The organism is Streptomyces sp. NPDC002133, from assembly GCF_040296405.1.
GTDB lineage: Bacteria > Actinomycetota > Actinomycetes > Streptomycetales > Streptomycetaceae > Streptomyces.
Genome location: NZ_JBEOXF010000012.1, coordinates 26,017 through 83,215 on the forward strand (window position 1 = coordinate 26,017; position 57,199 = coordinate 83,215).

49 protein-coding genes and 2 pseudogenes (1 of these 51 cut by a window edge) are annotated in these 57,199 nt (G+C 71.4%); 18 read left to right on the forward strand and 33 right to left on the reverse strand.

What is annotated here, in order from left to right; genetic code table 11:
* Positions 1-788, reverse strand: a pseudogene (locus ABT078_RS15380) (N-acetylmuramoyl-L-alanine amidase); the annotation flags it as partial.
* Between the two features lie 129 nt (positions 789-917).
* On the opposite strand from ABT078_RS15380, the gene ABT078_RS15385 reads away from it, so the two are divergent.
* From ABT078_RS15385 to ABT078_RS15400, 4 genes are all read left to right on the forward strand, one after another.
* Positions 918-1,670: a TIGR03089 family protein gene (locus ABT078_RS15385; protein WP_351227769.1), complete on the forward strand. Its 753-nt coding sequence runs from the start codon at positions 918-920 to the stop codon at positions 1,668-1,670.
* A 127-nt stretch (positions 1,671-1,797) separates the two neighbouring features.
* Positions 1,798-3,135 carry an LCP family protein gene (locus ABT078_RS15390; protein ID WP_351227771.1) on the forward strand — a complete coding sequence of 446 codons (1,338 nt, stop codon included), beginning with the start codon at positions 1,798-1,800 and terminating at the stop codon, positions 3,133-3,135.
* A 227-nt stretch (positions 3,136-3,362) separates the two neighbouring features.
* Complete coding sequence (locus ABT078_RS15395) at positions 3,363-5,117, forward strand: LCP family protein (RefSeq protein WP_351227773.1); 1,755 nt, start codon at positions 3,363-3,365, stop codon at positions 5,115-5,117.
* A 54-nt stretch (positions 5,118-5,171) separates the two neighbouring features.
* Complete coding sequence (locus ABT078_RS15400; RefSeq protein ID WP_351227775.1) at positions 5,172-6,848, forward strand: LCP family protein; 1,677 nt, start codon at positions 5,172-5,174, stop codon at positions 6,846-6,848.
* A gap of 70 nt (positions 6,849-6,918) precedes the next feature.
* Here the strand turns inward: ABT078_RS15400 and ABT078_RS15405 are convergent, their stop codons facing one another.
* Positions 6,919-7,935, reverse strand: a complete 1,017-nt coding sequence (locus tag ABT078_RS15405; protein WP_351227777.1) for a glycosyltransferase family 2 protein — start codon at positions 7,933-7,935, stop codon at positions 6,919-6,921.
* Between the two features lie 176 nt (positions 7,936-8,111).
* Here ABT078_RS15405 and ABT078_RS15410 point away from each other — a divergent pair, with 176 nt between their 5' ends.
* Positions 8,112-9,599 (forward strand): LCP family protein, encoded by a 1,488-nt coding sequence (locus tag ABT078_RS15410; RefSeq protein ID WP_502981225.1) that lies wholly within the window; start codon positions 8,112-8,114, stop codon positions 9,597-9,599.
* Between the two features lie 78 nt (positions 9,600-9,677).
* On the opposite strand, the gene ABT078_RS15415 is transcribed toward ABT078_RS15410, so the two are convergent.
* Complete coding sequence (locus ABT078_RS15415) at positions 9,678-10,226, reverse strand: acyl-CoA thioesterase (protein WP_351227781.1); 549 nt, start codon at positions 10,224-10,226, stop codon at positions 9,678-9,680.
* A 119-nt stretch (positions 10,227-10,345) separates the two neighbouring features.
* On the opposite strand from ABT078_RS15415, the gene ABT078_RS15420 reads away from it, so the two are divergent.
* Positions 10,346-11,563, forward strand: a complete 1,218-nt coding sequence (locus tag ABT078_RS15420) for an LCP family protein (RefSeq protein ID WP_351227783.1) — start codon at positions 10,346-10,348, stop codon at positions 11,561-11,563.
* A gap of 189 nt (positions 11,564-11,752) precedes the next feature.
* On the opposite strand, the gene ABT078_RS15425 is transcribed toward ABT078_RS15420, so the two are convergent.
* Positions 11,753-12,910 (reverse strand): acyl-CoA dehydrogenase, encoded by a 1,158-nt coding sequence (locus ABT078_RS15425; protein ID WP_351227963.1) that lies wholly within the window; start codon positions 12,908-12,910, stop codon positions 11,753-11,755.
* Positions 12,911-13,092: 182 nt separating this feature from the next.
* Here ABT078_RS15425 and ABT078_RS15430 point away from each other — a divergent pair, with 182 nt between their 5' ends.
* Positions 13,093-14,433 (forward strand): UDP-glucose dehydrogenase family protein, encoded by a 1,341-nt coding sequence (locus ABT078_RS15430; RefSeq protein ID WP_351227785.1) that lies wholly within the window; start codon positions 13,093-13,095, stop codon positions 14,431-14,433.
* Positions 14,434-14,463: 30 nt separating this feature from the next.
* Here the strand turns inward: ABT078_RS15430 and ABT078_RS15435 are convergent, their stop codons facing one another.
* The gene (locus tag ABT078_RS15435; protein ID WP_351227981.1) at positions 14,464-14,703 is read right to left on the reverse strand and encodes a tetratricopeptide repeat protein; all 240 of its coding nucleotides are present in this window, start codon (positions 14,701-14,703) and stop codon (positions 14,464-14,466) included.
* On the opposite strand from ABT078_RS15435, the pseudogene ABT078_RS15440 reads away from it, so the two are divergent.
* Positions 14,606-14,874 (forward strand): annotated as a pseudogene (locus tag ABT078_RS15440) (CGNR zinc finger domain-containing protein); the annotation flags it as partial. The gene ABT078_RS15435 and the pseudogene ABT078_RS15440 sit on opposite strands and share 98 nt — an antisense overlap.
* 550 nt (positions 14,875-15,424) lie before the next feature.
* Here the strand turns inward: ABT078_RS15440 and ABT078_RS15445 are convergent.
* Genes ABT078_RS15445 through ABT078_RS15455 form a run of 3 tightly spaced genes read right to left on the reverse strand, consistent with a single transcriptional unit; the run spans position 15,425 to position 18,293 of the window.
* A complete protein-coding gene (locus ABT078_RS15445) occupies positions 15,425-16,606 on the reverse strand; it encodes a dipeptidase (protein ID WP_351227787.1) in 1,182 nt (393 codons plus the stop codon).
* Between the two features lie 11 nt (positions 16,607-16,617).
* Positions 16,618-17,157 (reverse strand): 5-(carboxyamino)imidazole ribonucleotide mutase, encoded by a 540-nt coding sequence (gene purE, locus ABT078_RS15450; RefSeq protein ID WP_351227789.1) that lies wholly within the window; start codon positions 17,155-17,157, stop codon positions 16,618-16,620.
* Positions 17,154-18,293, reverse strand: coding sequence for a 5-(carboxyamino)imidazole ribonucleotide synthase (locus ABT078_RS15455; RefSeq protein WP_351227791.1), 1,140 nt, complete (start codon positions 18,291-18,293; stop codon positions 17,154-17,156). Before ABT078_RS15455 ends, purE begins: the two co-directional genes overlap by 4 nt.
* Before the next feature lie 170 nt (positions 18,294-18,463).
* Here ABT078_RS15455 and ABT078_RS15460 point away from each other — a divergent pair, with 170 nt between their 5' ends.
* Complete coding sequence (locus ABT078_RS15460) at positions 18,464-18,973, forward strand: GtrA family protein (RefSeq protein ID WP_351227793.1); 510 nt, start codon at positions 18,464-18,466, stop codon at positions 18,971-18,973.
* Positions 18,974-19,067: 94 nt separating this feature from the next.
* On the opposite strand, the gene ABT078_RS15465 is transcribed toward ABT078_RS15460, so the two are convergent.
* Both ABT078_RS15465 and ABT078_RS15470 read right to left on the reverse strand, forming a co-directional pair.
* Positions 19,068-20,345 (reverse strand): sensor histidine kinase, encoded by a 1,278-nt coding sequence (locus ABT078_RS15465; protein ID WP_351227795.1) that lies wholly within the window; start codon positions 20,343-20,345, stop codon positions 19,068-19,070.
* A gap of 481 nt (positions 20,346-20,826) precedes the next feature.
* Positions 20,827-21,504 carry a response regulator transcription factor gene (locus ABT078_RS15470; RefSeq protein WP_351227797.1) on the reverse strand — a complete coding sequence of 226 codons (678 nt, stop codon included), beginning with the start codon at positions 21,502-21,504 and terminating at the stop codon, positions 20,827-20,829.
* A gap of 475 nt (positions 21,505-21,979) precedes the next feature.
* Here ABT078_RS15470 and ABT078_RS15475 point away from each other — a divergent pair, with 475 nt between their 5' ends.
* Positions 21,980-23,476: a peptide MFS transporter gene (locus tag ABT078_RS15475; RefSeq protein WP_351227799.1), complete on the forward strand. Its 1,497-nt coding sequence runs from the start codon at positions 21,980-21,982 to the stop codon at positions 23,474-23,476.
* 74 nt (positions 23,477-23,550) lie between these two features.
* On the opposite strand, the gene ABT078_RS15480 is transcribed toward ABT078_RS15475, so the two are convergent.
* From ABT078_RS15480 to ABT078_RS15510, 7 genes are all read right to left on the reverse strand, one after another.
* Positions 23,551-23,901: a hypothetical protein gene (locus ABT078_RS15480; RefSeq protein ID WP_351227801.1), complete on the reverse strand. Its 351-nt coding sequence runs from the start codon at positions 23,899-23,901 to the stop codon at positions 23,551-23,553.
* Between the two features lie 238 nt (positions 23,902-24,139).
* A complete protein-coding gene (locus ABT078_RS15485; protein WP_351227965.1) occupies positions 24,140-25,522 on the reverse strand; it encodes a hypothetical protein in 1,383 nt (460 codons plus the stop codon).
* Positions 25,523-25,536: 14 nt separating this feature from the next.
* Positions 25,537-26,748 (reverse strand): hypothetical protein, encoded by a 1,212-nt coding sequence (locus ABT078_RS15490; protein WP_502981226.1) that lies wholly within the window; start codon positions 26,746-26,748, stop codon positions 25,537-25,539.
* Positions 26,749-26,876: 128 nt separating this feature from the next.
* Positions 26,877-27,833: a COG1470 family protein gene (locus tag ABT078_RS15495; protein WP_351227805.1), complete on the reverse strand. Its 957-nt coding sequence runs from the start codon at positions 27,831-27,833 to the stop codon at positions 26,877-26,879.
* A 13-nt stretch (positions 27,834-27,846) separates the two neighbouring features.
* Positions 27,847-28,515 carry a peptidase gene (locus tag ABT078_RS15500; RefSeq protein WP_351227807.1) on the reverse strand — a complete coding sequence of 223 codons (669 nt, stop codon included), beginning with the start codon at positions 28,513-28,515 and terminating at the stop codon, positions 27,847-27,849.
* Between the two features lie 166 nt (positions 28,516-28,681).
* Positions 28,682-29,191 carry an ATP-binding protein gene (locus ABT078_RS15505; RefSeq protein WP_351227809.1) on the reverse strand — a complete coding sequence of 170 codons (510 nt, stop codon included), beginning with the start codon at positions 29,189-29,191 and terminating at the stop codon, positions 28,682-28,684.
* A gap of 131 nt (positions 29,192-29,322) precedes the next feature.
* The gene (locus tag ABT078_RS15510; RefSeq protein WP_351227811.1) at positions 29,323-29,691 is read right to left on the reverse strand and encodes an STAS domain-containing protein; all 369 of its coding nucleotides are present in this window, start codon (positions 29,689-29,691) and stop codon (positions 29,323-29,325) included.
* A gap of 243 nt (positions 29,692-29,934) precedes the next feature.
* Between ABT078_RS15510 and ABT078_RS15515 the strand changes: the two genes are divergently transcribed.
* The 3 genes from ABT078_RS15515 (at position 29,935) to ABT078_RS15525 (ending at position 34,412) form a co-directional block, all read left to right on the forward strand.
* Positions 29,935-30,861 (forward strand): RNA polymerase sigma factor SigF, encoded by a 927-nt coding sequence (locus ABT078_RS15515; protein ID WP_351227813.1) that lies wholly within the window; start codon positions 29,935-29,937, stop codon positions 30,859-30,861.
* Positions 30,862-31,030: 169 nt separating this feature from the next.
* Positions 31,031-32,239 (forward strand): DegT/DnrJ/EryC1/StrS family aminotransferase, encoded by a 1,209-nt coding sequence (locus ABT078_RS15520; protein ID WP_502981227.1) that lies wholly within the window; start codon positions 31,031-31,033, stop codon positions 32,237-32,239.
* A complete protein-coding gene (locus ABT078_RS15525; protein WP_351227817.1) occupies positions 32,232-34,412 on the forward strand; it encodes a lipopolysaccharide biosynthesis protein in 2,181 nt (726 codons plus the stop codon). Before ABT078_RS15520 ends, ABT078_RS15525 begins: the two co-directional genes overlap by 8 nt.
* On the opposite strand, the gene ABT078_RS15530 is transcribed toward ABT078_RS15525, so the two are convergent.
* From ABT078_RS15530 to hutU, 16 genes are all read right to left on the reverse strand, one after another.
* Positions 34,387-35,526 (reverse strand): glycoside hydrolase family 26 protein, encoded by a 1,140-nt coding sequence (locus tag ABT078_RS15530; protein ID WP_351227819.1) that lies wholly within the window; start codon positions 35,524-35,526, stop codon positions 34,387-34,389. The two genes, ABT078_RS15525 and ABT078_RS15530, sit on opposite strands and share 26 nt — an antisense overlap.
* The gene (locus ABT078_RS15535) at positions 35,523-35,930 is read right to left on the reverse strand and encodes a hypothetical protein (RefSeq protein ID WP_351227821.1); all 408 of its coding nucleotides are present in this window, start codon (positions 35,928-35,930) and stop codon (positions 35,523-35,525) included. Before ABT078_RS15535 ends, ABT078_RS15530 begins: the two co-directional genes overlap by 4 nt.
* Positions 35,931-36,089: 159 nt before the next feature.
* The gene (locus tag ABT078_RS15540) at positions 36,090-37,979 is read right to left on the reverse strand and encodes a hypothetical protein (RefSeq protein ID WP_351227823.1); all 1,890 of its coding nucleotides are present in this window, start codon (positions 37,977-37,979) and stop codon (positions 36,090-36,092) included.
* A 102-nt stretch (positions 37,980-38,081) separates the two neighbouring features.
* A complete protein-coding gene (locus ABT078_RS15545; protein WP_351227825.1) occupies positions 38,082-38,906 on the reverse strand; it encodes a polysaccharide deacetylase family protein in 825 nt (274 codons plus the stop codon).
* Positions 38,903-40,156, reverse strand: coding sequence for a glycosyltransferase family 2 protein (locus tag ABT078_RS15550; protein ID WP_351227827.1), 1,254 nt, complete (start codon positions 40,154-40,156; stop codon positions 38,903-38,905). The genes ABT078_RS15545 and ABT078_RS15550 overlap by 4 nt, the downstream gene beginning before the upstream one ends.
* A 73-nt stretch (positions 40,157-40,229) precedes the next feature.
* Entirely contained in the window at positions 40,230-41,306 is a 1,077-nt protein-coding gene (locus ABT078_RS15555; RefSeq protein WP_351227967.1) for a GNAT family N-acetyltransferase, read from the reverse strand.
* A gap of 176 nt (positions 41,307-41,482) precedes the next feature.
* A complete protein-coding gene (locus ABT078_RS15560; RefSeq protein WP_351227829.1) occupies positions 41,483-42,175 on the reverse strand; it encodes an aspartate/glutamate racemase family protein in 693 nt (230 codons plus the stop codon).
* Positions 42,176-42,180: 5 nt separating this feature from the next.
* Positions 42,181-42,738 carry a DUF6882 domain-containing protein gene (locus ABT078_RS15565; RefSeq protein ID WP_351227831.1) on the reverse strand — a complete coding sequence of 186 codons (558 nt, stop codon included), beginning with the start codon at positions 42,736-42,738 and terminating at the stop codon, positions 42,181-42,183.
* Between the two features lie 46 nt (positions 42,739-42,784).
* Entirely contained in the window at positions 42,785-43,345 is a 561-nt protein-coding gene (locus ABT078_RS15570) for an SMI1/KNR4 family protein (RefSeq protein ID WP_351227833.1), read from the reverse strand.
* Between the two features lie 165 nt (positions 43,346-43,510).
* Entirely contained in the window at positions 43,511-44,710 is a 1,200-nt protein-coding gene (hutI, locus tag ABT078_RS15575) for an imidazolonepropionase (protein WP_351227835.1), read from the reverse strand.
* A gap of 435 nt (positions 44,711-45,145) precedes the next feature.
* Positions 45,146-46,738, reverse strand: coding sequence for a GMC family oxidoreductase N-terminal domain-containing protein (locus ABT078_RS15580; protein WP_351227837.1), 1,593 nt, complete (start codon positions 46,736-46,738; stop codon positions 45,146-45,148).
* On the reverse strand, positions 46,735-47,394 hold the full coding sequence (locus ABT078_RS15585; protein WP_351227969.1) for a DUF5987 family protein: 660 nt from the start codon (positions 47,392-47,394) through the stop codon (positions 46,735-46,737). Before ABT078_RS15585 ends, ABT078_RS15580 begins: the two co-directional genes overlap by 4 nt.
* A 5-nt stretch (positions 47,395-47,399) precedes the next feature.
* Complete coding sequence (locus tag ABT078_RS15590; protein ID WP_351227839.1) at positions 47,400-48,029, reverse strand: hypothetical protein; 630 nt, start codon at positions 48,027-48,029, stop codon at positions 47,400-47,402.
* Between the two features lie 429 nt (positions 48,030-48,458).
* The gene (locus ABT078_RS15595) at positions 48,459-49,811 is read right to left on the reverse strand and encodes a formimidoylglutamate deiminase (RefSeq protein WP_351227841.1); all 1,353 of its coding nucleotides are present in this window, start codon (positions 49,809-49,811) and stop codon (positions 48,459-48,461) included.
* Positions 49,802-51,016 carry an allantoate amidohydrolase gene (locus ABT078_RS15600; RefSeq protein ID WP_351227971.1) on the reverse strand — a complete coding sequence of 405 codons (1,215 nt, stop codon included), beginning with the start codon at positions 51,014-51,016 and terminating at the stop codon, positions 49,802-49,804. Before ABT078_RS15600 ends, ABT078_RS15595 begins: the two co-directional genes overlap by 10 nt.
* A 257-nt stretch (positions 51,017-51,273) precedes the next feature.
* Entirely contained in the window at positions 51,274-52,950 is a 1,677-nt protein-coding gene (hutU, locus tag ABT078_RS15605) for a urocanate hydratase (RefSeq protein ID WP_351227843.1), read from the reverse strand.
* A 105-nt stretch (positions 52,951-53,055) separates the two neighbouring features.
* On the opposite strand from hutU, the gene ABT078_RS15610 reads away from it, so the two are divergent.
* From ABT078_RS15610 to ABT078_RS15630, 5 genes are all read left to right on the forward strand, one after another.
* Positions 53,056-54,366 carry a type III PLP-dependent enzyme domain-containing protein gene (locus tag ABT078_RS15610; RefSeq protein ID WP_351227845.1) on the forward strand — a complete coding sequence of 437 codons (1,311 nt, stop codon included), beginning with the start codon at positions 53,056-53,058 and terminating at the stop codon, positions 54,364-54,366.
* Between the two features lie 36 nt (positions 54,367-54,402).
* Positions 54,403-54,867, forward strand: a complete 465-nt coding sequence (locus tag ABT078_RS15615; RefSeq protein ID WP_351227847.1) for an SRPBCC family protein — start codon at positions 54,403-54,405, stop codon at positions 54,865-54,867.
* A gap of 57 nt (positions 54,868-54,924) precedes the next feature.
* Positions 54,925-56,292 (forward strand): APC family permease, encoded by a 1,368-nt coding sequence (locus tag ABT078_RS15620; RefSeq protein ID WP_351227849.1) that lies wholly within the window; start codon positions 54,925-54,927, stop codon positions 56,290-56,292.
* Between the two features lie 184 nt (positions 56,293-56,476).
* Positions 56,477-56,881 (forward strand): hypothetical protein, encoded by a 405-nt coding sequence (locus tag ABT078_RS15625; protein ID WP_351227851.1) that lies wholly within the window; start codon positions 56,477-56,479, stop codon positions 56,879-56,881.
* 155 nt (positions 56,882-57,036) lie between these two features.
* A protein-coding gene (locus ABT078_RS15630) for a transcriptional regulator (RefSeq protein ID WP_351227853.1) crosses the window boundary here: on the forward strand, positions 57,037-57,199 show its start. It continues 581 nt past the right edge of the window; 163 of the gene's 744 nt are visible here — the first part of the coding sequence; the start codon lies at positions 57,037-57,039; its stop codon lies off the right edge, out of view.

Here is a 57,199-nt window from a genome sequence, read left to right on the forward strand (position 1 = left end):
GGGTCCGGCACGGACTCCTCCGGCGGTTCGCCCGACGGGTCCGGCACGGACTCCTCCGGCGGTTCGCCCGACGGGTCCGGCACGGACTCCTCCGGCGGTTCGCCCGACGGGTCCGGCACGGACTCCTCCGGCTCCTCTTCCGCCACATTCTCCGAGGCCGGAACCTCCGAGGCCGGAACCTCCGAGGCGGGAACCTGCGAGGCGGGAGTCTCCGATTCCGCGGGCGGGCCCGGGTCGACGAGCTCCAGCCGCAGCCCTCGCGGCAGCGGCGGGCTCAGTCCGCGCAGCGTCCCGGTCCCGGCCGGCTCCGGACGTACGCGCACCTCCACGCCGTCCGACGCGCCGACCCACAGCGGCGCGGTCGAGCCGCGCACCGGGCCGCCCTCGGTCAGCTCGGCCGAGTCCGGGTCGGCCCCGTGCTCGTGGTTGTGGGTCTCCACGTCCTGCCACTCGGACCAGAGACCCGAGTCGGCGGCGCGCGTACGGACCTGGACCGTCCCGTGCAGTTCGACGTCCACCTGGTCCCAGACGACCCCGACCAGCGAGAACGGACGGACGTCGCGTTGCCCGAGCCCTTGCGCGACCCCCTCACCGCCCACTCGCCCGAGCTCCGGGAGGGGGGCCAGCCGCAGGGACTGCGTGGCGCCCGGTACATCCGGCCGGGCCGGCGCCCCACCGGCCATGGACGCCGGGTCCGGACCGGTCGGACCGGCCGACAGCGCAAGTGCAGGAAGGACGAGCGCCATGGTGCACGCGGCGCCGATCGAGGATGCAAGGAAGGCACGCATGTGGATGATCCTGAGGAGCACGGGCCATGGCCGCCCCTCGGAAAAGTGACGGCCCTTCGGTCCGACCGGGGGACCCCGTCACCGGTACGGACGCACCCGCGCAACCCTGTGCGGCGTAACCTTGCGCGGGTGAACGCCAGCGACCGCACCCCTGCCGACCTGCTGCGATCCGCGCTCGCCGCGGACCCGGCCCGCCCCATGGTCACCTTCTACGACGACGCCACCGGCGAGCGCGTCGAATTGTCCGTCGCGACCTTCGCCAATTGGGTGGCCAAGACGGCGAACCTCCTCCAGGACGGGCTGTCCGCCGAGCCGGGCGACCGGCTGGCGCTGCTGCTGCCCTCACACTGGCAGACGGCGGTGTGGCTGCTGGCCTGTGCGTCGACCGGGGTGGTGGCGGACGTCGGCGGCGACCCGGCAGCCGCCGACCTGGTGGTGAGCGGCCCGGACACCCTCGATGCGGCACGCGCCTGCTCCGGGGAGCGGATCGCGCTCGCGCTGCGCCCCCTCGGCGGCCGGTTCCCGCAGCCGCCCGAGGGCTTCGCCGACTACGCCGTGGAGGTCCCGGGCCAGGGCGACCGCTTCTCCCCGTACGCACCGGTCGATCCGGACTCCCCCGCGCTCCGTGTCGACGGTACGGAACTGACGGGCGTCCAGCTCGTGGAACGCGCCCGCGCGGACGCCGAGGCGCTGGGCCTGTCCCCCGGTTCACGGCTGCTGTCGGGGCGTCCGTACGACACCTGGGAAGGACTGTCCTCCGGGCTGTACGCGCCGCTCGCCTCGGGCGGCTCGGTGGTCCTCTGCCGCAACCTGGACCAACTGTCCCCGGAGGGACTGGAGAAGCGCGTCGAGAGCGAGCGGGTCACCGGCACGGCGGTCTGACCAACACCGCGGTACGACAAGCGCTCTGAAGTCCACTCGTACGGCTCACCACGGGCCGAGCCCTCGGGCCCGAGGGTCGGCTGCGGGACATCATCGGCGGTACATACACCGACAAACCGCCCCGAGGATGGACGCAGAAGTGACCGACAGCGCTGGCACGCCCGCCGAACCGGACGAACCGGCCGACGCCCCGGCCGACGCCCCGGCCGCTGACGCCGACGAGGGCGCCGAGGCGGCCGCGGGCGACGGCGACGGCGGTGGCGCCGGTAGCGGTGGCGGTGGCGCCGGTAGCGGTGGCGGTGGCGGTACGGCCGAGGCCCCTGCGGCCGAGGCCGGCAGGGGCGCGGTCAAGCGCAGGCGCCGCTGGTTGCGTTGGACGGCGTTCGGGGTGTCGCTGATCATCCTCGCCGTCGCCGGTGTCAGCTGGTGGCTCTACCGGAAGCTCGACAGCAACATCACCACGGACATCACCACCGCCGAGGAGCTGGAGCGGTACGACAGGGAGCGCCCGCTGCCCGCCGCCCACGGCGCGCGGAACATCCTCCTCATCGGCTCCGACACCCGCGCGGGAGCCGCCAACCGCAAATACGGCCGGGCCAAGGGACAGCGCTCCGACACCACGATCCTGCTGCACATCGCCGCTGACCGGCGCAGCGCGACCGCGGTGTCCGTGCCGCGCGACCTGATGGTGAACATCCCCAGCTGCCGTACGGGCAAAGGCTCCCGCACGCGCGCGCAGTTCACCCAGTTCAACATCGCCTATTCGTACGGCGGCGCGGCCTGCACGATCCGGACGGTCGAGCGGCTCACCGGCGTCCGGATCGACCACCACATGGTGATCGACTTCCATGGCTTCAAGGACATGGTCGACGCCGTGGACGGCGTTCAGGTCTGCCTGAAGAAGCCGATCGACGACAAAGAAGCACATCTCGTACTGAACGCGGGCAAACAGACCCTCAACGGTGAGCAGGCCCTCGGCTTCGTACGCGCCCGCAAGTCGCTGGGCAACGGCAGCGACACGGAACGCATGGACCGGCAGCAGCAGTTCCTCGGCGCACTCTTCAAGAAGGTGCAGAGCAACGGCGTCCTGCTCAATCCGACCAAGCTCTATCCGGTCCTCGACGCGGCGACCAGATCCCTCACCACCGATCCGGGCCTGGACTCCCTGAAGGATCTCTACGACCTGACGCGCTCGATGCGGGGCGTACCGCCGGAGCGCGTGCAGTTCCTCACCGTGCCCCGGCGGCCGTACGCGGCGGACCCGAACCGGGACGCGCTCGTCGAGCCGGCCGCGAGTGAACTCTTCAAGCGGCTGCGCAGGGATGCGCCCGTGATCGTGGTCGCGCCGGACGCGACACCGAGCACCGGGACGACCACGGAGGGAGAGGAGAACGCGGGCTCCTCGAACCCCAGCCCCACACCGACTTTTTCCGGCACGAACGCGGCTTCCGGCGCATGCAGGTAAAGCGAAACCCAAGGCACGGTCGGCAGTCCATGAGGTTTGTGCGGAATGCCCAGTTGTAAGGGGCGTGCAATTTGTCACTGACGTCGCTCGGCGCTGAACTGGGCGGATAGTGTGACGCGATCCGGTACATCCGGCCACGAGGTCGCGTACAACCGGATCGACGAACCGAGCGTCTCACCGGGGGAGGGAGACGCCTCGCGTGGCACCGACGGAGGACTCAAGCAACCGTGGATGCGCAGAGCCGTGGACGGGCGGAGGACATCGACCCCGCCGACCAGTGGGTAATCAACCCGCAGACAGGCGATTACGAACTGCGACTGGACCGCTCCGCAGGGCAGTCGACCGCCTCCCGCTCCACTGGAGCGTCCCCCTCGAGAACGGCCGCCCGCCGAGGCGCCACACGGACAGCGCCACCGAGGACGGACGTCCCCGGGCAGCGCACACGCCGCTCGAACCGGAGTGGGGGCTCACCGGAAGGCACGCGCGACGACCTCACGCCCCCCAATGGTCCCGGTCGCCGCAAGCGTAAGCAGCGCAAGAGCCGCAAGAAGAAGGCACTGCTGTGGATCGGCGGCACGCTCGCGCTGGTGATGGCCGGCACGGCGTCCGCCGGATACCTCTACTACGAGCACCTGAACTCCAACATCAAGTCCTTCTCCGACGACGGCGCCGGCACCGGCGGCTTCAGCACGGACCGGGCGATCAACATCCTGCTGATCGGTACGGACAAGCGCACCGGCAAGGGCAACGAGAGCTACGGCGACAAGAACAGCCCGGGCCACGCGGACACCACGGTGCTGCTGCACGTGTCGAAGGACCGCACGAACGCAACGGCGTTGAGCATCCCCCGCGACCTCATCACGGACATTCCGGACTGTCCGACCACGCAGGAGGACGGCTCCAGCAAGGTCATCTCCGGACAGCAAGGCGTCCGGTTCAACACGAGCCTCGGCCAGTCCGGCCGTACGCCGAGCTGCACGATGCGCACGGTCAAGGAGATGACCGGCATCACGCCGGACCACTTCATGGTGGCCGACTTCAACGCGGTCAAGACACTGACGTCGGCCGTGGGCGGCGTGCCGATCTGCCTGGCGAAGGACATAAAGGACCCGGACTCCAAGCTCGATCTGCCGCAGGGCGAGCACGTGATCGAGGGTGAGCAGGCGCTGGCGTTCGTACGTACCCGGCATGCCGTGGGCTTCGGCGGGGACCTCGACCGGATCAAGATCCAGCAGCAGTTCCTCAGCGCCCTGATGCGCAAGCTGAAGTCGAACGACACGCTCACCAGCCCCACCAAGCTGTTCAAGCTGGCGGAGGCAGGGACGAAGGCGCTGACCGTCGACGACAAGATCAGTGACATCGGCAAGCTCCGGGACCTCGGCCTGGAGCTCGGCAAGTTCGACATGAAGAACCTGACCTTCGCCACGGTGCCCGTCCTGGACAACCCGGCCGAGAAGGTCAAGGCCACGGTCGTCCTCAACGAGCCCAAGTCGGAGGCTCTGTTCTCCATGGTGAAGAACGACATCTCGCTCACCGAGGTCGAGCAGAAGAAGAAGGACGCCCAGCAGGCCGAGAAGGACAAGCAGAACGCGCTCCTCAAGGGCCCGAGGGCCGAGGCGTCCGAAATACGCGTCGACGTCTTCAACGGTGGCGGCCCACGTGGCTCCGCACAGAAGACCCTCGACTGGCTGCAGAACTCCGAGGGAGTCTTCAAGTCCACCAACAAGGGCAACGCCACGGCCGACGTCGCCAGGACACAGCTGGAATACGCGCCCAACCAGGCCGACCAGGCTCGCAAGCTGGCCGACCTGATGGGCCTGCCCGCCACGGCGCTCAAGCCGGGCACCGAGGACGCCGAAGGGCTGCAGGCCATGACCCTGACCCTCGGCGCCGACTTCAGGGGCGCGGGGGTGCCCCTCACCGGTCCGGCGAAGCTGGACGTGGATCAGGTCGAAGCCGACAAACAGGTGTGCGCCAAGTGACCCCGGACGCCCGGGGCACGCGGCGTGCCTGAAAAGACAGCAGGGAGTCCAGGGGTGGGACACAGCAGCGTGCGTGGGGAGGGGACGCGAGAGCGCGTCCGGCACGCCGGTGAACGGGGCTGGGACGACAGCCTGTACGAGGAGGACGCGCTCGCCGGCCGCGGGGACGGGAACGGCACGAACGGCACACCGCCGACCGAGGATTCAGGGCGTCCGCGGGGCAATCCGCCCCGCCGTGGCAAACGACGCGTGTTCCGCTGGGTCGCCTCCGTCCTGTCCCTGCTGATACTCGGCACGGCCGGCGCCGGATACCTCTACGTCCGCCATCTCAACAGCAACATCAAGAAGGACGACCTCAACCTCGGCAAGAAGACGATGGTGGAGCACAAGGCGAACGCCGCCGGCCAGACTCCCCTCAACATCCTGCTGATCGGCTCCGACGCCCGGAACTCCAAGGAGAACCAGGAGCTCGGCGGGGCCAAGGAGACCTTCGACGGGCCGCCGCTCGCGGATGTGCAGATGCTCCTCCATCTCTCCGCGGACCGCAGCAACATCTCCGTGATCAGCATGCCGCGGGACACCGTGCTGAAGATCCCGGAGTGCCAGGACCGCGAGAAGAACAAGACCTACGAGGCGACCGGCTGGACGCTCACGAACGAGTCGCTCAGCCGCGGTGGCCCGGGCTGCACCGTGGCCACCTGGTACGCGCTGACCGGTATCACCATCGACCACTTCATGATGGTCGACTTCGCCGGTGTCGTCTCGATGGCCGACGCGATCGGCGGTGTCCCGGTGTGCGTCAAGGAGAACGTCCACTCGCGCACTTCCGACGGCAAGGGCTCCGGTCTGAAACTGCCTGAGGGCACGCACCCGGTGAAGGGCGAGCAGGCTCTGCAGTGGCTGCGCACGCGCTACGGGTTCGAGGACGGCACCGACCTGGCCCGTACCCATGCGCAGCACATGTACATGAACTCGATGGTCCGGGAGCTGCGGAAGAGCACCCAGCTCACCGACCCGGACAAGCTGCGCAGGCTGGCCGAGGCCGCGACGACGGCGCTCACCGTGGACTCCGGTCTGGACACGGTCACCAAGCTGTACGACCTCGCCGAAGAGCTCAAGCTGGTGCCCACCGACCGCATCACCATGACCACGATGCCGAACTTCTACTCCCAGAAGCCCTACTTCCAGGGCAAGGTCGAGCCCAAGCAGCCGGACGCCGAGCAGCTGTTCCGGATGGTCCGCGAGGACATTCCGCTGGACGGCAAGGCCTCCAAGCGCAAGACGCCGGAGGCCACGAAGGACCCGGCAGCGCCCGCCGCCGAGATAGGCGTGATGGTGCGCAACGGCACGTACACGGCCCAGTTGGGGTCGGCGAGGGGCCGGGCGACGGAGATCGCGGGCGTGCTGGACGGCAAGGGTTTCACCGAGGCGAAGGCAGACGCTCAGCAGACCGATCCGCAGGAGCGGACGGCCGTGTACTACCCGAGCGTCGATCTGGAGGGCGACGCCCAGGCGGTCGCGAAGGCGCTCGGGATTCCGGTCTCCTCGGTGAAGAAGTCCACCGATGTGTCCGGCGTCACACTGATCGTGGGTGCCGACTGGCGCGAGGGCACCGCCTACCCGAAGGCCGCCGTGACGGACGACGGCAAGGCGCCGAAGTCGGCGCGACCGCTCAACGGCGGAGACACCGGGGCCTGTATGGACGTGCAGCCCGGCTTCAGCTGGGGGTGAACCGGCAGCAGCCGAGAGGGCCCCGGGCGCGGTGCGCACCCGGGGCCCTCTCGGTTCACGGCTCTTGCGCTCAGGCCACCGTCCGCACCGCCGGGCGGCGGCTTGCGATGACCTTCCTGGCGAGCGAGCGCGGGCTGGTCAGAAAGCCGAAGCCCCACGACATGTGCATGGTGGCCAGCGCCACGGGGATCTGCAGCCGGGCCTTCAGCGGCAGGCTCCTGCCCGCCGGGACCGAACCCGCGGTGATCGCCGCGAGATAGCCGGCCGGGACGACGAAGCCCAGCGGGGTGACCGCGGCGCCCACGACGATGCCCGCGGCGATCGCGCACACGGCGGTCGGCGGGGCGAGGTAGCGCAGGTTGATCGAGCCCTGGTGGTAGCGGGCGACGACATGGCGCCAGCGGCCGTAGTCCTTGTACTGCTTGGCGAGCGCCTTGACGCTCGGGCGGGGCCGGTACTGCACCCTGAGCTCGGGCGAGAACCAGATCAGCCCGCCCGCCTCGCGGATGCGGAAGTTCAGCTCCCAGTCCTGGGCGCGAATGAACTCCTCGTTGTAGCCGCCCTGCTGTTCCAGTGCCTCACGCCGGAAGACCCCGAGGTACACCGTCTCGGCCGGACCGGCTTCGCCGCCCGTGTGGAAGGCCGCGTTGCCGACGCCGATCTTCGAGGTCATCGCGGCGGCGACGGCGTGCTCCCAGTCGTTCTCGCCCTCGGCGTGCATGATGCCGCCGACGTTCTGCGCGCCGGTCTCCTCGAGGAGACGGACGGCGGTGGCGATGTAGTTCGGCGACAGCATGCCGTGGCCGTCGACCCGCACCACGATCGGGTGCCGGGAGGCCTTGATGGCGGCGTTGAGCGCCGCGGGCGTACGCCCGGTGGGGTTCGGCACGGTGTGGACGCGGGGGTCTTCGCGCACGAGCTCGGCGGCGATCTCGTCGGTGCGGTCCGTGGACGGGCCGAGCGCGATCACCACCTCCATCTCGCCGTCGTACTCCTGCTCCAGGATGTGACGCACCGAGTCGCGCAGATGCCGCTCCTCGTTGAGGACCGGCATGATCACGGAGACGGCGGGGGTGACGACGGGCATGGATTCCTCATGGGGGTCGTGCCCCGGGAGACAGCAGTATCGCCCGCCACGTTACCGCGAACGGGGGACACCGGTGCGCGCCGCCCGGGGCCCCCGCCCGCCCGGGCCTAAAGTTCCCGGGATCGCTTGCCGACTGCCACCGGCCGCCTGCCACACCACCTGCGGAGGTGTCCCTCGTGCCCACACCGCCTCGCTCCCCCCGTCCGAGGCCCGTGGTCCGCTCACAACCGCCGCGGCGCAGACCTCAGGCCAGGGTCGCGGTCCGGCGGCCGCGCTGGGGGATGCGGGTGGCGACGTCGCTGTCGATGCTGGTGCTGGGGGTGGGCGGGGTCGGGCATGCGCTGGTGACAGGGCTCGACAGCGGGATCGGGCGCGTGGACCCCTTCAAGGACATGAAGAACCGGCCGGAGTCCGGGCACGGGACGAACATCCTGCTCGTCGGCACCGACGGCCGGGACCGGATCACCCCGGACGAGCGCCGCAAGTACCGGCTCGGCGGCGCCCCCTGCCGCTGCACCGACACGATCATGCTGGTGCACATCTCGGCGGACCGGGAGCGGGCGAGCGTCGTGAGCCTGCCGCGCGACTCGTACGCGGAGATCCCCGCGCACACGGACGCGGGGACCGGGAAGCGGCACCTGCCCCACCCTGTGAAGCTCAACGCGGCGTACGCGGAGGGCGGGCCCGCGCTGACGGTGCGCACCGTCGAGCACATGACCAAGGTGAAGGTCGACCACTATCTGGAGGTCGACTTCACGAGCTTCATCAAGACGGTGGACGCGGTCGGCGGGGTGCGGATCTGCACGGCCCGGCCGATGAAGGACGCGTACACCGGTCTGGATCTGCCTGCGGGCGCGCACGAGCTGGACGGCGGGAAGGCGCTGCAGTACGTGCGGTCCCGGCATGTCGACGGGGCGGCGGACCTGGGCCGGATGCAGCGCCAGCAGCGGTTCGTCGCGGCGCTCATCCAGCAGACGACGGACAGCGGGGTGCTGCTGAACCCGGTGAAGTTCCGCGAGGTCAGCAACACGGTGCTGAATTCGGTGCGGGCCGACAAGGGGTTCGGGCCCGATCAGATGCTCACGCTCGGGAAGGCGATGCGGGGCGTCACCCTCGCCTCGTCGGAGTTCACGTCCGTGCCGGTGGGGGACGTCAGCCATCCGGTCAGGGGCATCGGGTCCACGGTGAAGTGGGACCCGGTGAAGTCGCAGCAGCTCTTCCGGGCGCTGCGTGAGGACCGGCCGCTGTCGCCGCGGCGCTCGAAGAAGCCTGCGGAGCCGGCGGCGAAGGTCGTCGTCGACGTACCGCCGGGGCAGGTCCGGGTGCAGGTCTACAACGGCACCCGCATCGGCGGCCTCGGGGCCCGGGTCGACGGCGGGCTGCGCGCGACGGGTTTCGCGACGACCCGGGGCCCGCTGAACAGCGACCGCCGTGACCTGCGCCGCACGCTCGTCACGTACGACCCGCGCTGGAACCGCTCGGCGCAGTCGCTGGCGGCGGCCCTCCCCGGCGCCGAGCTCCGCCCGGTCAAGGGCCTGGGCCCGACCCTGCACGTCACGGCCGGCACGGACTTCACCAAGGTCACGCCGGTCCGCGCGGAGACCCAGCCGAAGGGCAGGGGCAGGTTCGAGACGATGGCAGGGGACGAGGTGGCGTGCCCCTGAGGGTGGCGTGCCCGTGGGTGACGCGCCCGTGAGGCCGACCCCGGCGGGGCGCCCTCCAGGCCCGGGGCGCCGAAGGCGTCAGTCCTCGTAGCCCTCGGCCGCGCGCTTCTCCCGGAGCTCCCTGATCGCACGCCGCCGTGCCAGCCGGTGGGTGCGGCGGATCTGCGCCTCCTGGTAGCGGCGCTTGTCGCGTTCCGACTCCGGGATCACCGGGGGCACCACGCGGGGCTTGCCGTCCGCGTCGACCGCCGCGAAGACCAGGTACGCGGAGCCGACCTGCGTCGCGGGCGTCGACTCGTTCCAGCGTTCGGCCAGGACTCGTACGCCGACCTCCATCGACGACCTACCGGTCCAGTTGACCTGCGCCTTCACATGGACCAGGTCCCCGACCCTGACCGGCTCCAGGAAGACCATCTCGTCCATGGAGGCGGTGACGGCCGGGCCGCCCGAGTGCCGTCCCGCGACCGCGCCCGCCGCGTCGTCCACCAGTTTCATGATCACGCCACCGTGCACCGTGCCGAGGAGGTTGGTGTCGTTGACGGTCATGATGTGGCTGAGGGTGGTGCGCGAAGCCTCGGTGGGCTTACCCGGAATGTCGCCCTCCGGGTGCTGGGCCTGATCTGTCATGCCCTCCACCCTATGCGGCGACCTGCGGAGCGCTGCATTGCATCAGGTTGGCAACAGCCCCGACCCGATTCCCCACCCTCTCTGTCAGCGCCCGGACCCCGGCCTGCACACTGTTCCGCATGAATGATTGGCCCGATGGATACGGACGCGGCAGCTACGGCGAGCCCGAGGGCGCTCGCGCCATGCGCCATGTGCAGCGCCGACCGGTCCCGCAGCAGCCGTCGCAGGGGTACGACGACTACGCGCCCCCCTACGACAGCGGCTACAACACGGGCCAGGTCTACGGGGCCCCCTCCGGTGGCGGCGGCCACGGCGGCGGCTACGGCGACGCTCCGCCCGACTACGGCCGCCCCGCGCCCGGCTGGGGCCGCCGCCTCAAGATCGGCACGGTCGTCGTCCTCGTCACCGTGCTCGGCGTCTCCATAGGCACGTACTTCTGGGCCGACTCCAAGATGCGCCGCGAGGTCGACCTGTCCAAGGTCATAGAACGGCCCGAAGAGGGCGACTGCACGACGTATCTGATCGTCGGCTCCGACAGCCGCGAGGGCATGACCGCCGAGGAGAAGAAGAAGCTCCACACCGGCTCTGCCGAGGGCAAGCGGACCGACTCGATGATGATCCTCGCGGCCTGCGGCAGCGGGAACACGATGATCTCGCTCCCCCGCGACTCGGACGTGGAGATACCGACCTTCGTCGGCTCCGAGTCCGGCAAGACCTTCAAGGGCACCGGCCGCCACGTCAAGCTCAACGCGGCGTACGCGGAGGACGGCCCGGAGCTGCTGGTCCGGACCGTCGAGTACAACACCGGCCTGCGCATCGACCACTACGCCGAGATCGGCTTCGCCGGCTTCGCGAACATCGTGGACTCGCTCGGCGGTGTCGAGATGGACATCCCGAAGGCCTTCAAGGACAAGAAGTCCGGGGCCGACTTCCAGGCCGGCAAGCAGACCCTCAACGGCGAGCAGGCCCTCGCCTTCGTCCGCACCCGCTACGCCTTCGCCGGCAGCGACCTGGACCGTACGAAGAACCAGCAGAAGTTCCTCGCGGCCCTCGCCAACCAGGCGGCCACCCCGGGCACGATCCTCAACCCGTTCAAGCTCTACCCGACGCTGGGCGCGGGCCTGGACACCCTCATTGTCGACAAGGACATGTCCCTCTTCGACCTGGGCCAGATGTTCTTCGCGATGAAGGGCATCAGCAGCGGCACGGGCAAGTCCATGAACATCCCGATCTCCGGCAGCCGCGGCGGCAACCTGGTCTGGGACAAGGACAAGGTCAAGCAGCTCGTCCAGGAGATCAAGAACGACGATCCGGTCACGGTCACGTCGAACCGCTGACACCCCGGACACCCGACTCACGCGAAGGGGCCCGCACCGACCACAGGGTGCGGGCCCCTTCCGCGTACAGGGCCCCTCGTCGTGCAGGATGCGGGCCCCTTCCGCGTACAGGATACGGGCCCTTCCCGCCACGCGGACGGCCCCCGGCATCGCGCCGGGGGCCGTCCGTGGCCCTGCGGATGAGTCGCGTTACGGCAGGTTGCGGGCCATCACGATCCGCTGGACCTGGTTCGTGCCCTCGTAGATCTGGGTGATCTTCGCGTCGCGCATCATGCGCTCGACCGGGTAGTCGCGGGTGTACCCGTAGCCGCCGAGCAGCTGGACCGCGTCCGTGGTGACCTCCATGGCGACGTCGGAGGCGAAGCACTTGGCCGCGGCGCCGAAGAAGGTGAGGTCGCCGTCGACGCGCTCGGACTTGGCGGCGGCCGAGTAGGTGAGCTGGCGGGCGGCCTCGAGCTTCATGGCCATGTCCGCGAGCATGAACTGGACGCCCTGGAAGTCGGCGATGGGCTTGCCGAACTGCTTGCGCTCCTGCACGTAGCCCTTGGCGTAGTCGAGGGCGCCCTGGGCGATGCCGAGGGCCTGGGCCGCGATGGTGATGCGGGTGTGGTCCAGGGTCTTCATCGCGGTGGCGAAGCCGGTGCCCTCCGCGCCGATCATGCGGTCGGCAGGGATGCGGACGTTGTCGAGGTAGACCTCGCGGGTCGGGGAGCCCTTGATGCCGAGCTTCTTCTCGGGAGCTCCGAAGGAGACACCCTCGTCGCCCTTCTCGACGACGAAGGCGCTGATGCCCTTGGAGCGCTTCTCCGGGTCGGTGACGGCCATCACGGTGTAGTACTCGGAAACACCGGCGTTGGTGATCCAGCGCTTCACACCGTTGAGGACCCAGAAGTCGCCGTCACGTACGGCCTTGGTCTTCATTCCGGCGGCGTCCGAGCCGGCGTCGGGCTCGGAGAGGCAGTACGAGAACATCGCGTCGCCCTTGGCGAGCGGGCCCAGGTACTTCTTCTTCAGGTCCTCGGAGCCGGAGAGGATCACCGGGAGCGAGCCCAGCTTGTTCACGGCGGGGATCAGCGAGGACGAGGCGCAGACGCGGGCGACCTCCTCGATGACGATGACGGTCGCGAGGGCGTCGGCGCCCGCGCCGCCGTACTCCTCGGGGACGTGCACGGCGTGCAGGTCGGAGGCGACCAGCGCGTCGAGGGCCTCCTGCGGGAAGCGGGCCTCCTCGTCGACTGCCGCGGCGAACGGCGCAATCTTCGCCTCGGCGAGCGAGCGGACCGTCTCACGGAGCATGTCGTGCTCTTCGGACGGGCGGTACAGGTCGAAGTCAGGCACTGTGCAGATCTCCCTTTGGCGCCAAGGTCTCTCGCTCCCCTGAGCGGCCGCTAACTACCGTTAAGTAACACAAATTTTAGAGGGCTGCCCCGGACGGGCATACGTGAGCTTGCTGACAGCGGAAAAATGCCCGCGGCCCCACCCGACTATGCTCGGCCCGGCACTCCCCTCGTACCCCTCAGGAGCACCGCATGGCCCTCAAGATCACCGTGATCGGCACCGGATACCTCGGGGCCACGCACGCAGCGGCCATGGCTGAGCTCGGCTTCGACGTCCTCGGGCTCGATGTCGTGCCCGCGAAGATCGAAATGCTGGCCGCCGGACGGGTCCCGATGTACGAGCCAGGGCTCGAGGAACTGCTGGAGAAGCACGTCGCGGGCATCGCCGGTGCGAGCGGGCGGCTGCGCTTCACGACGTCGTGGGACGAGCTCGAGGAGTTCGCCGGCGACGTCCACTTCGTGTGCGTGAACACCCCGCAGAAGCACGGCGAGTACGCGTGCGACATGTCGTACGTCGACGCCGCCTTCGACTCGCTCGCTCCGCGCGTGAAGAGCGGCGCGCTGGTCGTCGGCAAGTCGACCGTGCCCGTCGGGTCGGCGGACCGGCTCGCCGGGATGCTCGCCGAGCGGTCGCCGGAGGGCGTGGAGCTGGCCTGGAACCCGGAGTTCCTTCGCGAGGGCTTCGCCGTCCAGGACACACTGCACCCGGACCGGATCGTGGTGGGTGTGGCGAGCGAGCGCGCGGAGAAGGTGCTGCGCGAGGTGTACGCGACGCCGGTCGGGGAGGGATCGCCGTTCGTGGTGACGGACTTCCCGACGGCGGAGCTGGTGAAGACCTCCGCGAACTCCTTCCTGGCGACGAAGATCTCGTTCATCAACGCGATGGCCGAGGTGTGCGAGGCCGCGGGTGGCGATGTGGCGAAGCTGGCGGAGGCGATCGGCTACGACGAGCGGATCGGCGCGAAGTTCCTGCGGGCCGGGATCGGCTTCGGCGGCGGCTGTCTGCCGAAGGACATCCGGGCGTTCATGGCGCGCGCCGGTGAGCTGGGCGCGGACCAGGCACTGACGTTCCTGCGCGAGGTCGACTCGATCAACATGCGGCGCCGCGGGCACATGGTGGAGCTGGCGCGGGAGGCCGTGGGCGGTGACTCCTTCCTCGGGAAGCGGGTCGCGGTGCTCGGCGCGACCTTCAAGCCGGACTCGGACGACGTACGCGACTCGCCCGCGCTGAACGTCGCCGGTCAGATCCACCTCCAGGGCGGCCAGGTCACGGTCTACGACCCGAAGGGCATGGACAACGCCCGCCAGGTCTTCCCGACGCTCGGCTACGCGAAGAGCGCGCTGGACGCGGTGCGCGGCGCGGATGTGGTGCTGCACCTGACCGAGTGGCGCGAGTTCCGCGAGCTGGACCCGGCGGAGCTGGGTGAGGTGGCGACCCGCCGCATCATGCTGGACGGGCGGAACGCGCTGGACTCGACATTGTGGCGCGAGGCCGGGTGGACGTACCGGGCGATGGGGCGGCCCCGCGCCTGACGCCCCGCTCCCGTACGACCGCCGCCCCGTCTATGCGGACGGCTCACTCGGTCCGTTCACGCGTTCACGGAAGAGGCCGCGCTCGGCTGCGTTGCGCGTGAGTTCGGCGGCGCGTTCGAATTCGGCGCGCGCCTCGTCGGGACGGCCCAGCCGGGCGAGCAACTCGCCGCGCGCCGGTGCGCCGCTGCTGGTGGGCGTGGACGGGTCGGGAGCGGCGACGCTCCGGCCCGCCGACCCGGCCTCGCTCGTGTCGCGCGTGGCGGCGGCCATCGCGACCGCCGCGGCGGAGGGGACATGGGAGCGGCTGAAGGCGTGTGAGTCCGAGGACTGCCGGTGGGCGTACTACGACCCCGGGGTCCGGCCGGTCGCAGCCGGTGGTGCTCGATGGCGGTGTGCGGCAGCCGAAAGACGCGGGCGTACCGGGCGCGGCGGGGCGGGTAGGGCGACGCCGCGCCGTCAAGGCGGGCGATGTGTCCATCCTCGGACGGCGGACGCCACGTGTTCGCCCTCAGGCGCCGGACGAGGTGGGAAATGCGCCGCATCCCGGGACAGCGGCCCGCCCGTCCGTTCCCAGACGCCGGACGCCACGTGTTCGCCCTCAGGCGCCGGACGAGGTGGGAAATGCGCCGCATCGAAACGGCAGCACGCCTGTCCGTCCCCAGACGCCGGACGGGCCGGAGACGCGCCGCATCCCGAGACAGCGGCTCGCCCGTCCGTCCCCAGACGCCGGACGCCAAGTGTTCGCCCTCAGGCGCCGGACGAGGTGGGAAATGCGCCGCATCCCGAGACAGCGGCCCGCCTGTCCGTCCCCAGACGCCGGACGGGCTGTGAGTGCGACCGGCACCGGCACGGCGGCGTATGCCCGGCCGGACACCCGCGGCGGCCCGCGTGACCGGCCTCAGATGCCGCATGAGCCGTGAATGCACCTCCACCCCGTCACAGCAGCCGCGTGTTCGTCCTCGGGCGGCGGACGGGGTGGTGGGGCGCAGCGTCAGGCCATGGAGGCCGGTGTCGCGTTCGACGGGGCACGGGTCGACCGGAGGTCGGCGGCCACCGATTCCGCGTCGCGCAGCACACGGACCGCGTTCTGCCAGGTCAGCTTGGCCAGGTCCGCCGTCGACCAGCCGCGGCGGAGCAGCTCCGCGATCAGGTTCGGGTAGCCCGCGACATCCTCGAGGCCCGCCGGCGTGAAGGCCGTGCCGTCGAAGTCGCCGCCGATGCCGATGTGGTCGATGCCCGCGACCTCGCGCATGTGGTCGAGGTGGTCCGCGACCGTCGCGGCCGTGGCCATCGGGCGCGGGTGCGCCGCCTCGTAGGCCCGCTGGACCTTCATGCCCGCCCCGGTCGTGTCGAGCGGGTGCAGTCCGTGGGCGCGCATGTTCTCGTCCGCGGCGAGGGTCCAGGCCACCGCCTCGGGCAGGATGAACTTCGGCACGAACGTGGCCATCGCCACGCCCCCGTTCGCCGGGAGCCGCTCCAGCACGTCGTCCGGAATGTTCCGCGGGTGGTCGCAGATCGCCCGCGCGGACGAGTGGGAGAAGATCACCGGCGCCGCCGACGTGTCCAGCGCGTCATGCATCGTCGTCGCGGCGACGTGCGAGAGGTCGACGAGCATGCCGGTCCGGTTCATCTCCCGGACGACCTCGTGGCCGAACGGCGAGAGACCGCCCACGCGCGGCTCGTCGGTCGCCGAGTCCGCCCAGTCGTTGTTGTCGTTGTGCGTGAGCGTCATGTAGCGGACGCCCAGCGCGTGCAGCGCCCGCAGTGTGGCGAGCGAGTTGTTGATGGAGTGGCCGCCCTCCGCGCCCATGAGCGAGGCGATGCGGCCCTCCTTGCGCGCCGCCTCCATGTCGTCCGCGGTCAGGGCGCGCGCCAGGTCCGCCGGGTAGCGGGCGAGGAGCTGGGCGACGGCGTCGATCTGCTCCAGCGTGGCGCTGACGGCCTCGTCACCGGCGTAGTCGCTGCGGACGTACACGGACCAGAACTGCGCGCCGACCCCGCCCGCCCGCAGCCGCGGGATGTCGGTGTGGAGGCTGCCGGTCTGGTCGCCGGCGATGTCGAGACGGTCCAGGTCGTAGCGGACCTGCTCGCGCAGGGCCCACGGAAGATCGTTGTGGCCGTCGACGACGGGGTGGGATGCGAGCAGGGAACGGGCCTCAGCGAGGAAGTCCACCGGTGGCCGCCCTACTTCCCGAAGCCGAAGGCCGCCGCGCCCTCGACCTTCGCACGGAGCCGCTTGCCCTTCTCCGTCGCCTGGTCGTTCAGCTCCTGCTGGAACTCCCGCATCCGGTTCATCAGGTCGGGGTCCTGAGTCGCCAGGATGCGGGCCGCGAGCAGGCCGGCGTTGCGCGCACCGCCGACCGAGACCGTCGCCACGGGCACGCCCGCCGGCATCTGGACGATGGAGAGCAGCGAGTCCATGCCGTCGAGGTACTTCAGCGGGACCGGAACGCCGATGACCGGCAGCGGGCTGACCGAGGCGAGCATCCCCGGGAGGTGGGCGGCGCCGCCCGCGCCCGCGATGATCGCCCTCAGTCCGCGGCCCTCGGCCTCCTCGCCGTACGCGATCATCTCGCGCGGCATGCGGTGGGCGGAGACGACATCGACCTCGTACGGGATCTCGAACTCTTCGAGCGCCTGGGCCGCGGCCTCCATGACGGGCCAGTCGGAGTCCGAGCCCATGACGATGCCGATGCGAGGGCCCGAATCGAGAGGGGAGGTCATTCGGTGATCGTTCCTCTGAGGTAGTCGGCTGCGTGACGCGCGCGCTCCAGCACGTCGTCGAGATCGTCGCCGTAAGTGTTGACGTGCCCCACCTTGCGGCCGGGCTTCACGTCCTTGCCATACATGTGGATCTTGAGCTGCGGATCCCGGGCCATGCAGTGGAGGTACGCGCCATACATATCCGGATAGTCGCCGCCCAGGACATTGCACATCACGGTCCACGTGGCGCGGGGGCGGGGGTCACCGAGCGGCAGGTCCAGCACGGCCCGGACGTGGTTGGCGAACTGGGAGGTCACCGCGCCGTCCTGGGTCCAGTGGCCGGAGTTGTGGGGCCGCATGGCCAGCTCGTTGACGAGGATGCGCCCGTCGGCCGTCTCGAACAGCTCGACCGCGAGATGCCCGACGACGCCGAGCTCCTTGGCGATGCGCAGGGCGAGCTGCTGGGCCTGGCCGGCCAGCTCCCCGTCGAGGTCCGGGGCCGGGGCGATCACGGTGTCGCAGACGCCGTCCACCTGCCGTGACTCCACGACGGGGTACGCGACGGCCTGGCCGTGCGGCGAGCGGACGATGTTCGCCGCCAGCTCGCGACGGAAGTCGACCTTCTCCTCGGCGAGGACCGGGACACCGGCGCGGAACGGCTCCTCGGCGTCCTCGTCGCTTCGTACGAACCAGACGCCCTTGCCGTCGTAGCCGCCGCGCACGGTCTTGAGGATCACGGGATACCCGCCGACCTCGGCCGCGAACACCGCGGCGTCCGCCGGGTCGGCGACGATGCGGTGCCGGGGCGAGGGCGCGCCGATCTCGTCGAGCTTCGCGCGCATCACCCCCTTGTCCTGGGCGTGCACGAGCGCGTCGCGCCCCGGGCGGATGACGATGCCGTCCGCCTCCAGGGCAGCCAGGTGCTCGCTCGGCACATGCTCGTGATCGAAGGTGATCACATCGCAGCCGCGCGCGAAGGCACGCAGCGTGTCCAGGTCGCGATAGTCGCCGATGACGACCTCGCTGACCACCTGGGCCGCCGAGTCCTGGGGGGTGTCACTGAGGAGCTTGAATCTGATGCCGAGGGGGATGCCCGCCTCGTGGGTCATACGGGCGAGCTGACCGCCGCCGACCATGCCGACTACCGGGAACGTCACTCTCTCAGGGTATCCGCCGAGCCGGACCGCTCAGGAATCTGGGCGATGTGACAGCTGTCCGACACCTTTGCGATTGTCCACAGGCAACTCCCCGGGGTGCTGGTTAGAGTGGTCTGGTTGACGTTTCGAGGTTGCCGAACGACGCCGAACGGACGGGGCAAGCGATCACCATGAGCGAACGGGGCGCACTGCGTGTGCGACTGAACCGGCTCGCGCGCGAGGTTGCGAAGTTCGGCGCTGTCGGCGCCATGGGTCTGCTCGTCAATATGGCGGTGTTCAACCTGGTGCGGCACACCACCGAGATCCCGGTGGTGCGTGCGAGTCTCCTGGCGACCTTCATCGCGATCCTCTTCAACTATGTGGGCTTCCGCTACTTCACGTATCGGGACCGCGACAAGAGCGGCCGTACGAAGGAGCTGACGCTGTTCCTGCTGTTCAGCGCGGCCGGAGCGGTCATCGAAAACGGTGTGCTGTACACGGCGACGTACGGCTTCGACTGGGACAGCCCCCTGCAGAGCAACTTCTTCAAGTTCTTCGGGATCGGCGTCGCGACGCTGTTCCGCTTCTGGTCGTACCGCACATGGGTGTTCCGTGCGCTGCCCGCGCGCGAGGCCGTACAGACGGCGGAGTCGTTCCTGGAGCAGCGGCGCGCGGAGCAGCCGGACCGGGTCGGCAGCTGAGCGCTGCGCAGCACTGAGGGGCTGCGGGAAGCTCCGGGGAACACTGCGGGCATGGCCCGCCCACCCGCCGAGTCACGTCGTGATGTACGTCACATCAGCGAATCGGGCGCTCGTGCTCCCTCGGGCGGTCCTTGAGGCGGCGCGCCTCCCGGCTCAGGAACAGCGCGAACACGGGCGGATGCTGCTGGAGGAGTTCCAGCCGGCCCCCGTCGGCCTCCGCCAGATCGCGGGCGACGGCCAGCCCGATGCCCGTCGAGTTCCGGCCGCTGATCGTCCGCTCGAAGATGCGCGCGCCGAGGTCTGCCGGTACGCCGGGGCCCTCGTCGGTCACCTCGATGACCGCCTGGTTGCCGGTGACGCGCGTGCGCAGGGCGACCGTGCCACCGCCGTGCATCAGCGAGTTCTCGATCAGCGCGGCCAGCACCTGGGCCACGGCACCCGGCGTGCCCACGGCCCGCATGCCCTGCTTGCCGGAGCAGACGACGGCGCGGCCCGCGCTGCGGTAGGCGGGGCGCCACTCCTCGATCTGCTGCTTCACGACCTCGTCGACGTCGAAGGCGACGGCAGAGCCGGTGCGGGGGTCGCGCGCATTCGTGAGCAGCCGCTCGACGACGTCGGTGAGCCGCTCCACCTGGGTGAGCGCGACGATCGCCTCCTCCTTCACCGTCTCCGGGTCGTCGGTGGTGGAGATCTCCTCCAGCCGCATGGAGAGCGCGGTCAGGGGCGTACGGAGCTGATGCGAGGCATCGGCCGCGAGCCGGCGCTCGGCGGTGAGCATCCGCGCGATCCGCTCCGCGCTGGAGTCCAGGACGTCCGCGACCCGGTCGAGCTCCGGGACGCCGTATCGCCGGTGGCGCGGGCGGGGATCGCCCGAGCCGAGGCGCTCGGCGGTCTCCGCGAGGTCGGTGAGGGGTGAGGCGAGCCTGTTCGCCTGCCGCAGGGCGAGGAGGACCGCGGCGACGACGGCGAGCAGCGCCACCGCGCCGATGATCATCAACGTGCGGCCGACCTCGCGGGTGACCGTGGAGCGGGACTCCTCGACGGTGACGCTCTCGCCCTGCTCCCCGGGGACGGTGGCGCGGATCACGCTGCCCGAGGGCTGCCGGCCGATCTCGATCGGGGCGGCCCCGGGGATGCGGATCAGGGCGTACCGCTCGGACCCCATCTGCTCGGCGAGCGCGTCCGTGTCGATCGGCTCCCGCTCCAGGACCCTGGCCTCGACGACGCTCACCAGGCGCAGCGCCTCGGAGTCCACGCTCTCCTGCGCGCTGTTGCTGATGGTGCGCGTCTCGACGATGACGAGGGAGACCCCGAACACGGCGATGACGACGAGCACCACGGCGAGCGTGGAACTGATGAGGCGGCGGCGCACGGGGCCCTCCGGGCGGGGTTACGCGATGACGATGCCTTCGAGCGTACGGGGCGGGGCGCCGGTCTCCCCGGTTCCGAGGCGTACGGACCGGGCCCGCCCGGGCAGCAGGGGTGTCCGTCCTCGAAGGAAGGACGGGCTCGAAGCGCGTGCCGGACCGTCACCGCGGCCCGTGTGTCCGTGCTGGAAGGACGGACGGGCCCGGACCCGGGGCGCAAGGGCAGAACGGAGTACGGGCCGGACACGGGGCGCGAGGCAGCGCGAACACGCGGGCCGGATCGTTCCGCCGCCGCGAGACGAGGCGGAAACACGAGCCGGAGCCGGGGCGCCGGAACAGAGCGGAGTACCGCCCCGACCCGCGGCGCCGAACAGAGCGAACACGCAGGCCGGATCGGACCGCCGCCGAGACGAGGCGGAAACGCGGGCCGGAGCCGGGCCCGGGCGCCGAGACGAGGCGCTCCTGCAGGACCCACCCGGGAAGGCGTCAGCTCTTCTCGAAGCGGAAGCCGACGCCGCGGACCGTCGCGATGTAGCGGGGGTTCGCCGCGTCGTCACCGAGCTTCTTGCGCAGCCAGGAGATGTGCATGTCGAGGGTCTTCGTGGACGACCACCACGTGGTGTCCCAGACCTCGCGCATCAGCTGATCCCGGGTCACGACCCGGCCGGCGTCCCGCACCAGGACCCGGAGCAGGTCGAACTCCTTGGCCGTGAGCTGGAGCTCATCGTCGCCCATCCATGCGCGGTGCGACTCGACGTCGATCCGCACGCCGTGCGTCGCGGGTGCGACGGCCGGCTCCGTGGCGCCGCGGCGGAGCAGCGCGCGGACCCGGGCGAGCAGCTCGGCGAGCCGGAAGGGCTTGGTGACGTAGTCGTCGGCGCCGGCGTCCAGGCCGACCACCGTGTCCACCTCGTCGGCGCGGGCGGTCAGCACCAGGATCGGCACGGTGTGCCCGTCGGCACGGAGACGGCGCGCCACCTCGAGGCCGTCCATGCCCGGCAGCCCGAGGTCCAGCACGACCAGGTCGACCCCGCCCTTGAGCCCGGCGTCGAGGGCGGTGGGACCGTCCTCGCGGACCTCGACCTCATAACCCTCCCGGCGCAGGGCCCGGGCCAGTGGCTCGGAGATGGATGCGTCGTCCTCGGCGAGCAGTACACGGGTCATGGGCTGATGGTAGTCCGCGAACGGGACGCCTCGGAGGGCGATCGGCCAGGCCTGCGGCTGTGGGATGAGATCCTGTTGGTGGCCTTCGATTCATGGCAGGTAGTTCCACGATTACCTGTGATCCTCGTCTCAAGACCTTCCATATCCCCCACTGTCATGCCGTATGGTGACTAGACGCCTGTAGCACCACCCCGGGACCTTTGGCTGCTTAGCACCAAAGGTCTCTTTTCTGCGCGGGTCCGGTCAGCACCGGTCCCGGGACAGTGAATGACCTGTGGGCCGGGCCTCACGCGCAACGCAACGCTGCGCGCGGGGCGTGGATCCCGGTGCGGACGTGTCCCTCGTCTTCGTACGCCAACGACGGACGGGCCCCTCGGGCGTGGGGCGGGACCTCCCTTGCCGGTGCCGGCCGCCCCCCACCGGGCGCGAACTTCCGTTCAACGAAGCGGACGCGTCCCGAGCAGCAAGGATCGACATGGCGTCCAGCCTGACGAGCGCTTCGACCGGCACCCCCGGCCCCGAGAAGACGTTCCTCGGCCACCCCCGCGGCCTGGCCAACTTGTTCATGACCGAGATGTGGGAGCGCTACAGCTTCTACGGCATGCGGGCCCTGCTCGTGCTCTACCTGGCCACCAACGTGGCCGACGGTGGACTCGGGATGAACGACGCGACGGCCGTCGCGATCTACTCCGTGTACAACGCGATGGTCTACCTCCTCGCACTGCCGGGCGGCTGGCTCGGCGACCGTCTCTGGGGCGCGCGCAAGGCCGTCGCGGTGGCCGGTGTCATCATCATGACCGGCCACTTCCTGCTGGCGGTCCCGGCGCAGATCTCCTTCTTCATCGGTCTCGCGTTCATCGCGGTCGGCTCCGGTGTCCTCAAGGCCAACATCTCCACGATGGTCGGCCACCTGTACCCGGACAAGAACGACTCGCGCCGTGACGGTGGCTTCACGATCTTCTACATGGGCATCAACCTCGGTGCTTTTGTCGCTCCGCTGACCATCGGCTGGGTCGGCCAGAAGGTCAGTTGGCACCTCGGTTTCGCCATGGCCGGTGTCGGCATGGCCATCGGTCTGCTCTTCTTCTTCCTCGGCTTCCGCAACCTGAACCCGGAGTCCAGCCGCGTCCCGGCGCCCCTGGACGCCGCCGAGCGCTCCGCCGTGCTGAAGAAGGCCCTGATCTGGCTGGGTGTCGCCGCCGCCGCGTACGCCATCATCGGCCTGGCCGGCGTGTTCACCATCGACTGGGCACTGTGGCCGCTGACCATCCTGGGTCTGGCCCTTCCGGCCTGGTACCTGCTCCGCGTCAAGCGGGACAAGGATCTCGACGAGGTCGAGCGCAGCCGGATGTCCGCGTACGTGTGGTTCTTCGTGGCCGCCGCCGCCTTCTGGGCGATCTACGACCAGTCCGGCTCGACGCTGTCGCTGTTCGCCAAGAACAACACCGAGTCCACGCTGTTCGGCTTCGCCTTCCCGGAGAGCTGGTTCCAGTCGCTGAACCCGCTGTTCGTGATGGCTCTCGCCCCGGTCTTCGCCTGGGTGTGGGTGGCGCTGGCCAAGCGCTCCAAGGAGCCGAGCACGCTGACCAAGTTCTCCTTCGGCCTGGTGCTCATCGGCGCCTCCTTCGGCGTCATGATGCTGGCGCAAGGCGCAGCGGGCGACGCCAAGGTGACCCCGATGTGGCTGGTCTCGGTGTACCTCATCCAGACCGTCGGTGAGCTGACGCTCTCTCCGGTCGGCCTTTCGCTGACCACCAAGCTGGCGCCACAGAAGTATGCCTCGCAGATGATGGGCGTCTGGTTCCTGGCCGTGACCGCGGGCAACTCGGTCGTCGCGCTGCTGCAGTTGATCGGCACCCCGACCGACACGCAGGGCTGGTTCGCCAGCCTGGGTGCGCTCGCAGCGGTGGCCGGTGTCGCGATCTTCATGTACCGCAAGAAGGTCCAGCCCCTCATGGGCGGCGTGCACTGACACGCTCCCCTTCACGGGACGACGGGACTGGTCCGGCACGCATTGTGTGCCGGGCCAGTCCCGTTCTCATGGCGTCATCGCGTCTGGACGCTGAAGCCCCGCAGGAAGTTCTTCGTGCCGCAGCGCACCGTGGACTTCTTGCCCGGACCGACCCACGGACCGTAAAGGGTGTGCGTCACCACCTGCTCCCGGGCGCCCTGCACCTGGTCGCACTTGATTTGGACGCGGTGCGTGCCGACCGCCTTCGTGCCACCGGACTTGCAGGCCGAGTAGGCCGTCGGGCGGCCGAGCTTGTCCAGCGATGCGTACGCCTTGCAGCTGTACTTGCCGACGGCCTGGGCGGGCGCAGCCACGAACAGCCCGGTTCCGCCTGCACCCATGACCACGGCGAGCGTCCCCACTGCGAATTTCTTCCCCCAACGCATGTGCGTTCCTTTCTGTGCACCGGGCGCCCCGACGGCCATGAGCACGCCGTCTACCTGCGACATCCGGCAGTTGGTCGATTCCACCCTTCACTCGGGTGAACACCCAGACCGTAGCGGGGCAGTTGATCATCGAGCAAAACGGCCCCAGGCGGAGGGGGGAAGTTCTGAGCGAGATTTGAGTGTTCAGGCCCGGGCCCGGAACTCCTGCCCCCGTCCGGGAGGGGCAGGAGTACGCGCGCTACCGATTACCCCGCAGCCTGCGCCACGGCGTGAACGTGAAGACCGCGCCGCCCAGCAGAATCACCGTGCCCGCCGCGAGGGCGAGGGCGTGGAGGGCTTCGCCGTCCTCCGCGCCGGTGTCGGCGAGCCCGCCGCCCGAGGCGTCGCCGCCACCCGCCGAACCGGAGGCGGAGCCGCCCGCTGCGCCGCCCGGCTGGGCCGAGGTGTCGAGCTCCAGCGAGACCTCGACGTCGGCGGGCGGAGTACAGGTCGTCGTCGTACCGAGAGCCATGACCGTGAGGACACCCGGGCTGAGCGTCGACTTTCCGCTGGCCCCCGGCTTGTACGTACCCGTCAGATCGGGGATCTCGATCGGGTCGCCGGCCTTGATGGGCTCCTGGTTCGTGGGGCCTTCGACGTGGACGAAGCCCGTGTCGGCGCCGCCGAGCTTGACCTCCATGGAGGGCTTGACGGAGTCGGCCGGGATGTCGGCCGGGCTGTCCATGACCGACTTGGAGAACTTCACGGTGAGGTCGAAGTCCCCGCCGTTCTTCTTGGCGTTGATCTTGACCGGGGAGACCGCGTTCTTGTCGCCGATCGGGGTCTTGCAGGAGTAGGCGACCTGAACCTCCTTGCCCTCGAAGTCGGTCTGGCCGCCACCGCCGCCGGTGCTCCCGCCCGACGTGCTGCCCCCGGACGTGGTGCCGCCCGAGGTCGTACCGCCGGAGTCGCTGCCGCCCGAGGTGCCGCCACCCGTGATCAGGCCGCCCGTGGTGGGCAGACCACCCGTCGTACCGCCCGTTGTGGGGAGACCGCCCGTCGTACCGCCGGTCGTCGGCAGACCGCCGGTCGTGCCGCCCGTCGTGCCGCCCCCGCCCTGCGTCACCTTGATCGTCGCAGCCGGCTGCACCGTCTCCTTCGGCGAGCACTTCGTGTCCGTCGAGATCGGCTTGGAGACGTTGATGTTGTACTTGTCCGGCGTCAGCGTGATCTCACCCGGTGCCGTCAGTGTCAGCTTGCCCTTCATGTCGGGCAGCACCATCGGGCTGTTCTTGGGGATCGGCGGGTTCTGCCGCGGGCCCTCCACCGCCAGGTCGGCGGTCTGTGCCCCGGTGACCTTGACCGTGCCGGTCGGCTTGACCGTGTCCTTCTCCAGGTCGAGCACGTCGGGGTTCTTGGACGCGGCCTCGACGGTCTTCCAGACGACCTCGATCTCGTCGCCGACCTTCGCCTCGGCGGGAGCGGTGATCTGGACCTTGGTGGTGCCCTGGACGGGCGGCAGGCCGGAGATCGCCGGGGGAATGCACTCCGTCTTGTACGACACCTCGGCGGCGTGGGCCGGTCCCGCGGTCAGCAGGATCCCCGCGCCGCAGAGCATCAGCGCGACCCCCGCCGCGCTCATCCTCCGTTGCGTGCTCACGTGTGTCCCTTCGTTGTGGGTCGGTTCTCTGACGGTGCGGAGTCCGGGGTGAACCACGGCAGTGCGACCGTGGCGGTGGGTACGGGCCGGTCGGCGCCCCTGGCCGGTGCGTGGGCCGGAGTGCCGACCGGCGCGTTCCGGTGGCGGCCGCCACCGCCGCGGTGCGGCCGTACGCGGTCCACGACCGCCATGCCGATCCGGAACAGCGCGGCCGGTACGACGACGGCCAGCAGCAGCCAGAAGAGCGTCACGCCCCACGGCCGGCCGACCCCCCAGGGCTGCTCGGCGAGCACCTTCGAGCCGTACTTCACGGAGACCTGGTAGTCGCCGTGCGCGCCCGCCGACAGCTGGACGGGCAGCCTGACCTGGGCCTTCTTCCCCGGGTCGATCGTGCCGCGCCACTGTCGCTCCTCCCACTGCGGGGCGAACACGCCGTGCGCGGTGCCGACCCGGAAGACGGGGTTCTCGACCGGGGCCGAGCCGAGATTGCCGACGGTGAAGACGAGCTCGCGGCTCGGCGGGGCGCCGAACCACACGAGCAGCCCGCTCGACCCGCGCAGCTCGACGGTCGCGAGCACGGCGAGCTTTCCGCCGGCGGTGGGCTGCGGAAGCGGGGCGGTGGGATGGCCGGCCACGGTGAACGGCGCGTCCACGGTGCCCTGTTCCCCGGTGACGGTGGCCACGTGCACGACGCAGGGGCAGGGCTTGGGGGGCTCCGCGACCGGCATCTTCTTGCTGAAGGTGCCCTTGGCGTCGGTGGTGACGGCGCGGCCGTCGGCGTTGGCGCAGGAGTTGGTGCCGCCGATCACGCCTCGCTCGGGCGAGGACTGGCCGCAGATCAGCATCATCAGAAGGGCGCCCGGACGCCAGCCGGTGCCGGTGACGGTGATGTCGCCACCCTTGCCCGCCTGCTTCTGGGAAAGGCTGACGGCCGGTTTGCCCTCGGCGGCGTGGGCGGCGGGGACGGCTGCCGCGAGGGCGAGGGCGGTGGCGAGGAGCGCGGTGAGGAGCACCGCGAGTGCGTGGCGCGCGGGTGCGGGGGGCGCGGGTGCGTGGCGCGCGGGTGCGGGGGGCCGTGGCGCCCGCGGGGTGCCCTCTCCCCGCCCCGTCCCCTCCCGAACGGGGGGCGAGCCCCCAGACCCCCGGGCTGCGCCCGGAACCGTCGGGTGGACCCGCGTGTCCGTCCTCGAACGCCGGACGGGCTCCATGAGGGCGGGGCCCCGTATCGAGGTCCGGGGCGAAGCCCCGGTCCGGGAAGGGGCGCGGAGGGGAAGTGCCCGCCGCAGGCGGGACCACGCCCGGGCGGGCCGGACGGGCTGGGTACGCGTACCGCCGTTCACGGTTGGACTCCCGCCTCTGCCAGGTGCCGTTCGGTGTCGGTCTGTTCAAGGGCCTCGTCCTCGCGGCGGCGCCCGCGCCACAGCGCCACCGCCCCGGCCGCCGCCCCGAGGGCGAGCGCGCCGCCCGTCACCGCAGCCCAGGGGACGTACACCGCGGAGGCCGTGGCCTCGCCGTGGGCGCCGCCCGATGCGGTGACCCGGAGGGTGATGTCGACGGAGTCGAGGACGGGGTGATCGGGCCAGGGCTCGGTCAGTTCGACCCGCCGGCCGGGGAGGAGCTCGAGCGGCAGCGGGCGGGCCGGGCGTGCCAGAAGTTCGCCGGTGAAGCCCTCGGCGCGGAGGGCGAGGCGTGGGGCGAGGACCGTGTTGCCCCGGTTGACCAGGGCGTAGTGGATCCGCTTACCCTCCACGCGGACGTCCTCGACGGTGAGCGCGGCGAGCGTGGGGCCGCTGACGCGGAGATGGAGGCGTACGCCCACCTCGCGGCCGCCGGCCGTCGCGACGATCGCGGCGGGGTGGTCGCCTGGCGTCGCGGACGCCGGAACGGTGACGGCGAAGGGCACGTCGGCGCGGGTGCGCGGCGGCACGGTCACCCGCTCCGAGGCGAGGGCGATCCAACTACCCGTGCCCGCACGGGAGGTGCGCACCGCGAACTCGCCGTTCTTCGTGTTGTAGGCCGCGGCCCCGCGCAGTCGCACGGTCAGCGGCTCGGTGCCGCGGTTCGTCACCGACAGCCTGTCCTCCATCACCGTGCCGGGAGCGCCCTCCAGATAGACGTACGGTCTGCTGCCCGCCGCGGGCTCCGCCGTCCAGCCCGGCTCGGCGCCCGGCGCGGCGGGCGCGGGAGCGCGCACAGCTGCGGTCGCGGGTGCGGTCGCGGGTGCGGTCGCGGTCGCGGACACCACACTCAGCAGAGCGGCAGCGGCGGCTGCGGCGGCAACAGCAGTGATCACGGCTCCCCCGCGGTCAGCTCGCGGACCGCGCACCGCGGCGCGTCAGCCACAGCACTCCCGCCGCTCCGGAGAGCAGCACCGTGCCGCCGAGCGTGCCGAGCGCCAACGCCGAGTCGAGCGGACCGGTCTTGGGCAGCTCGCCCGAGCCCGATGCCGACTGTGCACCGCCGCCGCCCGCTGCCCGGACGTCGAGTTCGAGCGACGGCTTCGGGTTGTTCTCGGGCGTGCACGTGGTGGTCGTACCGAGCGCCTTGATGGTCAGCACCCCGGCGGTGAAGGTGACCTTGCCGGTCTTCTTCGGGGTGTACGTACCCGTCAGGTCACTGATCTTGATGGGGGTGTTGGCGGGCACCGCCTCGGGGTTCGGGGGCCCGGACACCTTCAGCGTCCCGCTGTCCGCGCCCCCGAGCTCGATCAGCGCGCTCGGGTTCATGGCGCCCTTGCCGAGCTCGACCGGGCTGGACGAGACGCCCTTCTGGAACGACATCGTGAGCTGATAGCCGGAGCCGCTCTTGACGGCCTTGATGTCGATCGGCGACACGGCACCCTTCGGCCCGATCGGCGTCTGACACTGGTAGTCCACGTCCACGACCACGGCATGGGCGACGGGGGCGGCCATCAGCACCACCGAGCCCGCCACCGCCGCTGCCAGCGTGAGAGCTGTCCGCTTCTGGTACGACACCTCGAGTTCCCCTCATGCCGGGAAGTCGCCACACGTTACTGACGACACATCAGATTGGGCGCTCAAGGTACGCCCGGGCCCTGATGGAGGGAAGACAAAGAGCACGGCGGATCGCCGTGCTCCACAACAGCTTCAAATACGGGTTCGAACCGCGGCGTTCCGGCCGCTACGAGGGGGCAGCCAGCTCCGCCCACACCGTCTTGCCGGGCAGCCCGGGGGTACGCAGCACGCCCCAGTCCAGACAGAGTCGCTGGACGATGAACATCCCATGCCCACCGGGCCGGCCCGCCCGGTGGGGGGTGCGCGGCGCAGGCTGGCCGGTGCCGCGGTCGGAGACCTCCAGGCGCAGCACCTTGGTGTCGCTGGAGACCCGCAGCTCCTCGGGGCCCTCCGCATGCAGGCAGGCATTGGTGACCAGCTCCGACACGACGAGCAGGACGTCCTCGGCGGCGGCTCTGCGGTCGGCGGACGCGGCAGGCAGCCAGCCCCAGTCGTACAGGGCCTGCCGGGTGAAGTCGCGCGCGAGCGGAACGATGCCGCTGGCGCTGCCCAGAGAGAGGGCACGCACACCGTCGACGGGACCGGAGGCCATGGCCTCGACGGCGGACGGCTCCGGGCCCGCGCAGTCCGGCTCGGGGCCGCGGTCGCCCGGCGGATGCTGCCGGGTGGTGCTCATCAGCGCTTCACCTCACCGATTCACCGGTTCGCGATGGTTTTGGTACGCAGAGTGCAGGAACCTGCACAGTCCGCGGGGTTCTTCTGCCCGGCCGCATCGAGACGACACCCGTCATCCGGCCCGGGCGGTGATCAGTCGGTCAGTGCCGCTCCGAGCGAGTCATGGACGCTGAAGACCGCCTCGGCACCGGTGATCTCGAAGACCCTGGCCACCACGGGCAGCATCCCGGCCAGATGCACGCCTCCCCCGGCCGCCTCGGCCCTGAGCCGGGCCCCGAGAAGCACATTGAGTCCGGTGGAGTCGCAGAACTCGAGGTGTGAGCAGTCCACCACCAAGCGTGTGCGGCCCTGATCCAGCGCCTCATCGAGTGGCGCACGCAACAAGTCGGCCGTGTGGTGATCGAGCTCACCCGACGGCGTCACGATCTCACTGTGACCCTCGGTGCGAACTTCGACCTGAAGCCGGCCCCGATTCGCGCTACCGACCGTCCCGCGGTCCATGAACGTCCTCTTCGCCGATGCCGTTGACGTTCGCAGAACATTACGCCTTCTCTACACCCCATCGGTAGTCGAACTCCCCCAAAAATCAGGCATATGGGACATTTGACACTTGCAACCTTCGGTCAGAAGCGGGTAGGCCTAGTAGGGACACCACCAAGACGGCCGGCTTTGGAGGCGACGCCGCACACCGCAGCGACACGTACGGCACCGGCAGCCTTATGCCGACAACGATGGAGGACACCCATGTCACCCCGGCTCGACGAAACGCGTACCCCCCACGCGCCGTCGAAACGCCCGAAGCGCCAGTTCGAAGAACCCACCGCGCTCGCGCACAGCGAGCAGTACACGCACGCCGAACACCTCGAAGATCTCGAACTCCCCGCGATCCCGCCCTTCGACGAAGTCGGACCGGTCGACGCGCGGGCCCTGTCGAAGACGCTCTTCGCCCGCCTCGACGCCCTCGAGGAAGGCACCCACGAGTACGCGTACGTCCGCAACACCCTCGTCGAACTCAACCTGGCCCTCGTCAAGTTCGCCGCTTCGCGGTTCCGCTCACGCAGCGAGCCGATGGAGGACATCATCCAGGTCGGCACGATCGGCCTCATCAAGGCGATCGACCGCTTCGAGCTCAGCCGGGGCGTCGAGTTCCCGACCTTCGCGATGCCGACCATAGTCGGCGAGATCAAGCGCTTCTTCCGCGACACCTCGTGGTCCGTGCGCGTCCCACGGCGGCTGCAGGAGCTCCGCCTCGACCTTGCGAAGGCCGGTGACGAACTGGCCCAGCAGCTCGACCGGGCACCCACCGTCGGGGAGCTCGCCGAGCAGCTCGGCATCAGCAACGACGAGGTCGTCGAGGGCATGGCGGCGAGCAACGCGTACACCGCGAGTTCGCTGGACGCCCAGCCGGAGGAGGACGAGACCGAGGGCGCCCTCGCGGACCGCATCGGCTACGAGGACCACGGCCTCGAGGGCATCGAGTACATCGAGTCCCTCAAGCCGCTCATCGCCTCGCTGCCGTCGCGCGACCGCAAGATCCTGTCCCTCCGCTTCGTCGCGGGCATGACCCAGTCGGAGATCGGGGACGAACTCGGCATCTCTCAGATGCATGTGTCGCGATTGCTCTCCCGCACGCTGAGGAGACTGCGAAAGGGCCTCACGATCGAGGAGTGACTCCCGCGGTCCGCCGTCCCCGGCTCCCCCGCGCGAAGCCACGCGAAGGGTCCATTCCGTCAAGGGATGGGCCCTTCCGCCTTATTGACGGTGCGGTCCGGTATGGGCCACATTGAGCCGGGGGCTCTGGGGGGACGGTGTGGCTATGGGGGAGGCGCTGGAAGCGCGGATGCGCGACCGCCTCGGCAGGGAATGTCTGTACGTGCCGTCGTGCCGTCTCGGGCTGTATGTGGCGCTGCGCCACTCGTGCCGGCCCGGCGGACGAATACTGATGTCGCCGGTCAACGACGACGTCATCTTCTTCGTGGTGCTCGCCGCCGGGCTCCGGCCCGTCCAGGCACCACTCGATCCGCGGGACGGGTCCGTCGATGTGGCGGCCGTGCCCGACTCCGTGTGGCACGGCCTGTCCGCGGTCCTCACGACGAATCTGTACGGCAATCCCGACCCGGCGCCCGAACTGCGCGCCCGCTGCGACGCGCTGGGCATCCCGCTGCTGGAGGACGCGGCGCACGCGATCGGATCACGGGTGGGCGGGCGGCCGGTCGGTGCGTACGGCGACGCGTCGGTCTTCAGCCTCTCCAAGCACACGGCGGCGAAGACCGGTGGCTTTGTGACCGTCGTCGACCCGGCGCTGCGGGAGTCGCTGAAGGAGGCGCGCGACGACCTGCTCGTACCGTCCCGTCTCTTGTCCGAACTTGCCTATGCCTTAAGGCCGTACGCGGAGGCAGGCGTGCGCGGGCTGCGCCTCGTGCGGGCGGCGCGGGCGCTGATGCGGCTGCTCGGGATGGAGGAGCGCGAGGAGATCCGGATGCCGCTGCGCGGGGGAGAACTGAAACAGGCGGTGGCGGAGGCGCCCGCGCTCGCTCCGTTCCACTCCTGGATACGCGTCGACATGCACGACTACCGGATCGCGGCAGGACCCGCCCGGCACCGGCGCACCGCCCGGCTGCTGGACCGGCTCGACGAGCGTCTCGCCGCGCATCTCGCCGGTACGGAAAGGCTGTTGGCGAGCCCTTGGGGAGCACCCGGGCCCGGATCCGGACCCGTCCAGCCGCTGTTCCGCGTTCCACTCCTCGTCGAGGACCGCGACGCCGCGATCGCCGCACTCGCCCGTCGGCGCATCACCACGGGCTATCTGTACGACCCGCCGCTCGACGACTACGCGTCCGAGCTCTTCACGGATGTCTCCCCCTCCCCCGGAGCGGCCCGCTGGTTCGCCCGTCACGCGCTGCCCGCCGACCCGCTCGCGGCGGACCGGATCCTCGCGGTGCTGCGGGAGTCCGGGGCGCGGCCGGCAGAGGTCCCGGCAGCCTTCGGCGCCGGGCCCGCGCATCCCGAGCGCCGGGCCGAGGGCCCGGAGGGCGCGAGCGGTGGCTGAGACGACGCGAGTCCGCCAGGCCACCGGTGCCGTCGACAGCGGCGGGGCGCCCCTCCACAGTGAGACGGGCGCCGGGGCGGCCGGCGGGGACTCGATGTTCCGGAACGCCTATGCGCTGATGCTGTCGACCGGGGTGTCGGCCGCGCTGGGGCTCGGGTTCTGGCTGGTGGCCGCTCGCTACTACACCGAGGAGGCCGTCGGGCAGGGGTCGGCGGCGATCGCGGCGATGAGGCTGCTCGCGTCGATCACGGCGACGACGATGATCGGCGCGGTGGTGCGGTACGTGCCGCGGGCCGGGCGGGCGACCGGGCCACTCGTGTGGCGGGCGTACGCGGCCAGTTCGGCCGTCGTGTGCGTGGCGTGCGCGGTCTTCCTGGTCACGCTGGACCTCTGGGGGCCGTCGTACGCCCCGCTGCGCGGGCTCACCGCCGGGCTCGTCTTCACCGCCGCCTGTGTGGCCTGGGCTCTGCTGACCCTGCAGGACGGGGTGCTGACCGGGCTGCGCAAGGCGGTCTGGGTGCCCGTCGGCAACGCCGTGTTCTCGATCGGCAAGCTGCTGCTGCTCGCCGCGTTCGCCACCGCCATGCCCGTCCTCGGTGTCTTCGTCTCCTGGGCCGCGGCGATCGCCCTCTCCGTACTCCCGCTCGGCTGGCTGGTGTTCCGCCGGCTCATCCCCCGCCAGGCCGCCGCCGACCGGGACCGGGAGCCGCCGCGGCTGCGGGACATCGGGCGGTTCCTGGCCGGGGACTCGGTCGGGGCGCTGTTCTCGCTGGCGATGATCAACCTGCTGCCGGTGATGGTCGCCGTCCGCTTCGACGCCGCACACAACGGCTTCTTCTACATCGCGTACACCGTCGGCGGCACCATGGAGTTCATGGCCATCAACATGGCCTCCTCGCTCACCGCGCACGCCTCGCACAGCCCCGAGACCCTCGCCGGCGGGGTACGCGGATCGCTGCGGCGGATGGTGATCCTGCTGGTGCCCGTCGTCCTGGTCCTGGTGGTGTTCGCGCCGCACATCCTCGCCCCGTTCGGCCCGGACTACGCCGCGCACGGCACGACCGTCCTTCGGCTGCTGGCCGCGGCGGCGCTGCCCCGCGTCGTCGTCGAGCTGTACATCGGGGTGCTGCGCGTCCAGGGGCGCACGGGTGTGCTCGCCGTGCTCCAGGGCGCGATGTGCACGCTGGTGCTGGGCAGCGCCGCGGTGCTGCTCGGGCCTGTCGGGATCTCCGGGGCGGGGCTCGCGATGGCGCTGTCGATGACGGTGATGGCCGCCGTGTCCGCGCCGGGGATCCGGGCGGCGCTGGCGGGACGCGAGCCGAGGCCCTCCAGGCCGGGCAGGCTGTTCGCGCGGCGGCCGGCAGCGCCCGAATACGGCACGACCTGGGCCCGTCGGGCCGCCGAGCGGCGCGCGGCCACGGCCGCCGGGGGCGGCGGATACGACGCGGAGTGGACACGGGAGACCGTGTACCTGCGAGGCGTGCACGAGACGGCGACTCCGGCGTTCGGGATCCCCGTGCACATGGCGGAGCAGCCCCGCGACCCCGCCGGGCAGGAGTCGCGCGGTGACGAATCCTGGCCCGTGACCTGGCTGTGGCTGCTTCTCGGGCTCGCCGCAGGGCTGTTCTGGATCCCGCTGTCCCGGGCCGACGACGTCGGCGCCGAGCGGCTGTCCGGCACCGAACTGCTCCACGCGCTGCCCCCGGTCACCGTCACCGCGGGCATCCTGCTGATCGTCGTCCACTGCGCCGCCGTGTCGCTGCACCGGCTGCGGCCCGTGCTGCTCACCGCCGGTCTGCTGACCACCTTCGCCGCGCTCCACAGTGCGCCGCCGCTGCTCGGCATCAGCCCCGAGCCGGCCGGCGGGGCCTGGCCCGGGGCGCTCGCGGACCTGCTCGCGGACGTGGCCGGGCTGGACGGCGCGAAGGGCGTCCTGGCCGTCCTGCCCGCCGTGCTCCAGCTCCTCTGCCTGGCGCTCGCCGCCGTGTCGATGCACGCCGTCGGTGCACCGGAACGGCTCACGGCGGGCGCCGTGTGGGTGCTGGCGGTGGCGGGCTGGGCGGCGCAGGACGCCGTGGCGAGGGCCGCGCTGCCGGTGTTCACCGGCGCCCTCGCGACGGCTGTCGCGTCGCTGGCGTACCGGCGCCTCAGCGGGTCGGGACGGGCTGCTTGAAGTAGGGGTCCCGGCCCGCCTCGCGGTAACCCTCGAGACCTGGCCCGTCGTTGACGGTGAGGTCGCAGCCCACGCCCGGCACCGGTCGGTTCCAGTGCACCAGCGCCCGTACGCGCGGCAGGGTGGGGACGACCTCGGGGATGCGGGCGTACCAGTCGCGCTGGCGCCGCGGCTGCGTCGGATCGGGGGCGGTGGCGAACTCGGCGAGCATGATGGGCTTCCGGTCCGAGATGTTCGCGCGCAGCCAGTCGTACGAAGGCCGCTGGCTGCGGTCGAAGTCGAGCCAGTTCGGCGACTTGTGGCAGAGGTAGTAGTTGTACTGGTCCATGCCGATCCAGTCGACGTACTCGCCCCCCGGATAGAGCTGCTTCATCTGCTCCGCGTGACCGAGATAGCCGGAGACCGTCCACACCCACACCACATTGTCGACGCCCAGCTCCGCGAACCGGTCGTGGATGTGACGGTAGGCGGCGACGAACTCCTCGGGGGTGCCCGCGCCCTCCTTGATGCGGAAGTCGGTCTCCTGGTCGAAGGAGACGAAGATCCGCTTGCCGTACGCCTTGAGACGGCGGGCCTGCGGATCGATGATGTCGCGGTCGTACTTCCCGGACGCGATGTTCTTCCAGCCGAGCTGGGTCTCGGTCCAGCCCGCGTGGTGCGGCTCGGTCCACACCGTGGACTCCCAGGCCAGCATCAGCAGCCGGTCGCGGCCGAGCTCCTGCTCGTCGGCGGTGAGGAGCTCGCCGTCGAGCGGGCTGTTCGACATGTCGTGGTAGTTGTAGACGAGATCGAGCTTGCGGCCGATCTTCTTCTCGAACGCGTACACGGCCTCGGTGAGGGAGCCGCTCCGTGCGTACGGAACATACGCACCCCACCAGGCCCCGCAGCGCGGCTCCAGCTTCCCGGTGGGGGCGCAGGACCCGTCGGGTAACGCCCCCGACGCCGCGTTGCCGGGCAGTCCATGACCGCCCGAAGGCCCGGCATCGTCCTCCTTTCCGTCGGATGCGGCGATCCACCACACCCCGATTCCGGCGAGCAACGCCCCGACGGCCGCGAGGACGAGTGCCATGTACGTGCCCGGCCATGGTTCGACACGCGTGTGACGCCCGGTCATCGGCCCCTCCCGGGGCCGGGTTTGATGCGCTCGGCCGCCCCTCTGGTGGCCGCCGGCAGCGGCACACCGGGCAGCGCTGCGGCCACCGTCGCGAACGCCGCCAGCGCCACCAGGCAGGCGGTCGAGGAGAACGCGTCCACCAGGAAGAGCGAGGTGGCGGTGAGCGCCCCGAGCGACAGGCTGAGGGGTGCGGCCAGCGCCAGCGCCTCCAGCCGGGCACCCGGGCGCAGTTCGCGCGGCTGTGGATACAGCAGCGCGAGGCCCGGCCCGAGCGTGACGAACGCCAGCACCGGGATCCAGCGCAGCGGCGATCCGCCGGGGAGCGCGGTGGCGGCGAGCGCGAGCCAGCCGGAGGCGGCGAGGGCGACGCGTGCGGCTCTGGACTGTGCGGGGTTCAGTTGCATGGCGACCTCCATGTCACCGGGACCGGGCTGGACGCACGGGTACGGGCACCCGCACCGTGGGTTGTGCCACCCTCCCCCAGAGCTTCCGCCCGGGGGCTTCGCCCGGGAGGCGCTCCCCAGGCGGTGCCGGCGGGCCTGCGGAACGCATGCCCACAGCCGCTAGTCGTCGACATACCGCAGGACCAGCCCGTGCTCGCTCTCCTCCACCACGCGGAAGAGCGGGGACGCCTTCAGGTCGGCCTTCAGCGTGGCGAAGCCGTCCGGGGGCAGATAACCCTCGCCGGTGACCGCCTTCTCCTGGGTCGGGGTGAGGATCACGTACGCGACGCGGCCCTCGGGGATCCCGCGGGCCAGATGGCCCGCCGGGTCCCGGAGCATCCTCAGGTTCTCCGGCACGTCCTGCTCGGTGAAGAACCAGCGCTCGTAGTGGTCGTAGCGGTAGTACGCGCCCGGGAACGAGCCCGTCGTCGCGAGGATCAGCGCCCCGTCCGGGGCCCGGTCGAACGCCTGCCGGGTGAGTGCGATCTCGGCGGGCGGGGCGTAGTGCATGCCTTCCTTGCCGTAGTAGGACGGCAGGAAGCCGGCCAGCAGGGCGACGAGCACCGAGGGCAGGGCGACGACGGAGACCCGGCGCGCGGCCTTCAGCGTCCGCCCCGCCCCGCCGACGGCAGGGACGAGTGCGGCCGCCGCGAAGAACGCGGTCCCCGGCAGCCCGAACAGATAGACACGGAAGAGCATCTCGCCGCCGTAGTCGTTGACGGCGAACATCGGTACGGGTGCGGCCGCGGCCAGCAGCAGCGGCAGCGCGCTGCGGGTCAGCCGGCGCCGCAGCAGCACCGCCGCACCGGCGAGCACGGCGAGGGCCAGCACCATCAGGATATTGGCGGTGCCGACGAGTTCGGGGCCGGGGCCGGTCGGCTCGCCCGCGTACCCGGCACGGGAGTTGGAGAGCAGATCGCCCGCCGAGTCGCGGAGGGTGCCGAGCGTCTCCAGGAACAGCACCCGTCCCATCGTCAGGTCCCAGACCAGCATGATCACGCCGGCGACGGCGAGCAGGCCCCAGTTGCGGTAGCGGCGTGTGAGGCTCAGCGCGAAGAGCGTGGCGCACAGCATCACGGGGGTGAGCTGGTGCGAGGCGTTGATCGCGCCGATCAGCGGGACGACGATCACGACCGCGATCGCCCGCTGCCGGGTGCCGGTGGGCGGCGGCACGGCGGCCGCGGCCGGGTCGAGCACGCTGCGGTCCCGCAGCGGTCCCGCCGATCCGGGCCGGACGAAGTGCCGCACCACGACCGCGATCACGGTCAGATAGAGCAGGTAGGAGAAGCCCTGCGGGGCGAGATAGTCCTGGCCCACCCAGTTGGCCAGCTGGAAGATCCAGACGGCCGTCCACACGAGCCGCCAGTCGTCGCTGAAGGTGCGGTAGATCAGCACCAGCACCGGCAGCGTGAGCACGCCGAGCACGACGGGCGCCCAGTTGACGTACGAGGCGGCCCCCTCGACCCCGAACGCCCTCACCAGGGCCGCGTTGAGGGAGAAGAAGCCCGGCCACTGGTCGTACGCGGACATGCCGCCGGACAGCTCGGCGGTCGGGTCGACCGTGCCCTCCGTGAGGAGCCGCGCGATCACCTCGTCGTGCTTGGACGCCCAGGCGTAGCGCACCGAGTCGTACAGCACCGCGGGCGGCGCCTTGAGCGCGACGAGCATCGCGACGCAGTAGCCGACCGGCCACCAGGGTGCGGTCCCGGCGCGCCGCAGGGCGACGAGGAAGCCGGCGGTGAGGACGGCGAGCGCGACGTAGAAGGTGAGCGGGAACCGGTCCAGCAGGCCGTAGTCGCCGATGTCGCGGAAGCCGATGCGGGGCAGGGCGTGGAGCCAGAGTCCCGCGGCCACGAGCAGCGGCAGCAGACTGAAGAGGGTCTGCGGGCCGAACAAGTGGAGCCGTCTTCGGGCGGGCGGCGCGGGCGGCGCCGCCGCGGTGTCGTCGGGCTCGGTGGGAGGCAGCACACTGCTCCCGGTGACCGATGTGGGCACGCGTTGCTGCTGCACTGTGCGACTCCCCCCACGGATGTGGTCGCGACCGTCACGCCGCTGTCCCCTTCAGCGAAGTATAGGAACCTGTACCGGATTTGACCCGGCTCATCACCTGTCTCACCCCGCGAATTCGGGTCCGTTCACCGCCGCCCGCGCCCTTCGGTACATCCGCCAGCCCATCGTGGCCGGCGAGTCCGGGTACGGGGCGACCCGTGCGCCCGCACCGTCCATCCAGGCCTCGACGTCGGCGACGGTGTGGCCCCGGCGCAGGATCAGCCGGGCGATGCGGAACGCCTCGTCCGTCTCCGAGCTGAGTGCGTGCCGTACGGCGACGGCGGACTCGTAGCCGGCGGCCCGGGCGGCCCGGCGCACGGCCCGGCTGTTGTAGCCGTGCGGGTAGGCGAGGTGCCGCACCTCGTGGCCGAGGGTGTCTTCCAGGACCTCCTTGGAATGGCGCAGTTCGTGGCGCAGCCGCCGCGCCCCGAGCGTGTCCAGCTGCGGGTGGGTGACCGTGTGCCCGCCGACCTCCATGCCGTACTGCTCCAGCATCGGTGCCTGCGCGAGTGTCATCATCGGCGCGGGCGGCAGCAGACTGCCGAGGCCGGGCGTGATGGCGCCGGTGGTGAGATACGCGGTGGCGGGCAGCCCGCGGGAGGCGAGCGCCTCGGCGGTGGGTCCCGGGAGATCGGCGAAGCCGTCGTCGAAGGTGAGCACGACGGGCCGGGGCGGGAGTTCGCCGCGTCCGGCGAGATGGTCGGAGAGCGCGCCGATCCGGACCGGGGTGCGGCCGCTCGCGACGATCGCGTCGAGCTGGGCGCCGAACTCCTGGGGGCTGACAGTGAATTCGGCGATCCAGTCCGGCGGGTCGTCCATCACGGCGTGGTAGAGCAGCACGGGTATGCGCGGTGCCCGGGATGCGCGAAGCGTCCGGGGTGTGCTCATCGGCCCTCCCAGGGAAGCGGTGTGCCGCGCACCCGGCGCCGGGCCTTGGCGTACCCGAGCGGCCCGTACAACATGCCCCGGCGCTCCAACCGGGAGAGGCTGCGTGGCCATGGATGGGTGGGGGTGCCGTGCTCGCCGGGCACCCCCTCGCCGCCTTCACGGTGGGCGGTCATCGCCCGTGCGTGGGCGAGTCCGCGCGGCAGCCTGGCGAGGAGCGCCGGCAGCAGGGCGGGGCGGCGGGCGAGGAGCGCGGTGAGATACGCGGTGAGCCCTGCGCCATAGCCGTACGCCTGGTTGCGCAGGTCCTGCGGGGTCTCACGGTGGTGGTGCCAGACCAGCGCGTCCGGGGTGTACCGCAGCCGGTGGCCGTCGGCGAGGATGCGCACGAACGCGTACAGGTCGTCTCCGCCGCGCGCGGGGGTACCGGTACCGGTGGCCGGGTCGAAGCCGCCGACCGCCTTGAGCGCGCCCGTGCGGAACGCCATGTTGGCGCCGGAGCCGAAACGGCCCGCGGTGAACGGGAACAGCGGCTCGTCGGCGGGCGGGCGCGCCGGATCGTAGGTGCGGGGCGCGAAGCCCTTGGCGAAGCCGCCGTGGCTTTCGAGGAGGATCTGCGCGGGCGTCGTGAGCTGCGCCGGGAGGATGAGGCCCGTGACGCAGCCGATGCGCGGGTCCTCGGCGAACGGCGCGCCGAGCGCGGTGAGCCAGTGCGGGTCGGCGACGACGTCGTCGTCCGTGAAGGCGATCACGGAGCCGTCGGCGGCGGCGACACCCCGGTTGTGGGCGACGGCCAGTCCGGCCACGGGCTCGCGCACATAGCGGACCTGGTCCATGTACTTGTGCTCGACGAGGTCCCGGGTGGCGTCGGTGACCGGCGCGTTGTCGACGACGACGATCTCGAAGTCCGGGTGGTCCTGGGCGAGGAGGGAGTCGAGGGCACGGGCGAGGCGGCCCGCGCGCTCGCGCGTGGCGACGACGACGCTCGTGCGGGGCAGGTCGCCGTACGGCTCGGGCGCGGGCGCCCGCATCCCGCCCAGCCGCTCCCGGGCGAGCGCGGCGAGCGCCTCGGCCGGGTCGGTGCCCTCGGGAACGGTCCCGGTCAGGGTCGCGACGGGGCGGCCGCGGAAGCGTACGAGCACGAACACCTCGCCTGCGGTGACGGGCGCCCCTCCGGGCCCGGGGCGCAGCGAGAGCACCCGGGCAGGGCCGGAGGAGTCGGGCGGGTCGAGGTCGAGTTCGGCGACCTGCATGCTGCGGAGTCTGTGCGGGCGGTTCGGGCTGTGCGGCATGTGCGTCCCCCCGATGCTGGGATGTGGGTGCCGGTCAGTGGCGCCGCAGGCGGCCGACCCGGCTCAGCGCCTGCTGCGCGTATCCGGCGAGCCGTGGCCGGTTCCGTACGTAGCTGTGGGCACGGCGGGCGGGCTCGCGGCTCAGCCGGTAGAGCGCCGCCCTGGCCCCCGGGCGCGTGGAGGAGCCTTCGTGGACGCGGAGTTCCCCGGTCTTGAGGGCGTCCTTGTACTCGGCGGCGCCGCGGCCGAGGTCGAGCATGCCGATGCCCTCGCCCGCGGCGGCCTCGGCCATCCGCAGATGCAGGATGAGCCCCGGCGAGTACTTGGCGAATTCGGTGTCGTACGAAGGGAACCAGCAGGACAGCACGGTGCGTGAGCGCAGCCCGAAGTGCGCGGCGACGGGCCGGTCCGCGGCGTACAGCACCGACAGGACCCCGGAGCAGCCGGGCGTGCGGGTCTCGTGCAGCCGCCGTACCAGCATGCTGATCCACTCCTGCGCGAAGCGGTCGCGGCGGCCGGTCCTGCGGTACTGCGCGGACTTCCACTCCATGAGGGTGCGCAGCGCGGCCGGGTCGCGCTCGTCGAAGACGAACCGCGTCTCCCCTGCCTGCCGCCCGAGCTTTCGCTCCTTGGCGGTGGTGGTCCGGTAGAACTTGGGCGAGCGGTCCCGCAGGCCCTCCTCGTACGCCGCGTAGCCCTCGCCGACGTCGATCACCGGCGAGGCGAACTCCTCGACCCCGTCCGGCACGAAGAGGGTCTGTCCCGCCTCCAGATTGTCGAACTCCCAGGCAGACAGCCCGCACGCGCGGAGCAGTTCACGGGAGGCCAGCCGGAGCCCGGGCCGCAGCACCGCGCCCTGGCAGTCGGACACGCCGAGACCGATGGCCCTGCCGTGTCCGAACGGCCCTCTCTCGTACGGGAAGAACCCGGCCGGAACCCCGTCGTCCGCGATGATCGCGACCCGCGCGCCGAGCCGGACCCCCGCGACCGCAAGGGTGAACTCCGGTTCCATGAAGGGATTGGCGGGGGCGCCGGACTTGGCGCGCAGCTCGCGCCAGGACTCGGCCTCCCCCTCGTCGAGCTCCCCGGGCTTCACGACACGAATGTGCACAGCGCTCAACACGACCCCCCGGCCCCGGACTTCCCCCTCGAGCTTCCCCGGACAGGACGGTACCGGCCGAAATCCCCCGGGGATAGGGCGAGCGGGTCAAGCCGTGACCAAGCCGTGAAGCGATGTAAAGCTCTGTGAAAGGTGGGGCGAAAGGGACCGGGTGCTCCGGGTGGAGCTCATTCCCCCAGCGCCGCCCGTACGGCCGCCTCCGCATGCAGCCGGGTCGTCGCGAAGACCGGAACGGGGCTGTCCTCGGGGCGGATCAGCAGCTCGATCTCGGTGCAGCCGAGGATGATCCCCTCGGCGCCCTGATCCACCAGCTCGCCGATGACGCGCTGGTAGGCGCGCCGCGACTCCTCCCGTACGACTCCGAGGCACAGCTCCTCGTAGATGACGCGATGCACTTCCGCGCGGCCCGCGGCGTCCGGGGTGAGCACCTCGAGTCCGTGCCCGGCCAGCCGGTCGCGGTAGAAGTCCTGCTCCATCGTGAAGGCGGTGCCGAGCAGCCCCGCCTTTCCGACACCGACGGCCTTCACGGCCTCCGCGGTGGCATCGCCCAGGTGCAGCAGCGGTACGGGGACGGCCGCGGCGACCTGGTCGGCGACCTTGTGCATGGTGTTCGTGCAGATCAGCAGGAAGTCCGCGCCCGCGGCGGCCAGCCCGCGGGCGGCCTCGGCGAGGATCTCCCCGGCCTGGTCCCACTCCCCGGCGACCTGGAGCTCCTCGATCTCGGCGAAGTCGACGGAGTGCAGGATGCAGCGGGCGGAGTGCAGCCCGCCGACCCGCTCCCGTACGAGCTCGTTGAGGAGCCGGTAGTACTCGGCGCTGGACTCCCAGCTCATGCCGCCGATCAGGCCGACGGTCTTCATGGCCCTCACCCGATGTCGATCGTGAAGGTCGACGAGCTGCCGTCCTCGGCGGTCAGCGTGACCGGCCCGAACGTGAAGACCGGGATCGAGCTGCCGCCCGACCCCCGGTAGAAGCCCGCAGCCTTGGTGATCCTGACGGCCAGGGCGGCCAGCGTCGCCGCCTGCCGCTCGTCGGCGTCGACCTTCGGCTCGGTGAGGGCCGGATGACCGTGAGCCTCCGCCCAGTCACGGACTGCGCGGGCGTCGCGGCTCATCTCGGGGAGGACGCTCTGGTTGGCCCACGCCCAGAGCCACGAGCCCGCCGTGGGGTTGTGACTGCCGAGGATCTGCGCCGACGCGGTGGCGACCTTGTCAGGGAACGTCCAGGTGACGACGCCGGTGCGCTGATCAAGCCCCCACCGATCCGCCGTACCGAGCCCCCAGGACATGTGCGCGCGGGCCAGCTGGTCGATCATGTCCTCGCCCTGCAGGAGCAGGGTGCTCAGGTCGGTCGGATCGACGTGATCGGCACCTGCCGTGGCGCCCTCCGGTTCCGCCTTGCGGGCTCGGTTGAAGATTCCCATGCAGCGGAGTCTGCCAGGCCCACTGGACGACCAGGCGTCCAGCACCTCACTCCGCGTCGAACCACGGCTTGTTCGCGGCCCAATGCCCGACCCACCCGGCGAACCCGGGGTCACCGGTGGTGGACCCGAACTCCGCCCCGAACGGCGCAGCGCCCTCACCGCAGATGTTCCAGATGTGCCCTCGGTGCGGTCCGGTCACGATGAGGTGCCAGTACATCCCGCAGCCATCGGTGCCGAGCACGATCGACCCATGGTCGAAGACCGGGTCGAGGATCGGCTCGATCTCCTCGAACGGCCTGGGGTCCTCCTCCCACAGCCACGCCTCGGTCAGCGGGAAGGGCCGGCTCACGTCGCGGACGGGCCGGTCGTCTCCCCAGTCGTCCGGCAGCTCGGCCAGCCCCACCAGGCCGTAATCCGGCGGCCCGGTGTACGACCCGTCGGTGATCTCCGCCACGAACGTCCGGTACGGCTCGGGCAGGACGACGCCGTGCTCCGCCTCGAAGGCGCGCACCGCCTCCCAGCCCAGCGCCGACTCCCCACCGTCGTCCACACCGAAGGCGGCGCGCAGCGCGGCCAGGTCGTCAGGGTTGGCGTGCTCGGTTTCCATGTGTCATGGATAGCGCCCGGCTCTGACAGTGACTCCGCCCCTCCCCACCCCCGACCGAGCGGGGCGCGGGGAAGGAGGCGCGACGAGGGTGCCGGACGGCATCGGGAGCGGCAGGAACGCACTCATGCTCGCAGAGGCCATGTGCGAGCAGGGCGGTGGACCCCGCTACCGGGCGTCGTGGCCCGGGCCCGCCTGCCCGGCCACCTGAATGCCCCGCCGCCACACGGCAGACACCAGGGGCACGCCCGGGCGGTACGCGAGGTGGACGTGCGACGGGGCGTCGAGGAGGGCGAGGTCGGCGCGGGCCCCGGGGGCGATGCGGCCGATGTCGGTGCGGCGGAGGGCCGCGGCGCCGCCGGCCGTGGCGGACCAGAGGGCCTCGTCCGGGGTCATCCCCATGTCCCGTACCGCCAGCGCGATGCAGAACGGCACGGAGGACGTGAACGACGAGCCCGGGTTGCAGTCGGTCGACAGGGCGACGGTCACGCCCGCGTCGAGGAGGCGGCGGGCGTCGGGCCACTCGGCGCGGGTGGAGAACTCGGCACCGGGCAGCAGGGTCGCCACGGTGTTTCCGCTCGCGAGGGCGTCGACGTCCTGCTGGGTGAGGTGGGTGCAGTGGTCGGCGCTGGCCGCGTCGAGCTCGACGGCGAGTTGCACGCCCGGGCCGTAGGTCAGCTGGTTGGCGTGGACGCGCGGGCTGAGGCCCTTCGCCATGCCCGCGGTGAGCACCGCACGGGCCTGGTCCCCGTCGAACGCCCCCTTCTCGCAGAACACGTCGACCCAGCGGGCATGCGGTGCGCAGGCGTCGAGCATCTCGCCGGTGACGAGGGCGACGTAGCCCGCCGGGTCGTCGGCGTAGTCCGGGGACACGACGTGGGCGCCGAGGTACGTCACCTCGTCGGTGTGCCGGGCCGCGATCCGCAGGGCGCGGGCCTCGTCCTCGACGGTGAGCCCGTAGCCGGACTTGGTCTCGAACGTCGTCGTGCCCTGCCGCAGTGCCTCGTCGAGGTAGCGGGTGAGGTTCCCCTCCAGCTCCTCGTCGGTGGCGGCGCGGGTCGCGGCGACGGTGGTCCGGATGCCGCCCGCGGAGTAGGCACGGCCGGACATGCGGGCGTTGAACTCCTGGGTGCGGTCGCCCGCGAAGACGAGGTGCGAGTGGGAGTCCACGAACCCGGGGATCACGGCCCGGCCGCCGGCGTCGTACGCCCCGTCGGCGGCGGGCGCGTCCGCGGCACGGCCGACCCAGGCCACGGTGTCGCCGTCGAGGACGACGGCGGCGTCCTCGACCAGTCCCAGGGGCCCTTCGCCGACGGCGGGGTCGTTGGTGACGAGGGAGCCGATGTTGGTGATGACGGTGCTGGTCATGGTTCCTCTCCGTGGGGTTCCGACCCCCTACGGCCAGGGAGCAGACCTCGACGCCCCATGCTTTCACAGCCGAGCACCGCGGCCGCGACCCGGAGGCGCACGGCAGAAAGCCGGCCCAGGCGGCGGAGCCGAAGCCGAGCCGAGCACCGCGGCCGCGACCCGGAGGCGCACGGCAGAAAGCCGGCCCAGGCGGCGGAGCCGGAGCCGAGCCGAGGGCCGGGGCCGCGGCCTCCTGTTCGTCGAGATGCTCGCCGACTGCTGGGACGCCGCGGCCTCACCACCAAGTCCTGGTCGCCCGGAAGCCGTTCGCCGCTCGTCCCGCGGGTGATCGCGGTGACCGAGGCCCGCGAGTCCGGCTGCGAGGTCGTCGGCAACGACCTCGCCCAGCACCGCGAACCGGCCGGCGGCCACAGGGGAGCCCGCCGAGGCGACCCGTCAGGGCACCGGCAGCGGCGCTCCGTACCGGACCGGGACCCCCGCCTGTGCCGCTCGGTCGGTGATAGCGGGCGTGGCGCGTTCGGCGAGGGCGGCGATGGTGAGTGACGGGTTCACGGTGAGGGAGGTGGGGACCGCGGAGCCGTCGGTGACGAACAGGCCGGGGTGGCCGCGCAGTTCGTTGGTGTCGGTGAGGGCGCTGATGTCAGGGCTGTCGCCCATGCGGACCGAGCTGATGGGGTGGGCGGTCACGGTCCCGGCGACGTCCTCGCTCCAGGGGAGGACCCGGGCCAGGCCGTCCTTCTCGAGGATGCCGCGCAGGGCCGCGTCCGCCTTTGCCCAGCCCCCGCGGGTCCGGGCGGTGGGGCGGTAGGTCATCGTGCCCAGGCCGAGCCCGGGAGCCAGGCGGGTGAAGCTGCCGGTGAGCGGGGGGACGGCGCCGAAGGTGCCCTCGTTGTCGTCCTCCGTCATCGCGAGGAGCGTGAGCCAGGACCGCCGGCGGGAGCGGAGGTCACGGCCGGGGATGCCGAACCAGTGAGGCGGATCGGTGGCCTGGGCGAGCACATTGGTGACGGAAGGGAAGTAGATCTGCTGGAGCATGAACCGGCTGTACTCGGGTGCCGCCGCATCCAGATAGTCGTACGTCGCCGCCGTGATGGGGCGGCCGATCGGCAGCCCCTCGTACGGGACGCCGTCCGGGCGGGACAGGCCCAGCAGCGAGCGCACCTTGCTCTCGTCCACGTCGGCGACGCTGACGCGGTCGCCGTTCCCGGAGAAGTACCGTCCCACCGCGCCCGGGATGCCACCGAGCAGCAGGGCGGAGCGCTGCAGGACGACGGGGGTGCCGACGGCTCCGGCGGCCAGGACGACCACCTTGGCGTGGACGGTGCCGGTCTGCAGGGTGCAGGCGTAGTCGTCGGGTTCGAGGACGGTGTAGGTGACGGCGTAGCGGTAGCCCGGGATCGGGGAGGCGCCGAGGGTCTGGACCTCGTGCAGGGGCCGGATCGTCGCCCCGTGTGCCTCGGCGGCGGGCAGGTAGTTGAGCAGCATCGAGCGTTTGGCGTCGAAGCGGCAGCCGGACAGCATCCAGTTGCAGTTGGTGCACCGCTCGGTGTCGACGGCCACGGGGACGGGGTTGCAGGTGTGGCCGGCCCGAGCGCACGCGGCGGCGAGCACGCCGCCCGCGTAGGACACGTCGGGCCAGCCGGCGCGGGTGACCGGGATCGCCGCCTCGACACGGTCGTACCAGGGGTCGAGCGCCGCGCGGGTGAGGGAGGCCGGCCAGATGCGCCGTCCGAGGCTGCCGCGGCGTTCGAAGACGAAGGCCGGGGCTCTGAGGGACGCGGCGAAGTAGACGACACTGCCGCCGCCGACGCAGTTGCCCGCGACCACGGCGACGCCGTCACCGCGGATGACGTCGACGATCCGGTTGTACGTGCCCAGGTGCATCGAGTGGGTGAAGTCGGCCGCGGCCAGGCGCGGGCCGCGTTCGAGGACGGTGACGCGGGCGCCCCCGGCGGCGAGGTAGTACGCGGGGATCGCTCCGCCGAAGCCGCTGCCGATGACGAGGACATCCGTGGTCTCGGCGCTCATGCGGGACTCCCCGAGGCGGTGGTGGCGGGGTGGAGGGCGGCGAGGGCCCTGCCGTAGGAGTGGTCGGGGAAACGCCACAGGCCGTCGGGGTCTGGCGGCGGGAAGCCCAGCCAGGTCAGTCCGGGGTGGCCCGTGGCCAGGGCCTGGCGGGTGTCGAGATGGGCGGCGGTGTCGAAGGCGAGGCCGGTCAGCAGGCTGAACATCTGCCAGATGACGCGGTCCGGTTCCTCGTGGCCGAACAGGCCGCGTACGAGGGCGGTGCGGTGGCGGAAGGGCAGGCCGACGAAGGCGGGGACGGTGATCGGCAGCAGCACGAGGTGGGTGGCGGCGTAGGCGACCGCCCGGGCGTTCAGCAGGGCCGCGATCTCCGGCAGCAGCGGCGCCAGGGGCAGTTCTTGCGAGGTGAGCGTCTGGATCACGCCGGCCTGTACGGCGCCCGGGCCGCTGACGGCTCCGGCGATGGGCAGGTCCCCGGCGAAGCGGCGTTCGCCGGGGATCAGGGTGTCGGCGAACGCCTCCATCGTCTGCACCGTCCGGCCACCGGACCCGGCCTCGGCAGCCGCCGCCCCGGAGGCGGCCGGGAGCTGACCGGCGGTCAGAGCGACGGCGGCCCGGGCGAGGGCCTTGAGGACCGCCCTCCGGTCGAAGGAAGACATGGTGCTCACCCGGCCAGGGAGCAGCGCAGGTCGAGGGGGAGGGAGGCGGTCAGGCCCGTCTCCCCGGCGGCCCTGCCGTAGTCGTCCAGCACGTCGGCCAGCTCCGGGAAGGCCGGGCGGAGCGCCGCGACGGCGTCACCGATGCCGACGCTCGTGCCGTGGATGCGGAAGTCGGACAGCCGTGCCCCGGCCCGCCGCCCGGTCTTGTCCCACCAGTACTGGCCGTCCCAGGTCACCCAGGGCGTCGAGCCGGTGGTGGTCTGCACGCTCCAGTGGTCCTTCTGGTAGTAGCGGCAGGTGACCATCGCGAGGGCGAAGCGCGAGGGCTCGGCGACGAGGAAGCGCAGGGCGCCGCCGTTGTCGAAAGTGATGTCGCGCTTGCTGTACTCCACACACAGCGGATCGCGGAACATCAGCCACCAGGGCGGGATCTCGCCCTCGCCGAAGCGGTGCCAGTCGCAGGTCGTGGCGAAGGCGGGCTCGGTGAACGGGCCGGGCCAGGATGCGGTCGTGGCCACGGCCCGGGATGCGGTGGTCGTGGCGCCGGTGGCCGGGGACTCCGAGCGCGGGGCGGCCGAGGCCGTTCCCGGCACAAGCGCTGCGGCACACAGCCCCAGCGCGATCGCCAGGGACATGACAGATCTATGGATGCGGCGCGAACCGGACAAGGCGATTCCTGCCTTCCTCGATGAGCGACCGGCCCGGCTGCGGATCGCGCTCGCTCTGGTGGCGGGTGATGGTTTCGGAGCGGCGTACAGACACGGCGGCGACAGGCATACGAACAGCGGGCGCGCGCACGCAGGCACACCTGTGACCTGGTGCCGGGCCGCAGAACGGCCCGGCACCCCCAGAGTGGAGCATGACTACTCGTCAGTAAAGAGATGGGTCAGTGACTCATCCACTCAGCCTCTGCACGACGGCATACGAGGCGCGCGAAGTCGGCACGGACCTGGCCGGAACGTCATGAACCGGCCGGATGGCTCCCAAGGCGAGCGCGCAGCCGTCAGGCCTCAGGCCGGTCAGGCCCGCCGGCCCGCCCCGGCCCCGGCCGTCACCCCGGTCCGTCAGCCCCGCAGTGCCTCGATCGCCTCCGTCAGCGCCGACGGCACGTCCGGCACCGACGTATGCACGCCGTCCCGGACGATGTGCCGGCCCGCCACCACCGTGTGGCGGACGTCCGCGGCCGTCGCCGCGAAGACCGCCGTCTCCGCGCCCAGCCTCGGCACCTGCCCCGCCGTCCGCACCGTGTCCAGCGCGACGGTCGTGAAGTCGGCGAGCGCACCCGCCTCCAGCCGGCCCGCACCGTCCCAGCCCAGCGCCGCGTGCCCGTCCTCCGAGGCGGCACGCAGCAGCGCCGCGGCCGTCCAGTGGCCACGCGTGCGCGAGCGCAGGCGCTCGTTCAGTTCCATCGCGCGCGCCTCCTCCAGGAGGTCGATCACCGCATGGCTGTCGCTGCCGAGCGACAGCGGTGAGCCCGCCTTCTGGAGGGCGGACGCGGGCCCGATCCCATCGGCCAGGTCCCGCTCGGTCGTCGGGCACATGCACGTGCCGGTCCCGCTGCCGCCGAGCAGCGCGATGTCCTGGTCCGTGAGATGGGTGTTGTGGACGCCCGTCGTCCGAGGCCCCAGCACACCGTGGTCGGCGAGCAGCCGCGTCGGCGTGCAGCCGTGCGCGGCGAGGCAGGCGTCGTTCTCCGCGGTCTGCTCGGACAGATGGACATGGAGGGGAGAGTTCCGCTCGCCCGCCCAGGAAGCGACGACGGACATCTGCTCCGCCGGAACCGCCCGTACGGAGTGGATCGCCGCGCCGATGCGTACCGTCTCGCCGCCCTTCAGCAGCGACACCCGCTCCGCCCATGCGTCCGCCGTGCCGTCGGAGAAGCGGAGCTGGTGCGCGGTCGGGGGCTCGCCGGTGTGCTTGCTCCCGATGGCGGACGCCAGGTACGCCGTGTCCAGCAGGGTCATCCGGATGCCCGCGTCCTCCGCCGCCGCGATCAGCGCCTCGCCCATGGCGTTGGGGTCGGCGTACGGCGTGCCGCCCGGCGCGTGGTGCACGTAGTGGAACTCGCCCACCGCCGTGACCCCGGCCAGGGCCATCTCCGCGTACACGGCCCGCGCCAGCGCGTGGTACGACTCAGGCGTCAGCCGGGCCGCGACCTGGTACATGAACTCGCGCCATGTCCAGAAGGTCCCCGAGCCCACCTGGACGAGCCCGCGCAGCGCACGGTGGAAGGCGTGCGAATGGGTGTTCGCCAGTCCGGGGAGCGTGAGGCCGCGCAGCGCCACAGCACCTGGCGGGGGAGCCTCGACGCCCCTGCGCACGGCGGTGATCCGGCCGTCCGCCACGTCGAGGGCCGCGCCCGGCTCGACATGGGTGCCGAGCCAGGCGTATTCCGTCCAGTACGTGGTCACCTGCACGCCAGACCCTCCAGTACATCGGCGAGTGCGAGGACCCCGGCGACGCAGTCGTCCTCGGCCGCGTACTCGGCGGGGGAGTGCGAGACGCCCGTCGGGTTCCGTACGAACAGCATGGCGGTCGGGACGGCCGCGGACAGGATTCCCGCGTCGTGTCCCGCGCCGGTGCCGAGCACCGGGACCCGGCCGCCGAGGATCCGGTTCAGCTCGTCGCGCAGCGCGTGAGCGAACTCGACGACCGGGGTGAACGACTCCCGGACGACCGCGAGGTCCACGCCGTCCCGCTGCGCGTGCTCCTTCGCGGCCTGCTCGATCGCGGCGACGACCGTGTCGAGGGTCCCCTGGTCGGCGGCGCGCGAGTCGAGCCAGCCGCGGACGAGGGACGGGATGGCGTTGACGCCGTTCGGCTCGACGGAGATCTTGCCGAAGGTGGCGACCGCACCGGCGAGTTCCGCCTCGCGGCGGGCGGCGACGACGGTCTGCGCGTACGTCAGCATCGGATCGCGGCGGTCGACGAGGCGCGTGGTGCCCGCGTGGTTGGCCTCGCCGTGGAAGTCGAACCGCCAGCGGCCGTGCGGCCAGATGGCGCTCGCGATGCCGACGGCGGAGCCGGTGCCCGCGGCGGAGCCGCTGTCAGGCACGGCGAGGGCACGGCCCTGCTCGACGTGCAGCTCGACGAACGCGCCGATACGGGCCAGGCGCTCGGGGTCGGGGCCGATGGCGTCCGGGTCGTAACCGGCCGCCTCCATGGCCTCGGGAAGGGTCACCCCGTCCGCGTCCCTGAGCTCGTACGCCTTCTCCTTGGTCAGCTGCCCGGCGGTGAGGCGGGAGCCGACGCAGGCGAGGCCGAAGCGGGCGCCCTCCTCGTCACCGAAGTTGGTGATCGCGACCGGCCTGGTGAACTCCATTCCCCTGCGGCGGAGTTCGTCGAGCGCGGCGAAGGCGGAGACGACACCGAGGGGGCCGTCGAAGGCACCGCCGTCGGGGACGGAGTCGAGGTGGGAGCCGGTGACGACGGCGTCACCGGCGGTGGGGTCGCCGAGCCATGCCCACTGGTTCCCGTTGCGGTCGGTCTCGTACGTGAGGCCGCGCGCCTCCGCCTGCTCCTGGAACCAGGTCCGGCAGTCGGCGTCGGCGCCGGTCCAGGCGAAGCGGCGGTAGCCGCCACTGTCCGGGTTGCGCCCGACGGGCGCGAGGTCGGCCCACATGTCGTGGAAGGAGTCCCCGCCGGGTTGCGGGCCGTCGTTCACGCCGTCCGGCTGCGGGCCGGTGGGTTGGTTCGCGCCCGCCCGGTCCGCCCGGGGGTTCCTCCCAGGCGGAACTTCGAAGGAGTCCCCGCCGGGTTGCGGGCCGTCGTTCACGCCGTCCGGCTGCGGGCCGGTGGGTTGGTTCGCGCCCGCCCGGTCCGCCCGGGGGTTCCTCCCAGGCGGAACTTCGGGGGAGGAACCGTCGCCCGCGGACCGGGTCACCGGCCCTCCCGCATCGGGATGCGGACGCCGCGGTCCTCGGCCACGGACTCGGCGATGTCGTAGCCGGCATCGACATGCCGGATGACGCCCATCCCTGGGTCGTTCGTCAGGACCCGCCGGATCTTCTCTCCGGCCAGCTTCGTGCCGTCCGCCACCGTCACCTGGCCCGCGTGGATCGAGCGGCCCATGCCGACGCCGCCACCGTGGTGGATGGACACCCATGACGCGCCGGACGCGACGTTCACCATCGCGTTCAGCAGCGGCCAGTCGGCGATCGCGTCCGAGCCGTCGAGCATCGCCTCGGTCTCGCGGTACGGGGACGCGACCGAGCCGCAGTCGAGGTGGTCACGGCCGATGGCCAGCGGGGCCGCGAGCTCGCCGCTCGCCACCATGTCGTTGAAGCGCTCGCCCGCGCGGTCGCGCTCGCCGTAGCCCAGCCAGCAGATGCGCGCCGGCAGGCCCTGGAAGTGGACCCGCTCGCCCGCCAACTTGATCCAGCGGGCCAGGGACTCGTTCTCCGGGAAGAGGTCCAGGATCGCGCGGTCGGTCTTCGCGATGTCGGCGGGATCGCCGGACAGCGCCGCCCAGCGGAAGGGGCCCTTGCCCTCGCAGAACAGCGGCCGGATGTAGGCGGGCACGAAACCGGGGAACGCGAACGCCCGCTCGTAGCCGGCCAGTTGCGCCTCGCCGCGGATCGAGTTGCCGTAGTCGAAGACCTCGGCGCCGGCGTCCATGAAGCCGACCATGGCCTCCACGTGCCTGGCCATGGACTCGCGGGCACGGGTCGTGAAGCCCGCCGGGTCCTTGGCCGCGTACGACGCCATGTCGGCGAAGTCGACGCCCACCGGCAGGTACGAGAGCGGGTCGTGGGCCGAAGTCTGGTCGGTCACGATGTCGATCGGGGCGCCCTCGGCGAGCATCTGCGGCAGCAGCTCCGCCGCATTGCCGAGCAGACCGATCGAGAGCGGGCGGCGGGCGTCCCGGGCCTCCACCGCGAGCTGGAGGGCGTGGGCGAGGTTGTCGGCCCTCACGTCCAGGTAGCGGTGCTCGATGCGGCGCTCGATCGCGCGGGGGTCGCAGTCGATACAGATCGCGACGCCGTCGTTCATGGTGACGGCCAGCGGCTGGGCGCCGCCCATGCCGCCGAGACCCGCGGTGAGCGTGATCGTCCCGGCCAGGGTGCCGTCGACCCCTTTGCCCAGGGAATGCAGCTTGGCGGCCACCGCCGCGAAGGTCTCGTACGTGCCCTGCAGGATGCCCTGGGTGCCGATGTAGATCCACGAGCCGGCGGTCATCTGGCCGTACATGGTGAGCCCGAGAGCCTCCAGGCGCCGGAACTCCTCCCAGTTCGCCCAGTCGCCCACCAGGTTGGAGTTGGCGATGAGCACGCGCGGCGCCCACTCGTGGGTCTGCATCACACCGACCGGGCGGCCGGACTGGACGAGCATCGTCTCGTCCTGCTTCAGCGTCTGCAGCGTGCGCACCATCGCGTCGAAGGAGCGCCAGTCCCGGGCCGCCTTGCCCGTGCCGCCGTAGACGACGAGCTTGTCGGGGTGCTCGGCGACCTCCGGGTCGAGGTTGTTCTGGAGCATGCGCAGCGCGGCTTCCTGCTGCCACCCGAGGGTGTTCAGTTCCGTACCACGCGGTGCCCGTACGGGACGGGGTCCAGACATGCCGATGCCTCCTCGTGACGTTGACTCTTCTATTCACATCCTCGCGCGCTGAATAATTTCAGTCAACCACTGCGGCGGGCGGCTTCGGATGATTGGCTGGACCTCATGGCTTCAGTCCGTCGCGATCAGGCCGTACGCGCGGCCGTGGAACAGGGTCTGCTCACGGAGACCGAGCCCGTCACCGCGCTCCTCGACACCGCCGGCATCCGCGCCTCCGCCGCCGCGCTCAGGGCCGCCTTCCAGGAGATCACCGATGCCCCGGTCCTGCACGCCTTCGCCGTGAAGGCCACCCCTCTGGTGCCCGTCCTGCGGCTGCTGCACGAGGAGGGCATCGGCGCGGAGGTCGCCAGCCCCGGCGAGCTGGCGCTGGCCCGCGCCGCGGGCGTACCGCCCGGTCGGACCGTGTTCGACTCCCCCGCCAAGACGCTCGCCGAGCTGCACACGGCCCTCACGGGCGGGATCGCCGTCAATGCCGACAACCTGCAGGAACTCGGCCGGATCGACACCCTCGTCCAGGTCACGCCGCCCGCATCCCCCATCGGTCTGCGCGTGAACGCGCAGATCGGCGCGGGCACCATCGGGGCGCTGTCCACCGCCACCGCGACGTCCAAGTTCGGGATTGCGCTGCGCGACGAAGGCGCCCGCGACCGGATCGTCCGCGCCTGTCTCGACCGGCCCTGGCTGACCCGGCTGCACACCCACTCCGGCTCGCAGGGGATGCCGCTCGCTCTCATGGCCGAGGGCGTACGGGCCGTGTACGAGCTCGCCGAGGAGATCAACGCGGGCGCGGGGCGGCAGCAGATCGACACACTCGACATCGGCGGCGGTCTGCCCGTCAACTTCGCGTCCGACGACGAGACCCCGACCTTCGCCGACTACGCCCGGCTGCTGCGCCGAGAGGTCCCGGGGCTGTTCGACGGGCGGTACGGCCTGGTCACCGAGTTCGGCCGGTCACTGCTCGCCAAGCACGGCACGCTCCTCGCCCGCGTCGAGTACACCAAGACGACGGGGTCCCGGCCCATCGCGATCACCCACGGGGGCGCGCAGGTGGCGACCCGTACCGTGTACGACCCCACCTCGTGGCCGGTCCGCGTCGCCGCGTACGACGCCAAGGGCCGGTCCAGGACAGGGCCCGACGTCGTCCAGGACGTCGCCGGGCCCGCCTGCTTCGCGGGCGATCTGCTCGCCGAGGCCCGGAGCCTTCCGCTGCTGGAGCAGGGCGATGTCGTGGCGGTGCTGGACACCGGCGCGTACTACTTCACCAACCACTACGCGTACAACAGCCTCGCCCGCCCTGCCGTGCACGGCTTCCGCTCAAATCCCGACGGGGTCGCGTTCACGACCGTGCGGGACGCCCAGACCCTGGACGAGATCGTCGCGGAGTCCGGCGGGGCCCACGCGGAGGCACTGCTGTAGCGGGCGGTTGTCGGACCCCGGTGGTTCCATGGATCCATGACCAGCAGAGCTGTCGTCGTCGAGCGCCGGATCGCCGCGTCGCAGGGCCCCGTCTGGGAGGCCCTGACCGACCTGAAGGACATGGAGCGCGTGCTCAGCGGGGTGGACAAGGTCGAGATCCTCACGGACGGGGCTTTCGATGCCGGCACCCGGTGGCGGGAGACCCGCCGGATGTTCGGCAAGGAAGCCACCGAGGAGCTGTACGTGACCGCGAGCGAGCCGCCCGAGCGCTATGTGGTGGAGGCCGACTCCCACGGCACCCACTACATCTCGGAGTTCGTGCTGCGGGCCGACGGACCCCAGACGACCACGGTCCGGATGACGTTCTCCGCCACGCCGCCCGGGGGCTTCACGGGTCTGCTCGCCAAGGTGCTCGGACCTCTGGGCGAGCGGGCCGTCGCCAAGGCGATCGCACGGGACCTCGCCGATGTCGCGGCCGAGGTGGAGAGTCGACGCGGCTGAGCACTCGTTCGGCCGCACCGCAGGCATCCCGTAGGGAGGGACGGGCAAGGGTGACTCATGGCCACATCCACGCCCACGTCCGCACCGGATCACCAGCCGTCGCTCAAACGCGCCATCGGTCCGAAACTGCTGCTCCTCTTCGTGATCGGCGACATTCTCGGCACCGGCATCTACGCCACGACCGGAAAGGTCGCGGGCAAGGTGGGCGGCGCACTGTGGCTGCCCTTTCTGCTCGGCTTCGTCGTGGCGGTCCTGACGGCCGCGTCGTACGTCGAGCTCGTCGGCAAGTATCCGAAGGCGGCCGGTGCCGCGCTCTACAGCCAGAAGGCGTTCAAGCTCCCCTTCCTGACGTTCATCGTCGCCTTCATGGTGATGTGCTCCGGGCTGTCGTCGGCGAGCGCCGCGGCCCGTGCGTTCAGCGGTGACTACTTCCTGGAGTTCACGGACGCCATCCCCTCGACGATCATCGCGATCCTCTTCATCCTCACCCTCGCCGCCATCGCGCTGCGGGGTGTGTCGGAGTCCGTGAAGACCAACATGGTGCTGACGCTCGTCGAGCTGTCGGGTCTGCTCGTGGTCCTCTGCATCGGGGCATGGGCCGTGGCGACCGGTGGCGGGGAGCCGTCCCGGCTGGGCGAGTTCCAGGCGGAGGGCACCGGATACGCGCTGCTGACCAGCGTGCTGGGCGCCACGGCGCTCGGCTTCTTCGCCTTCGTCGGCTTCGAGGACTCGGTCAACATGGCGGAGGAGACCAAGGATCCGACCCGCTCCTTCCCTCGCGCGATCTTCATCGGTGTCGCCGTCACCGGCACGATCTATGTGCTGGTCGCGCTGGTGTCCTCGCTGCTGGTCGACTACAGGGTGCTGCAGACGTCGAGCGGACCACTGCTGGAGGTCGTCAAGGCGGGCGGGGTCGCCTTCCCGCCGAAGCTGTTCGCGGCCATCGCGCTCTTCGCGGTCACCAACTCCGCACTGATCAACATCATGATGGCCTCGCGGCTCTGCTACGGCCTGGCCAACGAGAAGGTCCTGCCGCGCGGGATGGGCCGCGTCCTGAGCCGCCGCCGCACGCCCGTCACCGGAATCGTCTTCGTCACCGTGATCGCCATCGGCCTCGTGACCACGGGCGAGATCGAAGGGCTCGGCGACACCACGGCCTTCCTGCTGCTCTGCGTCTTCGCCGTGGTCAATGTGGCAGTGCTGGTGCTGCGCAAGGACCGCGTCGACCATGCCCACTTCCGTACGCCGACGATCCTGCCGGTGCTCGGGGCGATCGCGTCGGTCATCCTGGCCAGCCCGCTGTCCGAGCGGGCGGCGGAGGTCTACATCCGGGCCGGGGTGCTGCTGGCGATCGGGATCGGCCTGTGGGCGGTCAACAAGGTGTGGATGAAGTTCCGCCACGAGGAGGAGGCGGCCCGGGGCTGAACGGGCGTACCGTCGCGCACCGGAGCGAACAGCCCGGCAGGGCCGAGTGCGGACCTTATCGGACCGCCCGCATGTTCCGTTGGAAAATGCCAGAAGTCCCACCAGCCAACACTCCGTTGCGTAACCTCATGGCTACGGACTTACGTCCTAGCCGTTCGCACACGTGCCGGAGGGGGATTTCTGCGTGCCCGGAATCGACGAGTGTCTGCTCCACGCCATGCGGCTGCCCGGAGCACGCGGCGCCGCCCTCGTCGACTGGACCAGCGGGCTCGCCCTCGGCACGGTGGGTGATGCGGCGGGCGACGACCACGAGACGGCGGCCGCCGAGACCGCGGAGCTGGCGCGGATGGCGGCGGAGCACCCCACCTTCGCCCCGGCACCCTGCGGGGAGAACACCGAGGCCGTGAAGAGCCCTCCCGTCGAGGACCTCGTCGTCACGACCCGCACCAGCTACCACGTGCTGCGCTTCGTCGAGACGAGCTTCGACAGCAGCGTCCTGATGCATCTGTGGCTCGACCGAGCGGAGGGCAATCTCGCGCTGGCGCGCCTGCGGATGCGGGACCTGACCGAGCGGCTGGTGCTGGAGTGACCGTCCCAGCCGGTTCGACGGGGCCGAAGGGAGCGACCGATCCGACGGGTTCCCCGGGCTCACCTCTTCCGACTCGTTCGACCCGTCCGGCCCGCTCCTCTCTCTCGTCTCGGACCTCTCCTTCGACCCGCTCGTCTCGTTCGGCCGTCTCGCCGATGCTGCTGCGGCTCGCCGCCGAAAAAGCCACCGGAGCGCTGTTACGGGACCGGGGAACGCTCTATCTCGTCGACGGGCAGGTCGTGCACGCCGAGAGCCCCGCCGCTCCGGGGATCGACGTCCTGCTCACCGCGGCCGGCCGGCTGGGCGCCGACAGCTGGC

Excerpts from the sequence above, each read along its gene's own strand:
- ABT078_RS15405 (WP_351227777.1), bottom strand. The coding sequence starts at position 7,935 with ATGCCCGTCGTCACCCCCGCCGTCTCCGTGATCATGCCGGTCCTCAAC.
- ABT078_RS15585 (WP_351227969.1), bottom strand. The coding sequence starts at position 47,394 with ATGTCTTCCTTCGACCGGAGGGCGGTCCTCAAGGCCCTCGCCCGGGCC.
- ABT078_RS15545 (WP_351227825.1), bottom strand. The coding sequence starts at position 38,906 with ATGAGCACACCCCGGACGCTTCGCGCATCCCGGGCACCGCGCATACCC.
- ABT078_RS15565 (WP_351227831.1), bottom strand. The coding sequence starts at position 42,738 with ATGGGAATCTTCAACCGAGCCCGCAAGGCGGAACCGGAGGGCGCCACG.
- ABT078_RS15470 (WP_351227797.1), bottom strand. The coding sequence starts at position 21,504 with ATGACCCGTGTACTGCTCGCCGAGGACGACGCATCCATCTCCGAGCCA.
- ABT078_RS15590 (WP_351227839.1), bottom strand. The coding sequence starts at position 48,029 with ATGTCCCTGGCGATCGCGCTGGGGCTGTGTGCCGCAGCGCTTGTGCCG.
- ABT078_RS15420 (WP_351227783.1), top strand. The coding sequence starts at position 10,346 with ATGAATGATTGGCCCGATGGATACGGACGCGGCAGCTACGGCGAGCCC.
- ABT078_RS15550 (WP_351227827.1), bottom strand. The coding sequence starts at position 40,156 with ATGCAGGTCGCCGAACTCGACCTCGACCCGCCCGACTCCTCCGGCCCT.
- ABT078_RS15390 (WP_351227771.1), top strand. The coding sequence starts at position 1,798 with ATGGACGCAGAAGTGACCGACAGCGCTGGCACGCCCGCCGAACCGGAC.
- ABT078_RS15560 (WP_351227829.1), bottom strand. The coding sequence starts at position 42,175 with ATGAAGACCGTCGGCCTGATCGGCGGCATGAGCTGGGAGTCCAGCGCC.
- ABT078_RS15480 (WP_351227801.1), bottom strand. The coding sequence starts at position 23,901 with ATGCGTTGGGGGAAGAAATTCGCAGTGGGGACGCTCGCCGTGGTCATG.
- ABT078_RS15620 (WP_351227849.1), top strand. The coding sequence starts at position 54,925 with ATGGCCACATCCACGCCCACGTCCGCACCGGATCACCAGCCGTCGCTC.
- hutI (WP_351227835.1), bottom strand. The coding sequence starts at position 44,710 with ATGACCAGCACCGTCATCACCAACATCGGCTCCCTCGTCACCAACGAC.
- ABT078_RS15570 (WP_351227833.1), bottom strand. The coding sequence starts at position 43,345 with ATGGAAACCGAGCACGCCAACCCTGACGACCTGGCCGCGCTGCGCGCC.
- ABT078_RS15415 (WP_351227781.1), bottom strand. The coding sequence starts at position 10,226 with ATGACAGATCAGGCCCAGCACCCGGAGGGCGACATTCCGGGTAAGCCC.
- ABT078_RS15460 (WP_351227793.1), top strand. The coding sequence starts at position 18,464 with ATGAGCGAACGGGGCGCACTGCGTGTGCGACTGAACCGGCTCGCGCGC.
- ABT078_RS15610 (WP_351227845.1), top strand. The coding sequence starts at position 53,056 with ATGGCTTCAGTCCGTCGCGATCAGGCCGTACGCGCGGCCGTGGAACAG.
- ABT078_RS15435 (WP_351227981.1), bottom strand. The coding sequence starts at position 14,703 with ATGGCCGCCGCCACGCGCGACACGAGCGAGGCCGGGTCGGCGGGCCGG.
- ABT078_RS15505 (WP_351227809.1), bottom strand. The coding sequence starts at position 29,191 with ATGAGCACCACCCGGCAGCATCCGCCGGGCGACCGCGGCCCCGAGCCG.
- ABT078_RS15600 (WP_351227971.1), bottom strand. The coding sequence starts at position 51,016 with ATGTGGGCCGACCTCGCGCCCGTCGGGCGCAACCCGGACAGTGGCGGC.
- ABT078_RS15530 (WP_351227819.1), bottom strand. The coding sequence starts at position 35,526 with ATGACCGGGCGTCACACGCGTGTCGAACCATGGCCGGGCACGTACATG.
- ABT078_RS15485 (WP_351227965.1), bottom strand. The coding sequence starts at position 25,522 with ATGAGCGCGGCGGGGGTCGCGCTGATGCTCTGCGGCGCGGGGATCCTG.
- ABT078_RS15510 (WP_351227811.1), bottom strand. The coding sequence starts at position 29,691 with ATGGACCGCGGGACGGTCGGTAGCGCGAATCGGGGCCGGCTTCAGGTC.
- ABT078_RS15475 (WP_351227799.1), top strand. The coding sequence starts at position 21,980 with ATGGCGTCCAGCCTGACGAGCGCTTCGACCGGCACCCCCGGCCCCGAG.
- purE (WP_351227789.1), bottom strand. The coding sequence starts at position 17,157 with ATGACCTCCCCTCTCGATTCGGGCCCTCGCATCGGCATCGTCATGGGC.
- hutU (WP_351227843.1), bottom strand. The coding sequence starts at position 52,950 with ATGTCTGGACCCCGTCCCGTACGGGCACCGCGTGGTACGGAACTGAAC.
- ABT078_RS15430 (WP_351227785.1), top strand. The coding sequence starts at position 13,093 with ATGGCCCTCAAGATCACCGTGATCGGCACCGGATACCTCGGGGCCACG.
- ABT078_RS15515 (WP_351227813.1), top strand. The coding sequence starts at position 29,935 with ATGTCACCCCGGCTCGACGAAACGCGTACCCCCCACGCGCCGTCGAAA.
- ABT078_RS15580 (WP_351227837.1), bottom strand. The coding sequence starts at position 46,738 with ATGAGCGCCGAGACCACGGATGTCCTCGTCATCGGCAGCGGCTTCGGC.
- ABT078_RS15535 (WP_351227821.1), bottom strand. The coding sequence starts at position 35,930 with ATGCAACTGAACCCCGCACAGTCCAGAGCCGCACGCGTCGCCCTCGCC.
- ABT078_RS15615 (WP_351227847.1), top strand. The coding sequence starts at position 54,403 with ATGACCAGCAGAGCTGTCGTCGTCGAGCGCCGGATCGCCGCGTCGCAG.
- ABT078_RS15520 (WP_502981227.1), top strand. The coding sequence starts at position 31,031 with ATGCGCGACCGCCTCGGCAGGGAATGTCTGTACGTGCCGTCGTGCCGT.
- ABT078_RS15490 (WP_502981226.1), bottom strand. The coding sequence starts at position 26,748 with ATGGAGCCCGTCCGGCGTTCGAGGACGGACACGCGGGTCCACCCGACG.